Raw genomic sequence first — 54,598 nt, forward strand, 5'->3', positions numbered from 1 at the left:
GAGCTCCTTGGCCGCCACGTACAGCTCGTCGTCGTGCAGCGCACCCAGCCGGCGGATCTCGCCGCGGATCGTGCGCATGTGCGTCACCGCGTTCGACACATCCCCGGTCCCGGCCTCGCCCTTGGAACGGATCATCGCCGCACCCTCGGTGATCCGCCGCAACGCCTCACCCAGATTCGTCGCCCCGCACACGAACGGGACCGTGAAGGCCCACTTGTCGATGTGATTCGCATAATCAGCCGGGGTCAACACCTCGGACTCATCGATGTAGTCCACACCGAGGGACTGCAGGATCTGGGCCTCGGCGAAGTGCCCGATCCGGGCCTTGGCCATCACCGGGATCGAGACCGCCTCCACGATGCCGTCGATCATGTCCGGATCACTCATCCGCGAGACCCCGCCCTGGGCACGGATATCAGCAGGAACGCGCTCGAGCGCCATCACTGCGACCGCACCGGCGTCCTCGGCGATCTTCGCCTGCTCGGCGTTGACGACATCCATGATCACCCCGCCCTTCAACATCTCCGCCATCCCACGCTTCACGCGCGAGGTACCGGTGCTGCTGGGAGTGCTGTCAGGGGTGAAGGAAGTGTCCGAAGCCATGTTCCGAGTTTACGTCCGCGCGCGGCCGGCTCACACCGAGGGTCAGAGCCTGGAACACCAGGGCACCCCGGCATCGTGCTTGTCGGTGCCGCAGGTAATGCTGGTCCGATGGCGGATCGCAAGCACGGCATCCAGGCTCCGCCCACGGACTCGGAGATCACTCACGAGGTGTGGGATCGCGAGGACCTCTCCGGCCGCGCCTTCACCAGGGTCGCGTTCCGGGACGTCGACCTCACCGAGGTGACCGCGACCGGCGCGACGTTCGACGAGTGCACCTTCCGGGACGTCGACTTCAACGCGGCATCGTTCACCGACACGGCGTTCCTGAACTGCACCTTCACCCGCTCGTCGTTCTTCGGCGCCCGGTTCACCGGGTGCAAGCTGACCGGCAGCATGTTCGACCGCTGCCGCTTCGGGGCGCTCACCGTTCAGGGCGGGAACTGGGCGTTCGTAGGCCTCCCCGGAGCGGACCTGCGCAAGACGGTGTGGCGGGACGTCGGCCTGCGCGAGGCGGACCTCACCGGGGCCAGGCTCTCCGGAGCGCTGCTGAACCACGTCGATCTGGGCGGGGCGTGGCTGCAGAAGGCCGACCTCGCCGAAGCCGACCTGCGCGGCTCGGACCTCTCGACCCTGGACCCGCTCACCGTCTCGATGGGCAGGGCCGTGATCGACCTCGATCAGACGGTGGTCATCGCCGAGGCGCTCGGCCTGGTGGTGTCGCCGTACCCGGCGGTCCGGGACGCGTAGCGCTCAGGACTCGGCTTCGTCGCGCGCCGCGTCGATCGCGATCGCCTGCGCCCGGACGACGAGCACCCGCTGGATCACCGTCACGGTGTTCGCGACGGCGAGCAGGCCCAGGATGATCGGCACCGCGATCAGCCAGTCCTCACCGCCGCCGAGGATGTTGATCAGGTCGGCCACGCCGGTGGTCACGAGCACGAAGACCAGCCGGTCCGCCCGCTCGGCGATGCCGACCTTCGCCTGCATGTTGAGCGACTCGGCGCGCGCACGCGCGTACGACGTCACCGAGCCCATCGACAGGCAGTAGATCGCCAAAGCCGCGAGCCAGTCGTTGTCTCCCGGCCCGACGTAGTACATCGCCAGCCCGCCGAAGATCGCGGCGTCACCGATCCGGTCCAGGGTCGAGTCCCAGAACGCGCCGAACGTCGAGGACTTGCCGCTGGCGCGCGCCATGTAGCCGTCCATGATGTCGCTGAACACGAACGCGGTGATGAACAGGACGCCGGCGAGCAGCTTGCCCTGCGGGAAGAAGATCACCGCACCGGCGACGACGCCGACGGTGCCGACGAAGGTCACCGTGTTGGGGCTGATCCCCCAGCGGAGGAAAAGGTTGGCCAGCGGCGCCCAGACGTTGGTCCAGAACTGTCGGAATCTCTCAAGCATGGTGGCTGCAGGCTATCCAATCCGGCGCCGGGTGCCGGACACGGCCACGCGGAGCAGAATTCCGCCGCCGAAAACTGTTAGATCCCCGATCCCGCCGCCTCCTACCGGTACGACGACCGACCGGGAGGAGGAACCCGACATGCCACGACGACCGCGCACAGGCACCCCGTGCGCTCTAGGATCCGAGCGTGACCTCCTCGGAAGGGCAGACCGACGCCGAGCTCGTCGCCCGGGTGCTCCAGGCGGACCGGGAGGCGTTCGCGACCGTCTACGACCGCTACGGACCGCGGTTGTACGACTTCGCCTACTCGATGCTCCGGCACCGCGAGGATGCCGCGGACGCGGTGGCGGACTCGTTCGTGCTCTTCGCCGAGCGCCTGGTGCAGCTCCGCGAACCGGACCGGCTCCGGCCCTGGCTCTACGCGATCGTGCGCAGCGAGTGCCTGCGCCGGCTCAAGGCCCGGAAACGGGTCTCCTACGGCGACGACGAGCAGTTGGTCCAGATGCCTGACGCCGCCGCCACCCCCGAGCAGTCCGCCGAGACGGCCGCGCTCCAGAAGCTCGTCTGGGACGCCGCCGCCGGCCTCGCCGACCGCGACCGCGCGATCCTGGACCTGCACCTGCGCCAGGGGCTCGAGGGCGCCGAGCTCGGCGAGGCGATGGGCGTCAGCGCGGCGAACGCGTACGTGATGCTGAACCGCCTGCGCGCCCAGGTCGACAAGTCGCTGGGGGCGCTGCTGATCGCCCGCCTCGGTCGTGACGACTGCGCGGAGCTCGACACCCTGCTGACCGACTGGGACGGCTCCTACTCCCCGCTGATCCGCAAGCGGGTGGCCCGGCACGTCGAGGGTTGCGACATCTGCGGCGAGCGCCGCAAGAAGATGGTGAGCCCGTGGATGCTGCTCGCCGGCGTCCCGATCTTCGCCGCACCGGTCGCGCTCCGAGACCGGGTGCTCAACGACACCCAGCTGGTCGCGTATGCCGCACCGGGCGAGCAGGTCTCCGCCGGCGCGGCGCCGGGGCGGAGCATCAAGCCGCGGACCGCCGCGGTGGCCGCGACCGCCGCCGTGGTGCTGATCGGCGGGGGTGCGTTGCTGTGGCCGGACGGCGACCCGGCGTCACCGACGGCTGCCGACCCGACGCCGACGGCCACGACCAGCGCGCCGCCCACGTCGACCGACCCCACGCCGACCGAGACCCCGTCGAGCGCCTCCGCCTCCCCGTCGGCCGGCCCCACCGCGACCCAGGCGGCGGCCGCCCTGACCACCTCGACCAGGTCGATCAGCCTGGGGCGCACCGCCAGCCGCTCCACGCTCACCGTCGGCAACGACGGCGACCTGCCGCTCACCTTCACGGTCTCCGAGAACGCCCGCTGGCTGAGCGTCTCGCGGGACTCCGGCGCTCTCGACGGCGACGAGTCCACCGCGATCACCGTCCGGGCGAACCGCGACGGGCTCCCGGAGGGCACCACCTCCGGGACCGTTCGGATCACCTCGGACGCCGGTTCGGTCGCGGTGCGGGTCTCGCTGGTCGAGGAGCACGACCCGGTCGTCGGCGCGATCGGTACGCCGGCGAACCCGTCCTGCACCCTTCCGGTCAGCGTCACCGTCCGTGACGAGAGCCGGATCTCCAGCGTCCGGCTGACCTGGAGCGGTCCGCTCTCCGGCACCAGCGCGATGAGCCTTAGTGCCGGGCGCTACCGGGCCACGATCGACCCGATCAGCACCGGCGGGACCTACACCTTGAAGGTCGTCGCCAGGGACGCTCGCGGCAACACCACGACCGTGACGCGCAAGCTCGACGTGAATCCCTGCCCCGGCTGACCCGGAAGTTGTAAGAAACCGGCTCCTCGCGCCTCCTACCCGTGTCCCGCACCCGACACCGGAGGTCCGTCGTGAAGCACCTGCTCCGCACCATCGTCCTGGCCGCGGCCTGCGGCATCGCCCTGACCGGGTGCGGCAGCGAGACCCCGGCAGCGCCCGTTCCCGCCGCGGTCGCGTCCCCCGCTGCACCCGCTCCGGCAGTCGCCCCGAGCGCCCGGCCCGCCCCGCGCCAGGTCGGCCGGCCCACCCGGGTGCTGATCGGCAAGATCAAGGTCGACGAGGCCCTGCACGGCGTCGGCCTGAAGCAGGACGGCGCGATGCAGACCCCCGACTTCGGCGACGCCGGCTGGTACGACCTCGGGCCGCGTCCGGGAGCACGCGGGCCGGCGGTGATCGTCGCGCACGTCCACGGACCCGCCGGCGACGACGTCTTCGCCGACCTCCACCGGCTGGTCCCGGGCGACCGGGTGACGGTTCGTCGTACCGACGGTGCCTCGGTGTTCGTCGTCGACTCGGTCGAGCAGTCCAAGAAGGAAGCCCTGCCTGCCCAGCGGATCTGGAAGCGTTCCGACCAGGCCCTGCTCCGGCTGATCACCTGCGGCGGGAAGCCCGACCCGGTGACCCGGATGTACCCGGAGAACACCGTCGTCTACGCGCACCTGGCGAGTTAGCTCCAGGCGTCGGCGAGCAGCTGGCGGGTCTCGGTGAGCAGCTGCGGCAGCGGCTTGGTGCGCCCGATCACCGGCATGAAGTTCGCGTCGCCGGACCACCGCGGGACCACGTGCTGGTGCAGGTGCGCGGCGATCCCGGCTCCCGCGATCGGACCCTGGTTCATGCCGAGGTTGAAGCCCTGGGCACCGCTGACGGCGCGGATGGTCCGCATCGCGGTCTGGGTGAGCCCGGCCACCTCGACCGTCTCGGCCGCGGTCAGCTCGGTGTAGTCGGCGACGTGCCGGAACGGGCAGACCAGCAGGTGCCCGGAGTTGTACGGGTACAGGTTCAGGACGACGTACGCCGTCTCGCCGCGGTGCACGATCAGCCCGGCCTCGTCGTCGAGACCGGGGATCCGGCAGAACGGACACTCCCCCTCGGAGTCGTTCTCCGGCTTGTTCTCCCCGCGGATGTACGCCATCCGGTGCGGGGTCCAGAGCCGGTCGAGGTGGTCGTCCTCGCCGAGCCCGTCCTGGTGGAGGTGCTCCTCGGGTGCGGTCACACCTGCACCCGGTCCGCGACCGCCTGCGCCACCCGGGCGATCGCCTCGTCGATCGGGACGCCGTTGTCCTGGCGACCGTCGCGGTAGCGGAACGAGACCGCGCCCGCCTCGACGTCGTCCGCGCCGGCGATCAGCATGAACGGCACCTTCTGGAGCTGGGCGTTTCGGATCTTCTTCTGCATCCGGTCGTCCGAGTCGTCGACCTCGACGCGGAGGCCGAGCGCCTTCATCTTCTTGGCGACGTCGTACAGGTAGTCCGCGAAGGTGTCGGCGACCGGGATCGCCTGCACCTGCACCGGGGCGAGCCACGGAGGGAAGGCGCCGGCGTAGTGCTCGACGAGGACGCCCATGAACCGCTCGATGGAGCCGAACTTGGCGGAGTGGATCATCACCGGCTGCTGGCGGGTGCCGTCCGAGGCGACGTACTCGAGGTTGAAGCGCGGACCCGAGGGCATGTTGAAGTCGTACTGGATCGTCGACATCTGCCAGGTGCGGCCGATCGCGTCGCGCGCCTGCACCGAGACCTTCGGTCCGTAGTACGCCGCGCCGCCGGGGTCGGGGACCAGCTCGAGACCGGTCTCGACGCAGACGTCCTCGAGCACCTTGGTCGCGATCTCCCACTCCTCGTCGGAGCCGATGAACTTGTCGGGCTTGGAGTCGTCGCGCGTCGAGAGCTCCAGGTAGAAGTCGTCGAGCCCGAAGTCGCGCAGCAAGCTGAGCACGAAGTTCAGCAGGTGCCGGATCTCGTCGGGCGCCTGCTCCGGGGTGACGTAGGAGTGCGAGTCGTCCTGCGCGAAGCCGCGGACCCGGGTCAGGCCGTGGATGACGCCGGACTTCTCGTTGCGGTACACGTGCCCGAACTCGAAGAGCCGCAACGGCAGCTCACGGTAGGAGCGCTGCCGGGAGCGGAAGATCAGGTTGTGCATCGGGCAGTTCATCGCCTTGAGGCGGTAGTCCATGCCGTCGAGGTCGAGCGCCGGGAACATCCCCTCGCCGTAGTACGGCAGGTGCCCGGAGGTGTAGAACAGCCCCTCCTTGGCGATGTGCGGCGTACCGACGTACTCGAAGCCCTCCTCGATGTGACGGCGACGGACGTAGTCCTCCATCTCCCGCTTGATCACCCCGCCCTTGGGGTGGAAGACCGGGAGGCCGGAGCCGATCTCGTCGGGGAAGCTGTAGAGGTCCAGGTCGCGGCCGAGCTTGCGGTGGTCGCGGCGCTCGGCCTCCTCGATCCGGTGCAGGTGCTCGTCGAGGGCTTCCTTGGTCTCCCAGGCGGTGCCGTAGATGCGCTGGAGCTGCTTGTTCTTCTCGTCGCCGCGCCAGTACGCCGCCGCACTGCGCATCAGCTTGAACGCCGGGATCCGCTTCGTGGTGGGCAGGTGCGGCCCGCGGCAGAGGTCCTTCCAGGCGATCTCGCCGTTGCGGTCGAGGTTGTCGTAGATGGTGAGCTCGCCGGCCCCGACCTCGGCGCCGGCGCCCTCGGCGGCGTCCGCGGCCGACCCCTTCAAGCCGATCAGCTCGAGCTTGTACGGCTCGTCGGCCAGCTCGGCCCGGGCGTCGTCGTCGGTGGTGACCCGGCGGGAGAACTTCTGGTTCTCCTTGATGATCTTCCGCATCCGGGTCTCGATCTTGGCGAGGTCCTCGGGGACGAACGGGGTCTCGACGTCGAAGTCGTAGTAGAAGCCGTTCTCCACCGGCGGCCCGATCCCGAGCTTGGCGTCCGGGTACAGGTCCTGGACGGCCTGGGCCAGCACGTGCGCCGTGGAGTGCCGCAAGATGTCGCGTCCGTCGGCGCTGTCGATCAGCACGCCCTCGACCTCGTCGCCCGCGATCAGCTCGTAGGCGAGGTCCTTGAGCGCACCGCCGACCCGCGCGGCGATCACGTCCGGAACGTCCTTGAAGAGCTCCCAGGCACGGGTGCCGGCAGTCACCGTCTGCTCCGCCTGTCCGGCCGGGCTGACTACGGTGACGAGTACGTCGGACACAGGTGCTCCTCGAGGTGGTGGATGTACTCGCCGATGCTATCGGCGGACGCCCGCCCCGGTCGCACGGGTTACTGGTGAGAGGGCAGCACGCAGGCGGCGTCGAGCCCGTAGATCCGGTTGAGCCGGCCGAAGCCCATCCAGGACCCGATGCACATGCTCAGCTCGACGGTCTCGGTCTGGGTGTAGTGCTCGAACATCCGGTCCCAGAAGGCGTCGTCGATGGCGTGGTGGTCGGTCGCGTAGAGCAGCGCGAACTCCGCGGCCAGCCGGGTGCGCTCGTCGAAGCGGTCCGTGGTCCGCCAGTTCGTGACCGCCTCGGCGAACTCCTCCTCGACCTTCTCGCCGTCGCGCTCGGTGCGCCAGTCCAGGCAGAACAGGCAGCCGTTGACGTTCGCGATCGTCAGGCGTGCGGCTTCGAACTCGCGCAGGCCGAGCGTCGAGTGCTCGTAGACGGCCATCGCGAACATCGACGCCGCGATGCCGATGCCGGGGACCATCTCGCCCCAGACGTAGTTGATCGGGTCCTTGCCCTCGGGAATGTCGATCCTCATGCCCTGCTCCTTCGTCCGAGCTTGCCGACTGCGGGTCGCAGCGGGATGTCCAAGGCGTCGTACAGGCCGGGTTCGGCCGCGACGAGCCAGTCGATGGCGCCGACGAGGCGGCCGACCGCGGTCGCGTTGCCCCCTTCGGCGCGGTTGTCCTTCTCGTCGGTCGCCTCGACACTGACCTCGATCCGGGGGTTGCCCTCGATGATCACGCGGTGGGCTCCGTCGCCGGTCGGCGGCAGCGGCCAGTCGGGAGCGCAGGAGGCGTGGATCCGGGTGACGTGCTCGACGACGATCAGCGGCTCGCCGTCGACAATGCCCTGGACCTCGAACCGGATGGCGCCCTGGGTGCCGGCCTCGAAGTCGCCCATCGTCGCGGTGCTGACGGTCGTGTCCAGCGGCCGCCGCTCGACGACCTCGCGGATCTCGTCGAGCTCGACCTCCAGCGCACGCGCGATCATCCGGACCTGGCCGCCCCAGACCATCGTCGGGACCGTCGCCGCGATCATCGGGGCGTCGTACTCCATCGGCTGGCCCATGCCGACCAGGAACCGGACCGAGTCCTCCTGGTCGTACGTCGTGTAGTCGAAGATCTCCTGGCACCGGATCACGTCGACGTCGGTGCCGAGTCCGCTGATCAGCACCGGCAGGACGTCGTTGCCCCACCCCGGGTCCACCCCGGACGCGAACAGCGACCCGCCCCCGGCGGCCACGGCCGCGACGATCGGGTCGCGCACCTCGGCGGGGGCGTTGCGCTGGTCGTAGAGGGCGTAGAGCGCGGGGGTCACCACCACGGCGCCGGCCGCGATCGCACGGGCGACGTCGGCAAGGGCGTCGTCCGGACGGATGTCCCCGGACGCCGCGTACACGACGGCCTGCGGACCAGCGGCGAGCAGCGCCGCGACGTCATCGGTCGCGGCGACGCCGAGCTCGCGATCCATCCCGGCGAGAACGCCGGCGTCCCGGCCGACCTTCTCCGGGTTGTGCACGAGGACTCCGGTCAGCTCGAGCGCGGGGTGCGCCTCGACAGCCCGGATGGCGAGCCGTCCGACATTGCCGGTGCCCCAGACGACGGTGGAGATCATGAGGGGACTCTAGGCAGGTTTCGCCCAAAAGTGGAACACGTTCTAGCACATTGCCGACTATTTGAAGGCGCCTTCAGCTGGGCTCCGGGACAGCAAAAGGCCCGGTCAGCAGTGTGACCGGGCCTTCTCTACTGGTGGGCGATACTGGGTTCGAACCAGTGACCTCTTCGGTGTGAACGAAGCGCGCTACCACTGCGCCAATCGCCCGTGCAGTGCGCGGGAAACACTAGCCCATCGGAGTCCCGGGTTTCACATCGGGGACTCCGCCGGCTCACATCCCGGGCAGGTCGGGCAGGAAGCCGATCATCGACTGCGCCCGGTCCCAGACGTCGATCGACCAGCCGGGCCAGTCCTTGAGCGCGACGTACACGGAGATGATCAGCGCCGTCCCCACGGTGATCACGGTGGTGATCAACGCGCGCCGACGACGCTTGCGGGTGTCCTCCTCGGTCTCCCCCTCCAGCGCCTCGTCGAGCTTGCGCCGGGCGACCTGGAGCCAGCGGTCAGCCCAGTCCCACTCGGTGGCGAGGATGGCCAGACCGGCGGCGATCCCGACCAGGCCGGGCCCGGGAGTGACCATCATGATCAGGCCCGCGGTCAGCACCGCGACTCCCACCAGCGTCACGACCACCTTGGTGGTCGCCGACATCGCGCGGTTGCGGTGGAGGTGGCCGTGGAGGCGCATCCAGCGGGACTGTTCCTCGGGACTTTCGGGGGGTGGCGTGGTCACACGCCACAGCCTGCCAAAGCGCTGTTCATCTCGCACGATTCCCGGTCTAGACCGATCGACACCTGAACTAGACCACCAGCGTGATTTTCGTAGACCAGTTGACCGTAAAGCACCTATTTAAGCCTCTTCGCCTTGCCAACCGCGTGACCGGTGCCACACCCTCGGGTGGTCGCACTGGGAACTTGCGGGAGGGCTTGTTCCATCAGATGCGGCCACCTGAAAGAGGCAAGTCCGATGCACAAGGATCTCAAGCTGATCCTGGGGGCTCCCCAGGTCGTCACCGAAGCAATGCAGATGGCGTTCGTCGACACCGAGGGGACCTCGACGCCGCTGGAGGCGTCGTTCGAGTTCAATCCGACCGATCCGTACGCCGTGAGCATCCTGTTCCACGGTGAGCCGGTCCCGGTGCGGTGGACGTTCGCCCGCGATCTGCTGGTCGAGGGCTTCTACGAGCCCACCGGCGACGGCGACGTCCACGTCTGGCCCTGCCTCTCGTCCACCGGCAACGCGGTGGTGATCCTGGAGCTCAACTCCCCCAGCGGCGAGGTGCTGATCCAGGTCTCCTCGCGGCCGATCTCGGCCTTCATCCAGCGCATGCTCGCCTCGGTCCCCCAGGGCGCCGAGGCCGACCTGGTCGACTTCGACAGCGAGCTCGCCGAGCTGTTCCGCTCCTGAGCGCTCGTCCCTAGGGATCGATCCCCTGAGCTTCGCCGGCAGCCCACGCTGCCATCGCCGCTGCGGTCACCGGCCCCGGCGACGGCAGCTCGCGGTCGTCGAGGCGGCGGATCGCCTGCACGTCGCGGGTGGTCGAGACCAGGAACAACTCGTCGGCGTCGTCGAGCACCGACATCGGCTCGTCGACCTCGACGACACCGCACCACTGGAGCACGAGCGCGCGGGTGACGCCGGCCAGGCAGCCCGACGCCAGCGTCGGGGTCCGTGCCTCGCCGTCGATCACGTAGCAGAGGTTGGAACCGGTCCCCTCACAGACGTTGCCGAGGGTGTTGCCGAAGATCGCCTCGGTGGCGCCGCGCTCGCGGGCGTAGGCGAGCGCGACCACGTTCTCGGCGTACGACGTCGTCTTGAGTCCGGCGACCGGGCTGCGCTCGTTGCGCACCCACGGCACTCGTACGGCGACCGTGGAGGCCTCCGCGGGCACCATCGGCGCGGCGACCACCACGAGGGACGGCGGGCCGCCACCGCGCCCCGAGCCCATGGGAGCCGGTCCGGCGGTCCAGGTGACCCGGAGCCGCCCCAGCGCCAGGTCCTGGCCGGCGGTGACCGCCTTGATCGCCGTACGGATCTCGTCCAGGTCGGGTGCCGGCAGTCCGAGGCCCGCAGCCGAGCCGGTCAACCGGTCCAGGTGGCGGGTCAGCGCGAACGGCTGCCCGTTCACGATCTTCACCGCTTCGAAGACGCCGTCCCCGACTGTCAGCCCGTGGTCGTCGACCCGGATCGCAGCCTCGGCCGGGTCGTTCAGAACTGATCCGTTGAACCAGACGCGCATGCGCTCAGCCTAGGCGCTGCGCCTGGCGAACTCGCCGACGGAGGGGGTCGAATTGGACCCTGCGTTGGAGTCCGCTAATGTTCTCTTCGCACCTCCGGTCCGCCGGAAAGTGCAGGCGGACATAGCTCAGTTGGTAGAGCGCAACCTTGCCAAGGTTGAGGTCGCGAGTTCGAGTCTCGTTGTCCGCTCGGAGTAGTACAGCCGAACCTCCACGGTGGGTTGGCCGAGAGGCGAGGCAACGGACTGCAAATCCGTCTACACGGGTTCAAATCCCGTACCCACCTCGAACAGCAGCACAGTTTCACCTAGGGCGATTGGCGCAGCGGTAGCGCGCTTCCCTGACACGGAAGAGGTCACTGGTTCAAACCCAGTATCGCCCACCACCGAACGGCCCCTGATCTGCAGAGATGCGGAACGGGGGCCGTTTGTCGTTGCGTCGGGGCCAGCCGATAGGTTTCGCGCGTGAAGCGCACCCTGATCGTCACCGCCCTCGTCCTTGCCCTCCTGCCTCCGGTCGCCGTCGAGACGGCGACAGCCGCGCCTACGGCCACCCCCGGCGTCTCCATCGGCACGATCCCCACCCGTACTGCCCCGTACGGCAAGACGGCACGGGTCACCGTTCCCCGGGTGACGACGCGCGGCAAGGTGCTGGTCACGTCGAAGCGCTTCACCATCAAGAAGAACGGCAGGGTCGTCCGGCGCAACGCCACGTCGGCGGCCCTCCGGCCCGGCAAGTACTCGGTCACGACGACCGCGAAGTACCGCGCCTACCGCAACGTGGTCACCCGCGAGGTCCGCAACGGCGACGTACTGCGGGCCAAGGCCGGCACCAAGGTCAACGCGTCCTGCGTCATCGACGGCCTCAGCGACCCGTTCGACGAGAGCACGCCGTTCCTGGTCAACCTCGACTGCCAGTCGGCAGACCAGGTCACCGACCACTTCTACCTCCCGACGACGGTCACCGACCTGGGCGACCAGAACTACCAGGTCCACGACGCCTGGGACGGCAGCACCTACCAGACCGTCTTCGCGATGGACAGGAGCCAGCTCGTCGGCGAGCAGGTGTCCCTCCCCGCTGCGGTCCCCGACGACCTCTACGGGCCCGGTCAGATCGTCGTGAACACCACGCGCAAGGTCGCCTACGGCAAGACGCGGAGCGCGTCGCGCACGCAGAAGCTGCTCATCCGCCAGGGCGCCAAGCCGCGCACCTGCGCCACCCTCGCCGAGTTCCAGTCCGTCAGGTACGACTTCGACGAGCCGGAGGCGTACGGCGACTCGATGGCGACCGTCGCGAAGAAGCTGCACAACGCCGGCAAGCAGTCCAGCTACACCGTGTTCGACGACCAGGTGATCGAGTTCCGCGAGTACAAGGCGTGCTCCGCGGGGGCGTTCATGTCGGTCGGCTTCGTCAACGGCTACGCGTACGCGAAGAACTACTTCGGCTGAGAGGTCTCAGTCAGCCGCGCTGCTCGAGCGCGAGCTTGCGCAGGCCCTGCTTGAAGATGTCGACCAGCGGGATGTGGGTCGGGTGCGGTTCGCCGCGCCGCTGACCCGGGCAGTACGTCGGACCGTCGGAGCTGAGTGCCAGCCCGATGTTCGCGGCGCCGCAGCCGACGTCGAGCATCGCAGGGTCGATCCAGTGGAACTGGGTCCAGTGCTGCTCGCGGCACTTGCGCTCGTGCTTGTGCAGCCACCGCGAGGACTGGTCGCTCGAGCTCTCCCGGCCGTGCACCTGCCCGAACCAGCCGTCGTCGAGCAGGGCGAACGGGCCTAGCTCCCAGACCGAGTGCTGGTGCTTGGCGGTGCCCTTGCTCTGGACCACGAGGAAGCCGCTGGGGCCGAGCGAGTCGCGCCGGATGATCGTGATCGCGTTCTCGATGAGCTCGCCGAGCGTGGGCGCGCGGTGCCGCCGGTTCGCGCCGTTCTCCGGCGACGAACGCGGCGTCGGGACGGTCGAGGCCGCTGGAGTGCCGGTCAGCGGCCGGGACTCGGTATTCATCACCTCGGCCATGGCGCCACGCTAGCCACGGCTGCCGACATCCCGAAGCGAATTTCTGAACTGCCCGGATCCTGTTGAGATCGTGTGGCTCAGGGTGACTGATGTGACTGGTGGGACCAGGTGGTCCAGCCCACCTGGCTACTCCTGCTCGTCCGCCAGCGCCTCGCCGTGCGTGCCGGGCCGCGGGGCCCACGGCAGCTCCTTCGACGGCCGCACCACCACGAGCTTGTCGCCGCGTGCCAGCTGGGTGACCGTCGGGTCGTAGTACCGGTAGACCTTCTCGTCGCGCAGCACCGCGATCACCTGGTCGGGCAGCGACTGGGGGGCCTTGCCGACCTCGGTGACGAGCAGCTCCCGCTCCGCCACCTCCAGGCCCTCGCCGTAGGTCAGCAGATCCTCGAGGACCGACGCCAGCGGCGGCGAGATCGAGGAGAGGCCGACCAGCCGGCCGACCGCGTCCGAGGACGTGACCACGGCGTCGGCGCCACTCTGCCGGACCAGCGGCACGTTGTCCTGCTCCCGGACCGCGGCGACGATGTAAGCCTCCGGGTTGAGCTGACGGACCGTCAACGTCGCGAGCACGGTGGTGTCGTCGCGCGGCGTGGTGATGATGACCTGCTTCGCCTGCTCGACGCCGGCCCGGCGGAGCACCTCCCGACGGCTGGCGTCACCGGTCACCACCGCGAAGCCGTCCGCGTGCGCCTCGCCGAGCGCGACGCTGCTCGGGTCGACGATGACGACGCTCTCCTTGGCGACACCGTTCTTGGTCAGGGTGTCGACCGCGCTCCGGCCCTTGGTGCCGTAGCCGACCACGACGGTGTGCTGCTCCATGTTCTTCCTCCAACGGGCGTTGCGGAACATCTCTCGGCCCTGGTTGGCGAGGACCTCCAGGGTCGTGCCGATCAAGAGCACCAGGAACCCGATGCGTAGCGGCGTGATCACGAACGCGTTCACCAGCCGCGCTCCGGGCGAGACCGGCGCGATGTCGCCGTACCCGGTCGTGCTGAGGGTGACGGTCGTGTAGTAGATCGAGTCGGTCAGCGTGATGCCGTCCGCGTCCGGGTGCGCGCTGTCGCGGTAGTTGCCGCGGTCGAGGTAGACGATCAGGACCGTGAACGCCAGGATCCCGAACGCCAGGAGCACCCGGCGTCCGAGCTCCCACCACGGCGAGCGCGTGGAGACCGGGAGCTTGAGCACCCCCGGGACGACCTTCGACTCGATGTCAGGCACAGGGCGTCGCTACTCGACCACGGTGCCGTAGATGACCGTCTTGATGCTGGGGTCGGCGCCCTTCACACCGCTGGTGTCCATCGACACGAAGCGGAAGCGGTCCCCCTTGCGGGGCACGGTCGCACCGGCCGAGTGGCTCCAGGTGCCGCAGAGCAGGCCCTCGTCGTCGGTGCCCGGCTCGTCCTCGACCGATTCGCCGGAGAGGCACAGCATCGAGGACTTCGGCACAAAGCTCTCGACGGTGGCCGTGGTGCGCTGCGGCGTGTTCGGACCGGCGACGGCACCGACCAGATAGCCGGCCACCAGGCAGAGTGCACCGCCGGCCACGAAGACCGGGGTCGGAAGAGTCACGTTTCCCACGTGCAGAGCATGTCACGGGGGCGGTGGGATCTCCGGCAGCGGGGCCCGGGCGGCGTCAGGCGCGGCGCAGCGCGATCACCGGCGCCACCGGACGGTCGCGCTGCCAGACGTCCTCGATGGTGACCCGGTTGTCCGACCACCTCCGCAGCACGACCCAGTCGCCCGGTTCGGCGGCGCACTGGCGGTCCCGAGCGATCCGGCCGAGCATGCCTCCGCTGTAGCTGGCCCGGAGCTCTCCGGCGTCGGTCAGCACCCGCGCGATCCCGGTCTCGCAACCGAGCACGCAACCCACCCAGGGGTCGATTCGGGAAACGGACATCACAGCCCCAATCTACGGCGCTCGCGCAGCACCCGCACCGGATTAATCGGGTTCATCGTCGGTCTGGTTGCGCCACGGCAGCACCGCGTCCAGGCTCAGTCGCCGGCGCAGCTCCGAGCGGGCACGACTGGTCTCCTTCTGCGGCCAGATCTGGTCGAACGAGGCGTTCAGCGCGGCACCGATCAGGACCGCGATCGAGAGCACGTAGAGCCAGAGCAGCACCGCGATCGGCGCCGCCAGCGGACCGTAGATGGACGTCGAGCCCTGCGCCGTACCGACGAGCACCCAGCGCAGCAGCGCCGACCCGAAGATCCAGCAGAACATCGTGAACACGGCGCCCGGGAGGTTGTAGCGCCAGCTCGTCCGAACCGGCACCGACACGTGGTACAGCGTCGCCAGGAAGCAGACGCAGAGCAGGATCACCGTCGGCCAGTAGAGCTCGTTGAGGAAATCCATCCGCGCCGGCAGCGCCCGGTCGACGAGGTCGGGACCGGCGACTACCAGGGGGATGGTCAGGACGCCGGTCAACATCCCGAGGACGTAGAGCAGGAAGGAGAGCGCCCGGGTCCGCACGATCCCGCGGTGGCCGCCTAGCCCGTACATGATCGTGATCGTGTCGACGAAGACGTTGAGCGCGCGCGACCCGGACCACAGGGCCAGGACGAAGCCGATCGAGATCACGTCGTACCGGCCGCCGGCGAGGACGTCGTTGAGCGTCGGTTCGATGATCTTGTGGACCGTGTCCGGCGTCAGTGCCTGGGAGGCCAGGTCGAGCACGGTGCTGCGGACGTCGTCCACCTGGCTGCTGCTGAACTGCGTGAAGACGTAGCCGATCGTTCCCGCGAGCGCGAAGACCAGCGGCGGCAGGGACAAGATCGCGAAGAAGGCCGCCTCGGCCGCCAGCCCGGTCACCCGGTTGCGCATGCAGGTGGAGACCGTGGAGACGATCAGCCGCCAGAGGGCCCGCCGGACGTTGGTCAGGGTCCACCGGGACTTCCGCGAGCGCGCAGGGGTGGAGCTGCTCTGCGCGGTCATGGGGTCAACCGTAAGGCCCGCGCGGTCGAGAACCACGCAGCGCGGCGTCCCGTGGTCGGGACGCCGCGCTCGGTGGTCGGATCAGACCAGCACCGGCTCCGGTGCGGGTTCGTGGTCGTCGTCGAGCATCGTGGTCTCGTCGAACGGCTCCGCCCCGGCGAGCACGCTGTCCAGGCGACCCCGGTCGAGACCGCCGGTCCAGTGCCCGACCAGGACCGTGGCCACGGCGTTGCCGGCGAAGTTGGTGACCGCGCGCGCCTCCGACATGAACCGGTCGATACCGACGATCAGGCCGACGCCGTCGACCAGGTCCGGCCGGTGCGAGCTCAGGCCGCCGGCGAGCGTCGCCATCCCGGCGCCGGTCACCCCGGCAGCGCCCTTGGACGCGATCATCATGAAGACCAGCAACGAGAACTGCTCCCCCAGCGACAACGGGTTGCCCATCGCGGTAGCGATGAACAGCGATGCCATCGTCAGGTAGATCGCGGTGCCGTCGAGGTTGAACGAGTACCCGGTCGGTACGACGACGCCCACGGTCGCCTTGTCCACCCCGGCGTGCTCCATCTTCGCGATCAGCCGCGGCAGCGCCGACTCCGAGGAGGACGTCGACACGATCAGCAGGAACTCGCGGCCCAGGTAGCGCAGCAGCGCGAACAGGTTCACCCCGGTCGCCAGCTTCAGGATCGTGCCCAGTACCAGGAAGACGAAGAGCGCGCAGGTGACGTAGAAGCCGATCATCAGCACCGCGAGGCTCTTCAGCGCGTCGACGCCGGTCTCCCCCACCACGCCGGCCATCGCCCCGAAGGCGCCGACCGGAGCGGCCCACATGATCATCGAGAGCACCCGGAAGACCAGCCGCTGGGCATGTCCGACGGCGGTCAGCACGGGAGCGCCGGAACGTCCCATCGCCTGGACCGCGAACGCGACCAGCAGCGCGATCAGCAGCGTCTGGAGGACGTCACCGGACGTCAGCGCGGAGAGCATCGAGTCCGGGACGATCCCGAGCAGGAACTCGCTGGTCGAGCTGTGCGCGCCGGCCGCCTGTGCGGCACCGGCGCTGGCGACCTTCTCGGAGAGGTCCAGGCCCGACCCCGGGTGCAGCAGGTTGCCGACGACGAGCCCGATGCCGAGTGCCGCGGTCGACATCGTCAGGAAGTAGCCCAGGGCGAGGCCACCGACCTTCCCGACCCGGGCGGCGCTGCGCACCGACCCGACGCCGAGCACGATCGTGCAGAAGATCACCGGCTGGATCATCATCTTGATCAGGCCGACGAACGCCTGGCCGAGCGGCTTGAGCTCGACCGCGAAGGACGGGAAGACCAGCCCGGTCAGGATCCCCAGCCCGACGGCCGCGATCACGGCGACGTACAGGTAGCGGGTCCGGTCGGGCTTCGCGAGTGTTGCGGACATCGTTCCTCCAGGTGTGGTCGAGCAGTCCGACCACTCTCGGACGGCTTGTGACCTGGGTCACTGTTGTGTTCGTTGTGTTCACAACTCCGCGGCGCGGAGGCGGTGCGACAGAATGCCGAACATGCGGATCCGGAGGCGCGAGACCTCGGTGGCACGGCAGGTGCTCGTCCTGCAGCTGCTCGTGGTGCTGGTCCTGGTGGTGGCCGCCGGCGCCCTCGCGACGTACGACGCCCGTCAGGACGTCCGCGACCACGCCCGGGACCGGGCCGTCGCGGTGGCCACCTCGCTGGCCGACTCCCCCACCGTGCGCACCGGCGTCGGTACGGCGGACCCGACGGCCGTGCTGCAGCCCTACGCGACCCAGGTCGAGGTAGACACCGGAGTCGACTTCGTCGTGGTGATGGGCCCGGACCGGACCCGCTACACCCACCCTGATCCGGCCCAGATCGGGAAGGCCTTCATCGGCGACCTCGGCAGCGCTCCCCGCGGCAAGGTCTTCACCCAGGAGTACGCCGGCACCCTCGGTCCGTCGATGCGCGCGGTGGCACCGGTGCGATCCGGTGACCGGGTGATCGCCTTGGTCGCGGTCGGGATCACCCTGGACCGGATCGACGACCAGCTCCGGCGCAGCCTCGTCTCGGTCGGCCTGGCGGCGCTCGCCGTCCTGCTCGTCGGGATCGGCGGCGCCTGGCTGATCAACCGCCGGCTCCAGCGCCAGACGCACGGGATGGGCGAGCAGGAGATCACCCGGATGTACGAGTACTACCGGGCAGTGCTGCACGCCGTCCGCGAGGGCCTGCTGCTGGTAGACGCCGGCGGCCGGGTCCAGCTCGTCAACGACGAGGCGATCCGGCTGCTGAACCTGCCGGCGGACGTCGCGGGTCGCCCGGTCTCCGAGCTCGGTCTGCCGCCCGCCCTGGTGGAGGCGATCAGCGGCAGCACCCCGGAGGACGACGACATCTACGTGACCGGCGACCACGTCCTGGTGGTCAGCTCGTCGCCCGCGCTCTGGAACGGCGACGAGGTCGGCGCCGTGGTCACCCTGCGCGACCGCACCGAGCTGGTCGACGTCACCGGGGAGCTGGACGTCGCCCGCGGCCTCAGCGAGTCGTTGCGCTCCCAGAACCACGAGGCGGCGAACCGGCTGCACACCGTGGTGTCGCTGATCGAGCTCGGCCGCCCCGAGGAGGCGGTGGCGTTCGCGACCGCCGAGCTCCAGATCGCCCAGCGGCTCACCGACCAGGTCGTCGGCGCCGTCGACGAACCGGTCCTGGCGGCACTGCTGCTCGGCAAGACCGCTCAGGCCGCCGAGCGCGGCATCGAACTCACCATCAGCGGCGACCTGCGCGCGGGCGTTGGTCCGGTCGAGCCACGCGACCTCGTCACCGTCGTCGGCAACCTGCTGGACAACGCCATGGACGCGGTGTCGAGCTCCGTAGACCGCCGGGTCGCCGTCCAGGTCCGCGGCGGTCCCGACCAGGTGCGGATCGTCGTCGGCGACAGCGGGCCCGGGATCCCGTCGGCGGACTCCGCGCACGTCCTCGAGCGCGGCTGGTCCACCAAGACCACCGGGTCCGGGATCGGGCTGGCGCTGGTCGGCCAGGTCGCCCGCCGCCACGGCGGCTCCGTGACCGTCGGCACGTCCGCCCTCGGCGGCGCCGAGTTCGTCGTCGAGCTGGGGCGCCGGTCGTGACCGTCCGGGTCCTGGTGGTCGAGGACGAGGCGCTCGCCGCCGAGGCGCACGCGGAGTACACCCGGCGAGTTCCCGGCTTCGAGGTCGCCGGAGTGGCTCGCTCGGCCGGCGAGGCGGTGCGCCAGCTCAACGGCGACCCCGGCATCGACCTGATCCTGCTCGACCTGCACCTGCCCGACGGCCACGGCCTCGGGCTGCTGCAACGGCTGCGCGCGGCCGGGCACCTCTGCGACGTGATCGCGGTGACCTCGGCGCGCGACTCCGAGGTGGTCCGGCGCGCAGTCGCCCAGGGCGTGGTTCTCTACCTGCTCAAGCCGTTCTCGTTCGCGACCTTCCGCACCAAGCTGGAGCAGTACGCCGCCTACCGCGCCCGGCTCGGCGAGGGGTCCACCGAGGTCGTCCAGGACGACGTCGACCAGCTGATGGGCACCCTTCGGTCGCGCGGGTCCTCGGCGGACCTGCCCAAGGGCATGAGCGCCGAGTCGCTGCGCCAGGTGACCGAGGCACTGCGCACCGCCTCCGGATCGCTGTCGGCAACCCAGGTCGCCGAGACGATCGGCGCGTCCCGGGTGACCGCACGGCGCTACCTGGAGCACCTCGCCCGGGACGGTCTCGTCGACCGCGCCCAGCGGTACGGCGGAACCGGACGTCCCGAGGTCGAGTACACCTGGCGGCGGTGACCGCCGGGGTTCAGCTCAGCTCGAGGCCCGGGTACAGCGGGTGCTTGTCCAGCATCTCAGCGGACTGCGCACGCACCCGGTCGGCCACCCCGTCCGCCATCCGGTACGTCGCCTTCGACGGCGCACCCGCCTTGTTGACGCCGGCCTCGGTGTTGGTGAGCACGTCGACGATCATCTCGGCGACCTTGTCGAACTCGTCGTGACCGAAGCCGCGAGTGGTCAGCGCCGGCGTACCGAGGCGGACGCCGGTGGTGTACCAGGCGCCGTTCGGGTCGTTGGGCACCGAGTTGCGGTTGGTGACCACGCCGGCGTCGAGCAGCGCCGACTCCGCCTGGCGGCCGGTCAGGCCGAACGAGGCGACGTCGAGCAGCACGATGTGGTTGTCGGTGCCGCCGGTGACGAGCTTGGCGCCCCGGGTCAGGAACCCGTCGGCCAGCGACTTGGCGTTGTCGGCGATGTTCTGGGCGTAGGTCTGGAACGCCGGCTGGCGGGCCTCGGCCAGGGCGACGGCCTTGGCGGCCATCACGTGCGAGAGCGGGCCGCCGAGGACCATCGGGCAGCCGCGGTCGACGTCGGCCGCAAACTCCTCCTGCGCCAGCACCAGGCCACCGCGCGGGCCGCGCAGCGACTTGTGGGTGGTCGTGGTGGTGATGTGGGCGAACGGCACCGGGTTCTCGTCGCCGGTGAACACCTTGCCCGCGACCAGGCCGGCGAAGTGCGCCATGTCGACCATCAGGGTGGCGCCGACCTCGTCGGCGATCTCGCGCATCTTGGCGAAGTTCACCCGGCGCGGGTACGCCGAGTAGCCGGCGACCAGGACGGCCGGCTTGAACTCACGGGCCTTGGCCGCGACGACGTCGTAGTCGAGCAGGCCGGTCTCCGGGTCGGTGCCGTACTGCTGCTGGTGGAACATCTTGCCGCTGATGTTCGGGCGGAAGCCGTGGGTCAGGTGGCCGCCGGCGTCCAGGGCCATGCCGAGCAGGCGCTGGTTGCCGAACTCGTGGCGCAGCGTCTCCCAGTCAGTCTCGGAGAGCTCGTTGACGTTCTTGACGTTGTACTTCGCCAGCGCCGGGGTCTCGACCCGGTGGGCGAGGATCGACCAGAAGGCGACCAGGTTGGCGTCGATGCCCGAGTGCGGCTGCGCATAGGCGTACGGCGCTCCGAAGAGCTCGCGGGCGTGCTCGGCGGCGAGCGCCTCGACCGTGTCGACGTTCTGGCAGGCCGCGTAGAAGCGGTGGCCGACGGTGCCCTCGGCGTACTTGTCGGAGAACCAGGTGCCCATCGTCATCAGCGTGGCCGGCGAGGCGTAGTTCTCGGAGGCGATCAGCTTGAGCGACGAGCGCTGGTCGGCCAGCTCCTTGCGTGTGGCCTCGGCCACACGGGGCTCCACCGACGCGATCACCTCGAGCATGGCGTCGTACGCCGTGGAGGTGGTCTTGGCGAGGGTTTCAGGGGTGGCATCGCTCATGGGCACAGCCTAGAGCCGCGTCCCGGGCGTGTCCCGAGCACCCAGACGTGTACCAAATGATGGACAGCCGTCTCATGACATGAGATTCGAGTTTGTGAAACAGGTGTCCGGAACCTGAGACTTGACCCCATGATCAGCGCCGCCACCTCGACCTGGCTCGTGACACGTCGTCACGTGGACCTGGGTCGTACCGGCAGCATGATGTGTCTGAACCGCTGAACGCCCGCCCACCGTTCCCGCCTCCCGCGCGCAACGAAGCACGCGATTCCTTTCAGCGAAGGACCTCTCCCCACCATGCCTGACCTGCGTTTCGACTCCCAGCCGCCTCGCGCGACCGAGATCCCCCGCCCCAAGAGGGCCGAGGGGCAGTGGTCGCTGGGCCAGCGCGAGCCGCTGAACAAGAACGAGCAGTCCAAGAAGGACGACGATCCGCTGAACGTGCGGGACCGGATCCTCTACACGTACTCCAAGAAGGGGTTCGACTCGATCGACCCCGCCGACCTCCGCGGACGCTTCCGCTGGATGGGGCTGTACACCCAGCGCAAGCCGGGCATCGACGGCGGCCGGACCGGCTCGATGGAGGAGGAGGAGCTGGACGACCGCTTCTTCATGATGCGGGTCCGCTCCGACGGCGCGCTCCTGAACGCCAAGGCGCTCCGGGCGCTGGGCAGCATCGGCACCGACTTCGCCCGGAACAGCGCTGACATCAGCGACCGGCAGAACATCCAGTTCCACTGGATCCAGATCGAGGACGTCCCCGCGATCTGGGAGCGCCTCGACGAGGCCGGCCTGAGCAGCCTGGAGGCCTGCGGCGACGGACCGCGGCCCTTCCTGGGCTCCCCCGTCGCCGGTGTCGCGGCCGACGAGATCATCGACGGCACCCCGGCGCTGGAGGAGATCAAGCGCCGCTACCTGAACAACAAGGACTTCTCGAACCTCCCCCGCAAGTTCAAGACCTCGGTCACCGGGCACCCGAGTCTGGACACCGTCCCGGCGATCAACGACGTCTCGTTCGTCGGCGTGGTCCACCCCGAGCACGGTCCCGGCTTCGACCTCTGGGTCGGCGGCGGTCTCTCCACCAACCCGATGTTCGCGCAGAAGCTCGGCGTCTGGATCCCGCTGGACGAGGTTCCCGACGCCTGGGCCGGGGTCACCGGCATCTTCCGCGACTACGGCTACCGCCGGCTCCGCTCGAAGGCGCGGCTGAAGTTCCTGGTCGCCGACTGGGGCGTCGAGAAGTTCCGCGAGGTCCTCGAGAACGAGTACCTCGAGAAGAAGCTGGTCTCGATGGACTCGCCGCCGGTCTCGACCGAGAGCGGCGACCACGTCGGCGTGCACGCCCAGAAGGACGGCAACTTCTACATCGGTGCCGCTCCGGTGGTCGGCCGGATCAACGGCGAGACCCTGACCGGGCTCGGGGACCTGGTCGAGAAGTTCGCCCTCGCCGGTGCCCGCCTGACCGCCCAGCAGAAGCTGGTCGTGCTCGGCGTCGCGCCGGCCGACGTGGACGCGGTCGTCGCCGGCCTGCTGGAGCTCGGCCTGGACGCGAAGCCGTCGAACTGGCGTCGCAACACGATGGCCTGCACCGGCATCGAGTACTGCAAGCTCGCGATCGTCGACACCAAGGAGCGGTCCCGCGCGCTGATCGCCGAGCTGGAGAAGCGGTTCCCCGAGCTCGACACCCCGATCACGGTCAACGTCAACGGGTGCCCGAACGCCTGCGCCCGTACCCAGACCGCGGACATCGGCCTCAAGGGCATGATCGCGCTGGACGAGGACGGCAACCAGGTCGAGGGCTTCCAGGTGCACCTCGGTGGCGGCATCGGCATGCACGACACCTTCGGCAAGAAGCTGCGCGCCCACAAGGTGACCAGCGCCGGCCTCGACGACTACATCACCAACGTCGTGACGGCGTACCTGGCCGACCGTACCGACGGCGAGAGCTTCGCCGCCTGGGTCGTCCGCGCCGACGAGGTCCTGCTCCGCGGCGAGAAGGCCCTGGAACCGGAGCCGGTCGCATGACCGCGCGCGCAGTGCCGTACCACTGCCCCTTCTGCGGTGACGAGAACCTCTGGCCCCACGCGGCCGCCGAGGGTGCTGGTCACGGCGAGTGGGAATGCCGGTCCTGCCTGCGCGCGTTCAAGGTCTCGATGATCAAGCAGCTCCCGCGGCCCGCGCTGGGACAGCCTGCCGGATCGGGAGGCACACCATGACCGCACCCACCACCCTGGCCGCTCGGGCCGCGCGCGGCACCCTGACCGAGGGTCGTAGCACGGCCGAGCTCAAGGATCTCGTCTTCCAGGTCGGGGCCGAGCTCGAGCTCGCGCCGGCCGAGGACATCATCGAGTGGGCGGTGGCCACCTTCGGGTCACGGTTCTGCGTGACGTCCTCGATGGGCGACGCGGTGCTGGCGCACGTCGCCTCGAAGGTCGCACCCGGCGTCGACGTCGTCTTCCTGGACACCGGCTACCACTTCGTCGAGACCATCGGCACCCGGGACGCCGTGGCGGCGACGATGCCGGTGAACCTGCTGACGATCACCCCGGTGCAGTCGGTGGCCGAGCAGGACGCCCAGTACGGCAAGGATCTCTACAAGACCGACCCCGACCTGTGCTGCAAGCTGCGCAAGGTCGAGCCGCTGGCCACCTCGCTCGCCGGGTACGACGCCTGGGCGACCGGTCTGCGCCGCGCAGAGACCCACAACCGGGTGATCGCGCCGGTCGTCGGCTGGGACGAGAAGAAGCAGAAGGTCAAGGTCTCGCCGCTGGCGCGGTGGACCGACGAGGAGATCGAGCAGTACATCCTCGAGAACGGCGTCCTGGTCAACCCGCTCCAGTACGACGGCTACCCGTCGATCGGCTGCTGGCCGTGCACCTCCCGGGTCGCCCCCGGCGAGGACTCGCGCAGCGGTCGCTGGGCGGGCCAGAACAAGACCGAGTGCGGGATCCACCAGTAACCACCACGCAGCACCCAACCCATCGCACAGACAGCGTTGTCACCGCGAGATCGAAGAGAAGGGAGGCCGGTCCATGACCGCCCCAGCCCTCATCGCCCTTGCCCACGGCAGCCGGGACCCGCGTTCCAAGGCAACCATCGAGGCGCTCGTCGCCGAGACCCGGAAGATGCGTCCGGACCTGCGGATCGAGGTGGCGTTCCTCGACCACGTCCGGCCGTCCTTCGAGACCGCCGTCAACAAGCTGGTGCGGGCGCGCTTCGAGGAGATCGTGGTGGTGCCGCTGCTGCTCAGCGAGGCCTTCCACGCGAAGGTGGACGTGCCCGAGGTGATCGCCGCCGCGGTCGCCCAGCACCCCGGCCTGCAGATCCGGCCCACCAAGGTCCTCGGCCTGGAGCACGCGTTCCTCGAGGTGCTCGACAAGCGCCTGCGGGAGGCCCTGAGCGCAGCCCGGGTCCGTGAGCTCGACGCCCTGGTGCTGGCCGCCGCCGGTTCCTCCGACCCGATCGCGAACCAGGCCGTGGCCCGGCTCGCCCGGGTCTGGGGAGCCCACCACAAGCTGCCCGTGACGGCGGCGTTCGCGTCCACGACTCCCCCGGCCACCGGCGAGGCCGTTCGCGCCTTCCGCGCCGAGGGCCGTCGCCACGTCGCGGTGGCATCGCTCTTCCTGGCCCCCGGCTTCCTGCCGGACCGGGCCAACGAGCTGGCCGTCGAGGCCGGTGCCGTCGCGGTCTCCGAGCCGCTGGGCGCCGACCCGGAGGTCGCCCGGACCATCCTGGCCCGGTACGCCGTGGGTGCGGTCGAGCTCGTTCCCGTCTAGCGGGATAAGGGATTAGATGCAGTCATCGTGATGTGGACGTAGCGCTGCGCGCGAGCGGACGAACCGATTGTGGACTAGCGCCATGTCGCACTTGAAGAGAGGGCCTGAAGCAACTCTCTAGGAGACAACGGACGCCGACAGTGCGGGCATTCCGCGATCCCTCGCGCCGAGTTATGGCTACGGTCTCTCGGGGGACTCGATCACCATGCCGTCAACATCTGAGCAAGCTGAGGGTAGGTCAAGTTCTGACACGTCACGGGTCGCCACAGCACCGAACGTCATGCGGTCTCCCAGCATGAAGGTGCCTGCATCCGGCACACGGATCCCTACTGTTTCGCCGACCTTCACGAGCTTGGATCCGTGAGGCCAGACTACGAGTCTCCGCTTGTCACCTCTGCTGAGGACTACGCCCAGACACTTGCCGTCGATGAGAGTGAGCTCAGCGAAAGCACCGATTCCCCCTTCAAGATCACGGTCGAGCATGTGGCGACCGTCAACCACTGCCACGACACCGCCAGCACGAACGACGTCACTCTTCGACGCAAGATATGCCCAGAGGCCAGCGCCGCCCAGCAGTATCGCTACGACGACGATTACGCGCATACCGCGTGCGACCCAACTCGCCCTGCGAGCTGATTCAGTACCTGACATGGACATCAAAGGACCCTCTTCCTTCGTTCCCCCAGATCGGCGTGAAGGTGTCGCATCTGCTTTGCCAAGCGAAACCGCACGCCATGTTGCCAGTTACGATCCCGACCGCGTTTCCACCAGAGAACCACGGCCCGCCTGAGTCTCCTGGTGACGACCACTGCCCGTGTGTTTCGACAAGGCGCTTGAAATCCCAACCTGGCCCTCCGGCATCGTCATCTATGTGGCCGCCCTGGTTCAGGTTCTTGATCGTCGTACAGGTCCGCTTTCCGTCCTTCTTTCGATATCCGTTGGTCTTGCGACCGAACATGCAGACCTTCTTGTTGATGTAGGGCTTCTGGACCCCCTCGATCCGACGAGGATGCCCGACTCGATCGTAAAAAGCCTTTCCGACTGCCTCCCCGTTGGTTCGGCTGTATTGGATATCACCGTAGTTCTCGCTCAGAAACCGGCTCGCGTCGCTCAGCGCGGGACGCCCTCCCCGATTGCTAGGTGTGACGCCGTACCAGTACATGTCGTTTGGGCAGTGGCGAGCCGTAAGAAGGCCCGAATTGGAACCCACATCCTCATTCGCGGGAAACCCGGTTGTGCAGACGCCGTCGTCGTTCCCGATACGAACCCCGCCGCGCAAGATATTCAACTCCATGACCGGTTCGTCAAACATCGAGATCGATACGTCCGGCACAGACACCGATGGGACCTGCTGTGCGACTGCTGCTCTGGCCGTCGTCCTCATTGTGCTCGGTGACCTACTGCCTACATTGCCTACTTCGACGGCGGCCGAAACCACCCCTGTTGCAGGGTCCATGTGGACAACGAAGGAATCGGCGTCCGGCAGCTGCGCATTGAGCGAATCGACGACCGTGGAGACAACGTCCGCCTGCTCCACGTCGCTGTACGGTGCGTCAGCTACCAATGCCACCGGAACCGGAAGGTTGGCGACAGCAGACGCGGCCGAGGACGGTACCGAGCCCTTGAAATGCACGGTTGCGCTCGGCGCTCCAACGTCGGCGATCTCTGCGTAAGCGAAGGTACCGGGTTCTGCGGCCGAGATGACTCCGACCGCCTCACCGAACTCCTCGCCCCACCCGTACCGGTCGACAGCTTGTTGGAGCGTGGTGCCATCATTTGCAGCGATCGCCTCAAGGTCATTGAGTTGGTACTCGTCGACACCGTATGTCGTCATCATGGGAGGTGCGGGATCAGTCGCGTCGAGGTCAATTTCGGGTACCGAAGCGGACGTATCGATGTCAATCGGGATCGGGACGTTGGTACCGCTGAGTAGAGCCCCGTCGAACCCATACACCTTCACCGTGTAGTGCGAGCCGTCTACGAGGACGTCAGACGGAACGATGATCTGGGACCTTCCACCGCTCGCTACAACTGTCCCATCGCCCGACCAGACCAGGTCCGTGCCGGAGTCCCCGTTGTAGATATTGAACCTGGCCCTGACGCTGCCCAAGTCTCTGTCGGACACTGTTGCTGACAGCGTGGGAGTTGTCGAACCAACGACACCGTCTAACCCTGGCGATATTGCCACATTCGTTGGCGTGTAGGGATAGCTGTTGTACGTCACCGAAAGCCGCGGGATTAGGGATGTGTAGGTGTAGCCAGCCGAGCGGTACTTTCGGAATGAGCCGGTGCCGGTCTCTGACGCTGCGGCGATCTGGAACCCGTAGTTGATCGACGGGTTGGCCGCCCATATCCCGACGATGTCTTTCACGTTCCACGACACATCTGCCGCAGGACAAGATGTCGAAAATCCCCTCGCGGCCGAACTTGCGGCCTCGTTGGCTCCGGTCACGGCCGGTTGGTTGTTCCACGTTGTGGTGCCTGGCGTCCAGGCGCTGGTGACACGGCGCGCCCGTACCGCAGTCCCCGAGCACGTCGCGGAATCGAAGTTGCGCATCGTCAGCGTGGCCGCCGAGACGACCTGGTTCTGCCACAGGCCATTCTCAAACTCCAAATAGGTCCGGTACCTGGTCACGCCGCCGTCAGGCGTCCCCGCGTAGAGAGTCTCGTCGTAAGGGTGGATTGCTGTGGGGTTGGTGTCCCAGACCCAGGTGTCGTTGGGGTTTACCGCACTCCAGGTTGGGTCGATCGTGACCGGGTAGGTTGTGCCCGGATCGTTCAAGAACGACTCTGCCGGGTCGAGGGTGATCACGCTCCCGGTCGATGTCTTGGTCACCGTTGTGTTGACCGCTGCCTGGTTCTCGGGGTGACCAGTCGTCTGGTCGACCGCGTCGTACATGATCGGCTGCGGAGCCGTGACAAGTTCGTCTCCGGTACCGGTAGCGACGACCAATGCGTTGTCGGCTTCCTCGCGGACCGTCGGCCCTCCAGTGACGACCGGGATCTGGAACGAAACAGGATCAACTGGTGCCTCACGCAGGACAATGTCGTGACGGAAGCCTGTTCGTGTCGCGGTGACGACGAGATCGCCGCCGTCAATCACGTTGGCATAGGTGGCGATGTTTCCGTCGATAGTGGGAACAGGGAGCGATTCGGGCCAGCGCCAACCCAGGTCCCGACCATCGATGCTCATCTCCGCGAAAGTACGATCCCCACCATCGGAGATGGTCAGGCCCCCAATCGCGCTCACAGGCGCGAACCCGCCCGGGACTGCCTCCAGGGTCAGGTCGATGTCAGTCCACTCACCCTCGTCGTCGCGGGTTCGCACAGGCTCAGTTGCCGTCTCCGATGTCCAAGAGCCATCCGGGTTCGCAAACACCTGCTCGACTTCGGAGCGCTGATCTAGATCCTCGACCCGTTGGCCGGACGCAACCGCCTCCTCAGCGGCAGCGGCCGCCGATTCCGCGGATCCGTCACTGGCCACCGGCGTCGCCTGGGCGGGGTCCGCAGAGGCTGACATAGTGACCGGCACTGCGATACCAGTCAGGCCCAGAGCGAGCGAGAGTGAAATCTTCGCTGCGAACCTTGGAATCCTGCGCTCTGCTCGACCCATGGGTCTCTCCGATCTAGATCACCGGCCGTTGCCGCGTGTTGCGACGCATCCTGATAAACCGTCACTCTTCGTGCTCGATAGTCACATAGTGAACGATTCAGACATATGACCGATCCGGACGAGTTTGACGCGGCCATCGGCTCAGGAAGCCCGAGCATCAACCGTGGCGGAACAGAGATCTACGGCGGAGCCTGGCGGTGAAGGCGACGCCGCACGGACCGGACTAACTCAAGGGGTCGGGCATTCCAAACGCCCTATCCCTTATCCCGTCCCGGTCTAGCGGACCAGCAGGTCCAGCAGCCTGTTCAGCTCGGCAACCGGGTCGGCCGTCGTACCGCCGTGGACGGGTCCGGGCTGGATCATCGTCGAGCGCGGCGCTTTCACGAATCCGAACCGGGTGCCCAGGTTCTGCGCCGAGACCGACCCCAGGCCCTCGTCCCCGCGGCAGACCGCGTCGATGTAGTGCAACCGGTCGCACAGGTCGTCGATGTCGACCCCCGGAGCCAGTGCGTGAATCCTCGACGCCTCGACGTGCCAGACGACCTCGAGGAACTCGGCCTCCTGGCAGTAGACGACCACCCCGACGTTCACGAACTCCTCGCGATCCACCCGAGGCACGCAGCGCAGGATCACGTACTGGTAGGGCAGCCTCATGCCGCACCGCGCTTGGGGAGCCAGCCGCGGGAGCCGTCCAGGCGGGCTCGCAGGAAGGTGCCGTACGCGGCACGCAGCTCCTCGGGCGGGACCGGTCCGACCAGCCACTCGTCGGGAACCCGTGCAGTGATCTCGGCCAGCGCGTCGTCGGTGACCAGCTCGGCCAGTCCGTCCGCAACACCGGCCAGCCGGTCGACGTACCCGGCCATCACGTGGTCGTCGATCGACCAGGCCTGGTCGGCGAAACGCTGCGGATCGGTGATCCCGCCGGCCCACGCGTGGTGGAAGTAGAGCGCGGCGCCGTGGTCGATCACCCAGACGTCGCCGTGCCAGACCAGCAGGTTGGGGTTGCGCCAGCTCCGGTCGACGTTCGCCGTGAACGCGTCCAGCCAGAGCACCCGGACGGCCACGTCCTCGGGGAAGGCGACCGAGGAGTCGAAGCCGAAGGAGCCCGGCAGAAAGTCCACGCCAAGGTTCCGCCCGAGGCTGGCGTTGAGCAGGTCCTGGACCTCCTCGTCGGCTTCGTAGCGGGCGATCGGCTCGGTCAGGTCCACCTCGACCAGGCGCGGCGTCCGGAGCCCGATCAGCTCCGCGAGGCCGCTGACGATCACCTCCGCGACCAGGACGCCCAGGCCCTGGCCGGCGCCGCGGAACTTGCAGACGTAGGTGCCCAGGTCGTCGGCCTCGACAATGCCGGGGAGCGAACCGCCTTCACGCAGCGGTGCGATGAACCGGGTCGCGGTGACCAGCGGCAGGCTCACGGCGTGCCCTCGTTCACGAGGCGCGCCCGCTGCTCAGCGACGTCGTAGTCCGGCGCCGGCCAGTCGAGGTCGAGTCCGCGGAGGGCTTCGAGGAGCAGGTTGCCGATCGCGAGATTCCGGTACCACTTGCGGTCGCTCGGGATCACGTGCCACGGCGCGACCTCGGTGTTGCAGCGCGACAGCGCGATCTCGTACGCCTCCTGGTAGGCGTCCCAGTAGCCGCGCTCGTCGATGTCGCCGGGCTTGAACTTCCACTGCTTGGTGGGGTCGTCCAGGCGAGCGAGCAACCGCTGCTTCTGCTCCTCGCGGGAGACGTGCAGCATGCACTTGATGATCGTGGTGCCCTCAGCGGCCAGCTTGGCCTCGAAGTCGTTGATGGCGTCGTACCGGCGCTCGACCTCGGCGGCATCGGCCAGCTCATGCACCTTCACAACCAGCACGTCCTCGTAGTGCGAACGGTCGAAGATCCCGATCTCGCCGGTCGCGGGCAGCTCGCGCTCGATCCGCCAGAGGAAGTCGTGGGAAAGCTCTTCCTTCGTCGGCTTCTTGAACGACTTCAGGCGCAGGCCGGACGGGTTGAGGAGGCCGACGGTGTGGCTGAGCACTCCCCCCTTGCCGGAGGTGTCCATTCCCTGCAAGACCAGCAGCACCCGCCCGGAGCCGCCGGTGTAGCCGCGGGCGAACAGCTTCTCCTGGAGGTCGGCGAGCTCGGCGCCGAGCGCCGGCAGTGCCTCCTCCCCCGCGGCCTTGTCGCCGTCGAAGCCGGGCTTGCCGCCGGTGTCGAAGGCGGCCAGGTCGACGGGTCCGGCCGGAACGCGCAGCAGTTCGGAGATCATGCGCTGACTCTACTGAGGCCTCTAGGCTCGTCCCATGGACCTTCCGGTGATGCCGCCAGTGAGACCCATGCTCGCCAAGTCGGTCAAGGGGATCCCGGACCCGGCGAAGTTCGAGGGTGGACTGCTCTTCGAGCCCAAGTGGGACGGGTTCCGCGGGATCCTCTTCAAGGACGGCGACGAGGTCGAGATCACCTCGCGCAACACCAAGCCGCTGACCCGCTACTTCCCCGAGCTCGTCGAGGCGGCCCGGGAGGCGCTGCCGGCTCGCTGCGTGCTGGACGGGGAGATCTTCGTGGCGGTCGGACCGAGGCTCGAGTTCGAGGTACTCCAGGAGCGCATCCACCCGGCCGCCTCGCGGATCACCAAGCTCTCCGAGGAGACCCCGGCCGGGTTCGTGGCGTTCGACGCCCTCGCCCTGGGTGACGACGACCTCACCGAGCTGCCGCTGTCCGAGCGCCGGGCCCGGCTGGAGGACGCTCTCAGACACCTGACCGGGCCGATCCACCTGACCCGCACCACCAACGACCCTGCCGAGGCCGAGGGTTGGTTCGAGCAGTTCGAGGGCGCCGGCCTGGACGGGGTGATGGCGAAGCCGCTGGCGGCGCCGTACCAGCAGAACGGCCGGACCATGCTCAAGATCAAGCACGCCCGGACCGCGGACGTCGTCGTCGCCGGCTACCGCGAGCACAAGAACTCCACCCCCGAGCGCCCGCTGCTCGGCTCCCTCCTGCTCGGCCTGTACGCCGACGGCGAGCTGCAGCACGTCGGCGTCGCGGCGTCGTTCACCGAAGCCCGGCGCGCGGAGCTGATCGAGGAGCTCCAGCCCCTCGTGGTCCCGATCGAGGACCACCCCTGGGGTCGCTGGCAGGAGTTCCTGACCGCGAATCCGGACCGTGTCCCCGGTACCCAGAGTCGCTGGAGCACCGGCAAGGACCTCTCGTTCACCCCGTTGCGGCCCGAGCGGGTCCTGGAGGTCGGCTACGAGCACATGGAGGGCCGCCGCTTCCGGCACACCGCGCAGTTCAAGCACTGGCGGCCGGATCGCGACCCGGAGTCGTGCGGGTACGAGCAGTTGGAGGAGCCCGTCAACTACGACTTGCGTAAGGTGTTGTCATGAGCGACTACGACGTGGTGCTGCTGGTCGAGCAGGCCCTGACCGCCCAGGACGCCGTCCAGGTCCGCAGCCTGCACGAGGGCGTCGAGGACCCGGTTCGCTACCACCTGCTGCTGCCGGTGGAGGACAGCGCGACCCGGATCGAGGCCGGGATGGGCTCGCTCGCCACCGGCGACGCGATGGGCGTGCCGGCGCTGCTCAGCGACCCCGAGGCGCTGGCCGAGATGCAGCACGACCTGCTCGAGTCCGCCCGGGAGGCGCTGCGGACCTCGCTCGCCGCGATCGAAGCGGCCGGCGGTACGGCGGTCGGCGAGATCGTCTCCGTCGACCCGATCGAGGGGCTGGCCAAGAAGGTCACCGAGGTCGACGCCCGCGAAGCGATCATCCTGACCCGCCCGCACGTGGTCAGCGAGTTCTTCCACCTCGACTGGACCTCGCGCGCCCGCCGCAAGCTCGGCGTCCCGGTGCTGCACCTGCTGGAGCACGAGACCTTCGACGAGCAGGCCGGAGAGGGCGAAGGCATCACCGGACTGTGATCGTCCAGGCACTCGACGGGCGCTATGTCACCGTCCGTCGCCGTTGGGTGCCGTGGCGCCCCCGCAAGCGCGGTATCGGCAGTCCGTTCGGGCCGTTCAGCTTCGTCAAGGATGCTGACGACCCGGTCTCGTTCGTCGTCCTGCTCGCCGCGGGGATCGCCGCGTTCCTCTTCGGCGGCATCGTTCTCACCGCGCTCTTCCTGGCCGGCGAGGTAGTTCTGCTCCTTCTCCTCCTGGTCCCGCTGCTGATCGCGGCGCGGGTGCTCTACGTGCTTCCCTGGACCATCGAGGCTACGTACGGCGACGAGGTGCTCGGGACAGTCGGCGTCCGCGGCTGGCGGGCGTCCTCGGAGAAGATCCGCGAGATCGCCGCGGCGTACCAGCAGGGTGTGGATCCGTTCACGACCGTCGGCTAGGCCAGCTCTCGGCCCGCCCTGGCCAGCAGCGTCAAGGCACGGACGCTGCTCCAGTCCCCAGACTTGAGCTTGGCCGCCTTCGTGCGAGCGAGCTCGTACAGGCGAGCGCCTTCCGGGCCCTGGACCTCGATGGCGAGCAGGGCCAGCGCCTCCACGCTCTCCCAAGTACCGGCGGTCAGCCCGGAGGCCGCTTCCTGCGCGCGCTCCAACGGTGGGCGCTCGTCCGACGATGACCCGAACATCGCTCAGCCCAGCACGCGGAGCTGGTAGTCGCCGCGGGTCCGGGCGACGACGGTGCCGGCCTCGTCGATCACTTCGGTGACCAGCTCGAAGTTCGACTTGCCGTTGGCCGCTGCTTCCTCCTGCACCCGCGCGATCTCCGCGTCGGACAGCGTGGTTCGCGCGGTGACGGCCGTGGTCGCCGGTCGGGTGAAGTCGATCTCGACCCGCTTCACCAGCGGGACCGCTCCGGGCACCGTGAAGAACCCGCCGATGATCCCGCCGAGCATCTCGGCGACCGAGAACAGCGAGCCGGCGTACGCGACGCCGAAGTGGTTCACGTTCGGGCCGCTCGGGAGACGCGCAGCCGCGCTGCCCGGGGTGGCCTCGAGCACCTCGATCCCCATCGCGCCCAGGATCGGGATGACGGTGTGCACGTTCGCGGTGGCAGCTGCCAGGTCGATCTCATCGGTCATGCCAGGAAACCTAGCGGGTCGTGGTCGCTGTCAGTCCTCGATTCGGTTCCCGTCCGCGTCCCAGTGCTCGGCGACCTTCTTGCTCGGCTGCACCCGTGGCGGCTCACCGGGCATCTTCGGGTAGTCCGGCGGGTAGTTCAGTTCGACCGCGCCCTGCTCCTCGAAGGCATCGAGTAGCGGCTGCAACGAGCAGGCGACATCGTCGATTCCCGCCCACGGGTCGCCGTCGGCGAGGCGCTCCGGCACCGTGAACAGGTTGTAGACCTTCGGGTCGGTGACGCCGGCGATCTCCTCCCAAGTCATCGGCGTCGACACCGGGGCGCCGGCGATCGGACGCAGCGAGTACGCCGAGGCGATGGTGCGGTCGCGGGAGTTCTGGTTGAAATCCACGAAGATCCGCTCCCCGCGCTCCTCCTTCCACCACGCCGTCGTGACCCCGTCGTCGCGCTTCTCCAGCTCGCGGCCGAACGCGATCGCCGCGTGCCGGACGTCGGTGAAGTCCCAGCGCGGTTCGATCCGCACGTAGATGTGGATGCCGCGGTTGCCCGACGTCTTCGGGAAGCCGACCATGCCCAGGTCGTCGAGCAGCTCCTTGGCCACCCCGGCCACCCGGACGGCGTCGGCGAAGGTGGTCCCGGGCTGCGGGTCGAGGTCGATCCGGAGCTCGTCGGGCAGGTCGACGGCGTCGCGACGTACCGGCCACGGGTGGAAGGTCAGGGTGCCCATCTGCGCGCACCACACCGGCACCGCGATCTCGGTCGGGCAGACCTCCTTCGCCGTACGACCGGACGGGAAGGTCACCTCGCAGGACTCCAGGTAGTCGGGCGCGCCCATCGGCACCCGCTTCTGGTAGAACGCGTCGGCCTTCTCCCCCGGTCGCCCGGTGCCGAGCTTGATCCCCGGCTGCACCCCCTTGGGCCACCGCTCCAGCGCGGTCGGCCGGTGCCGCAGCGCGCGCATCAGCCCGTCGCCCACATCGGCGAAGTACTGGGCGACCATGCCCTTGGTCACCTCGGGAGTGGTGTCGGTCGCCGGGTAGATCACCCGATCCGGGCTGCTGACCCGGACCGCGCGTCCGCCTGCGTCGACCTCGATCGCGGGAGTCGCCTTCGCCATGCAGCGACCCTACGGGTTCTGGTGGGGACTCAGTACGCTGGAGCCATGGGTTACCAGGTCGAGAAGTCCGACGCCGAGTGGCGCGAGCAGCTGTCCCCCGCCGAGTACGACGTGCTCCGCAACGCGGGCACCGAACGCCCGTTCGTCGGCGAGTACACCGACACCAAGACCACCGGCGTCTACAAGTGCCGTGCCTGCCAGGCCGAGCTCTTCCGCAGCGACACCAAGTTCGACTCGCACTGCGGCTGGCCGTCGTTCTTCGCGCCGCTCGCCGAGGACCGGGTCGAGTACCTCGTGGACAAGTCGATGGGCACCGTCCGCACCGAGGTCCGCTGCGGCAACTGCGGCTCCCACCTGGGCCACGTCTTCGAGGGCGAGGGCTACGGGACCCCGACCGACCAGCGCTACTGCATCAACTCGATCAGCCTGACGCTGGAGCCCGACGCGAGCTGAAACGTTCAATGGCGCCAGCATGAGTACCTGGGCTCACGCGCTGGAGTTCGATCGCCGGCACGCTGGGGCCATGACCCCTCCACTCGTGCTGCCTAGGGCTACCGCCGGCGGGTCGCGCCACCCCGGTTGTTCCTACCTTCCGGTGCTCGGCCTGAACGCGATCCTGGGCATCCCCGCCTACTTGTTCTCGTTCCTCTTCGCCTACGCGTTCGTCGACGTGATCGGCTGGACCCAGCACCTCACCTTCCTCGGGCTGATCGCCGTGTACGCCTTCGTCGTCGGCTCTCTGGCAACCTCGGTGCCCGCTTGGAGGTACCCCGAATCCTCGTTTCGCATCCTGAACTTCGGCGTCGTGGCCTCGTTGGCGCTGAATACGGCCGCCGTGGGGATCGGCAGCATCGCGAGCGCCGCGAACAAGGATCAGCAATCAGTCTCTGCTGCCTTCTCCACCACCACAGACGTCCTCGTGGCGATGTCTCTCTTCGGCGTCGCGGCAATCTGTGCGTTCGCGGCGTCCAGGATCGGGAGCATCGCCTGAACGTCGACCGTGCAGCTGAGAGCGCGAAGCGCTCACTGCCTACGGCAGCCCGTTGATCAGCACGCCTGGCGCCAGCAGGCGCCCGGTGTAGAACGGGACCTCTTCGCGGACGTGGCGGCGGGTCTCGGACCCGCGCAGGTGCCGCATCAGGTCGACGATCCGGTAGAGCTCCGCCGCCTCGAAGGCCAGCATCCACTCGTAGTCGCCGAGGGCGAACGACGACACCGTATTGGCGCGCACGTCCGGGTAGTCGCGGGCCATCTTGCCGTGCTCGGCGAGCAGCCGGCGGCGCTCGGCGTCCTCGAGCAGGTACCACTCGTAGGACCGCACGAACGGGTAGACACAGACGTACGGCTGCACTTCCTCGTCAGCCAGGAACGCCGGCACGTGGCTCTTGTTGAACTCGGCCGGGCGGTGCAGCGCCAGCTGCGACCAGACCCCGTCCAGCCGGCGACCGAAGGCCGTCGAGCGGAACCGCTGGTAGGCGTCCTGGAGCTCGTCCGCGGTCTCGGCGTGCCACCAGATCATCAGGTCGGCGTCCGCACGGAGACCGGCGACGTCGTAGGTGCCGCGGATGATCACGTCGGCGGCCGTCAGCTCGGCGAAGAGCGCCTCGACCTCGGCGACGTCCGCCGTCCGGTCCGCGCCGGCGTACAGGTCGCGGAGCTTGAACACCGACCACATGGTGTAGCGCACCATGTCGTTGATCTCGCGGGCCTTCTTCACGTTGGTCACCATGGGGACATCCTCCCAAGGGTCACCTAACCTGCGGTCGGCAGGTCCCCCAACAGCGACATCACCGCAGCGTGCGCCGAGGCGATGCACGCCGGGATCCCCAGTCCGTCGTACGCCGCCCCGCAGACCGCGAGGCCCGGGACCCGGGCGACCTCCGCCCGGATCGTCGCGACCCGGTCCAGGTGCCCGACGGCGTACTGCGGCAGCCCGCCGCCCCAGCGCTGGACGTGGGTGTCGATCGGCCTGACCGACAGACCGACCGCGTCGGTGAGGTCCGTCAGCGCCAGCTCGACCAGCTCCTCGTCCGAGGCCTGGAGCTGGTGCTCCTCGCGGTGCCGGCCCAGCGAGCACCGCATCACCAGGGTCTTCTCGCGGCCGTCGCCGGCCTCACGGACCCAGTCCCACTTCGCGAACGAGAACGTCGCTGCCTTGATCGCGCGCTTCTCCACCGGTGGCACCAGGAATCCCGACCCGGTCACCGCCGGGAAGTCGCGGGCCTGGAACGCCATCGTCACCAGCGCGACCGAGGCGTACTCGATCCGGGCCAGCTCCAGCGCCGCCCCCGGTACGACGTCGCTGAGCAGTCTCGCCGTCGCCCGGGCCGGGGTCGCCACGATCACCGCATCGGCCTGAACCACCCGGGCGTCCCGGGTGGAGCCGACCACCACGTTCCACCCGCCCCCGGACCGCCGCGCCAGGTCCCGTACGACGGCGCCCGTCTCGATCCGAGCACCGCTGCGTGCGGCGACCGCGGCCGGCAGCCGGCCGATCCCACCGGCGATCCCCGCGAAGACCGGTACCTCGCTGGCCGGACCGGAGGTAGCCCGAGCGGCCGCCTTGCCCAGCGAACGGTCGCGGTCCAGCAGCGCCACCACCTGCGGCACCGCCGCCCGCGCCGAGATCTCCCGGGCGTGGCCGGCGTACACGCCGCCGAGCAGCGGCTCGACCAGCCGGTCGACGACCTCCTTGCCGAAGCGTTCTTCGACCAGCCCGCCGATGCTGGTGTCGCGGCCCTCCATCGAGGTCGCCGGCAGGACCGCGTCCATCGCCGCGCGCGCCATCCCCGGTTTGGAGATCACCCCGCTCTCGGCGAGCAGCCGCAGGTCCGTGGGGATCCCCATCATCGTCCTGGGCATCACCACCAGCTCGTCGCGGTTCCAGAGATGCGCGCTGGTGGTGGCGGGGTGCACGATCGAGTCCGCCAGGCCGGAGGTCCGGGCCAGGGCTACCGCCTCGGGGCGCCGGTTCAGCATCGCCTCGGCACCGACGTCCACGGTCACGCCGCCGACCTCGGCGAGCCGGAGCTTGCCGCCGATCTCAGGCGAACCCTCCAGCACCACGATCTCCGCGTCCGGCCGTTCCTCGTGCAGCCGGGCCGCGGCCGCCAGGCCGGCGATGCCCGCGCCGACGATCACGACGGTGGGTCGATCCGAGCGGGGCGCGGCGGGCGTGGGCACGGTCCCAGCCTACGTATCCGACACCGGACGGATCCGAACAGGGCCGCCCTGCGTCCCACTGCCATGAAGATCTCCCGCGTCGCCCTCGCCGTCCCCGCCGTCCTGCTGGTCGCCGCCTGCGGGGCCAGCGGTTCCGACACCATGACGCCGGCTTCCGCGCCCGACGCCGCCCCCGCCGACACCCAGCGAGGATCCGGGGCTGCCGACGCCCCGGAGACGGCCAACCTGTTCGACACGGCGGGGGCCAAGGACGCCGACGCGATCGTCGCGCAGACCAAGGCGATCATCTCCAAGGGCCAGATCTCGTTGCACGCCAAGGATGTCGACAAGGCCCGCTTCGACCTCCGCAAGCTGCTGGACGGCCTTGACGGGACCATCGCGAACGAGGAGTCCACGGCGGACGACGACGGCGACACCGAGCGGATCCGGCTGGAGCTGCGGGTCCCGAGCGCGCGATTCGACGAGGCGATGGACTCGTTGACCGAGCTCGGCACCCTGGTGGACCGCAAGCGGACCTCGGAGGACGTCACCACCCAGGTGATCGACAACAACGCCCGGGTGCGCAGCCAGAAGCTCAGCCTGGAGCGGATCCGGGCGCTGCTGGCCCAGGCCAAGACGCTGAACCAGGTGATCAGCATCGAGGAGCAGCTCAGCCAGCGTCAAGCCGAGCTGGACAGCCTGGAGCAGCAGCAGAAGTACCTCGCCGACCAGACGTCGCTCGCCACGATCGGCCTGTACCTGTCCCGCCCCGACGACGAGGCCGCCGGGGACGACGAGGACGACACGTTCCTGAGCGGGCTGAAGAACGGCTGGGAGCACCTCGGATCGGCCACCAGCGCGGTGCTCACCGGCCTCGGCACGGTCCTCCCGTTCGCGGCCGTTCTCGCCCTGGTCGTCCTGGTGGGACGGGCTCTCAGCGGGCGCTGGACTCGTGCACGTGGTCGGTCAGCCGCTTGAGCTGATCGGGGTCGGTCGACGGGATCACGCCGTGACCGAGGTTGAAGATGTGCCCTGGCGCCGCCCGGCCGGCGGCGAGCACCTGGTCGGCGCGGTCCAGCATCACCTCGGTCGGCGCGAAGACCAGGGTCGGGTCCAGGTTGCCCTGCACCGACCGGCCCGCGACGCGCTTGATGCCTTCGGCGAGCGGCACCCGCCAGTCGACGCCGACGACCTCGGCACCGGCCGCCCCCATCAGGTCGAGGATCTCGCCGGTGCCGACCCCGAAGTGGATCCGCGGGACACTGGTCGTGCCGATCGAGGTCAGGACGTCGGTCGAGTACGGCAGCACGTGCGTCTCGTAGTCGGCGCGGGTGACCGCACCCGCCCAGGAGTCGAAGAGCTGGACCGCGCTGGCACCGGCGGCCACCTGGACGTGCAGGTACGCCGCGGAGATCCCGGCGATCTTCCGCATCAGCGCCTCCCAGACCTCCGGAGCGCCGAACATCAGCGCCTTGGTCTTGGCGTGCTCCTTCGACGGCCCGCCCTCGACCAGGTACGACGCCACCGTGAACGGCGCGCCGGCGAAGCCGATCAGCGGGGTCGCCCCGAGCTCGCCGACCAGTTGGCCGACCGCCTCGGTGATGAACGGGACGTGCTCGGGAGTCAGGTCCGGGATCGCCGCGACGTCGGCGAGGGTGCGCACCGGGTTCGCGACGACCGGGCCGACGCCTGCGACGATGTCCAGGTCGACCCCGATCGCCTTGAGCGGGAGCACGATGTCGGAGAAGAAGATCGCCGCGTCCACGCCGTACCGGCGCACCGGCTGCAGGGTGATCTCGGTGACCAGGTCCGGCTGCATGCAGGACTCGAGCATGGTGACGCCCTCCCGCACCTTCAGGTACTCCGGCAGCGACCGGCCCGCCTGGCGCATGAACCAGACCGGGGTGTGCGAGACCGGTTCACCACGGGCGGCCCGAAGGAAATTGGAGTCACGAAGCTCAGCCATGGGTCGATCTTCGCAGGTCAGGCGGCGAGTCGAGGACGCGGGATCGGAAGATCCGATCTAGCCTGAGCCCATGTCCGCACCGCGCGAACGGCATATCGAGCCGCCGCAGATCCCGGCCGAGTTCGAGCGTGCCGTGCAGCAGTTGCGCGCCGCGAAGTTCCGGCCCGAGGTCTACACCGAGGAGATGCCGGCGCCGCAGCGGATCGCGCCGTACGCCTCCGCGATCTCCGCGGACGTCACCGTCGACGGCGAGGACGTCGGGACCGGCCGGATCGTGATCCTGCACGACCCCGCCGGCAACGACACCTGGGACGGCACCTTCCGTTGCGTGGCCTACGCCCGCGCCGACATCGACCCCGAGCTCGTTACCGACCCGCTCCTCGCCGAGGTCGGCTGGACCTGGCTGACCGAGGCCCTCGAAGCGCACGGCGCGGCGTACGGCGCCCCGTCCGGCACGGTGACCAGCGTCGCCTCGGAGAGCTTCGGCGGGATGGCCGCCGAGCCCGGCACCGCCCAGATCGAGATCCGGGCCTCCTGGACGCCGGTCGGCGACCTGACCGCGCACGTCGAAGCCTGGGGAGAGCTGCTCTGCACGGCAGCCGGCCTCGCACCTGTTCCGGAAGGCGTCGCGACGATGCCGAGCCGTCGCGGTCAGCGCGGCCCGGAATAATGGAACCGGACGACACCACCGAGGTCGAGGCACCCCCGGCTCCCCTGCTCGGACTCCGTGACGGGCTGCCGCCGATCGTCGAGACCCGCGCCGCGCTCGACGAGGTCGTCGCCGCGGTCGCGGCCGGCAGCGGCCCGATCGGCCTGGACGCCGAGCGGGCGTCCGGGTACCGCTACTCGGCGCGCGCCTACCTGATCCAGCTCCGTCGCGAGGGCGCCGGCACCGCGCTGATCGACCCGATCGCCTTCGACGACCTCACCGACCTGAACGCCGCCTTCGGCGACGCCGAGTGGATCCTGCACGCCGCCAGCCAGGACATCCCGTGCCTGCGCGAGGTCGGCCTGGTCCCGAAGGCGCTCTTCGACACCGAGCTGGCGGCCCGGCTCCTCGGCTACCCGCGGGTCGGCCTGGCCACTCTGGTCGAGGTGATCGTCGGCAAGTCGATGCGCAAGGAGCACTCCGCGGCCGACTGGTCGAAGCGACCGCTGCCCGAGCCGTGGCTGGAGTACGCCGCCCTCGACGTCGAGGTCCTGGTCGAGCTCCGCGACGTGCTCAGCGCCGAGCTGGAGGCCGCCGGCAAGTCCGAGTGGGCCCGCCAGGAGTTCGAGCACCTGATCACCTTCGAGCCGCCCCCGCGCCTGGACCCGTGGCGTCGTACGTCCGGGATCCACAAGGCCAAGGGACGGCGCGCGCTGGCCGCCGTACGGGAGCTCTGGACCGTCCGCGACGCGCTCGCCGAGTCGCTGGACACCACCGCGGGTCGGCTGATCCCGGACTCCGCGGTGATCGCCGCGGCGAACGCGCTGCCCACCAGCGGCAAGCTGCTGATGGACACCAGCGGCTTCCACGGTCGTGGCGCCCGGCGCTACCTGGACACCTGGGTGGAGGCGCTCAAGCGTGCCCGGGCGCTCCCCGACAACGAGCTCCCGCCGGTCGCGAACCGGTCCGACGGCCCGCCGCAGGTCCGTTCCTGGGCCGACCGGGACCCGGTCGCCGCGGCCCGGCTCAACACCGCGCGGGCGGCCGTCACGGAGCTGTCCGAGGACCGCAACGTCCCCGTCGAGAACCTGCTCACCCCGGACTACATGCGGCGGGTGCTCTGGACGCCGCCGAAGGTCGCGGACGACGAGCTCGACGCGGCCGTCTCCCAGGAGCTGGACGCTCTCGGCGCCCGCCGCTGGCAGATCGACCTGATGGCGCCGATCATCGCCGAGGCGATCCGGAACCCGGCCCCGGAGCCCGCAGCCGAGCCCGCTCCCGAGACCGACCCGGCGGACTGATCAGTTCGAGGACGGCGTCGCGGTCGGCGTCGCCGTGGGACTGGGCGTGGGACTGGGCGTGGGACTGGGCGTCGGGATGGGCGTGAACAACGGCACCGAGGCAGCGTCGATCGCCTTGAGGCGCTCGTCGAGCGGGTCGATCACCGGGTCGTTGAACAGCCCGGTCAGCAGGGTCGCCATCTTGGCCTCGACCGACGGCCAGGTCGGCACGGTCGGGAAGTTCTTGATGTAGCGGACGTTCGCGGCGAAGACCTCGGCACTGGCCGGCTGCTCCCCCGGCTGGGTGAACGCGTCCGAGTTCACCACGTCCAGGTTCGTCGGCACGGTGTACCCGGTCGCGGCCAGCAGCTTGCTCGCCTCGTCGGAGACCGCGTACGCGATGAAGTCGGCCACCTTGCCGGTGTGCTCGGTCTTCGAGCTCAGGCAGACGCCGGTGCTCTCGCCGACGGTCACCTTGCCGCCGACGCGGGGCAGCGGCATCACGTCGAAGTTCAGGTTCTGCTGGGCGCGCAGCTGCGGGGTCAGGCTGCGGAAGCCGAGCATCATCGCCAGCGAGCCGCCCTTGAAGCGAGCCAGCGCCGACTTGCGGGCCAGCTGCTTGTCGTTGAACGTGACCTGCGGGTTGCGGACGATCTCGAGCAGCTTCTCCAGCGCGGACTTGCTGGATCCGTCCGAGAGCCGCAGCGTGGTCGGGGCGCTGTCGTCGTCGGTGAGGTCACCGCCTCCGGACCAGACGAAGGGAGCCACCTGCTGCAGGGTCGGCGCGACCGCCACCCCGCGGACTCCGCGTCCGGACGCGGCTGCTGCGGCCTCGCCGAACTGGGACAGACCCCAGCCGTCGGTCGGGTTCACCTGCGAGTCGGACGGCATGATCGGCTGGGAGAGGTCGATCAGGTCGGTGTTGTAGTAGACGACCAGGGGCGAGACGTCGACCGGCATGCACTGCAGCCGGTTGTCGGCGGAGAACGCCTCCAGCGAGTAGCGCTGGTAGCCGTCCCCGAAGTCGACCTCGCGCTCACCGAGCAGGTCGTCGACCGGCTGGATCGCCTTCAGCTCCTCCAACGAGGGCAGCGCCTCCAGCGGGGTCAGGAAGGCGTCGGGTGCCTTGCCGGCGGCGATCTGCTGCTTCAGCGCCGCGGTGGCCTCGGTCGCGTTGTCGTAGGGCCGCACGTTGACGACGGTGCCCGGGTGCTCGGCCGAGTACATCGCGGCGACCTTCGCGTAGGCGGTGACGACCTGCGGCGGGCCGTAGACCTCGAAGGTGAGCAGGGTCGGCCCGGCCGGCGGCGCAGTGGTGGGCGTCGCCTTCGGTTCGCCCCCGGAGCAACCGGCGACGAGCACCGCTCCCCCCGCGATCAGAGCGATCAAGGCCTGACGGCTGCCCAGCACAGCGGACTCCCTCCTGCACGAGGGGCGATCCCACGAGCACGCTCACGATAGCCGGACACGCCGCACGGGCCAGGAGGACCCAGCCGCGATGAGAACGCCCCTAGGCTCAGGGCATGCTTTCGCTCTCTCGTGTCGCGCCCGCCTTGCTCATCACGCTCGCTCTCGGACTCGGCGGCTGCGCGTCCGAGGACGACTCGCCGGCCAAGTCCCCCGCGGGCGAGTCCCCGGAGACCAGCGCTCCCCCGGTGACCACGCCCGATCCGACCCCGACACCGACGGAGACGCCGACCACCACGCCGGCGACGCTGACCGACCGGCTGCTCCCCACGGACGCCGTACCGGGGTTGAACGCGTCGTGGCGCTGGCAGGACGGCGAGACCGGTCCGGCCGACTCGGAGCCGTTCGGCCGCTGCGCGAAGGTCGACCTGGTCAGCATCGGCGCGACCGAGGTCGTCGAACGCACCTACTTCCCGCCGGTGGACACCGACGACAACGCCGCCGAGCAGATCGCGGAGTTCCCGGACGCCACCACCACGGCGACCGCGCTCAAGGTCCTCAAGAGCTGGCACAAGCGCTGCGGCACCAAGACCGTGAAGGCCGGCACGCTGACCACCGTGGACGGCGGCTCCTGGTACCTGCTCACCGTCAGTGCCGCCCACGCCGACGAGGGCCTCTTCCAGGCCGTCGGACTGGTCACCTCCGGCACCCGGATCGCGGTGCTGACGATGGACAGCATCGGCCAGGACTACAACTACCCCGCCGGCAAGGAGCCGATGGTGGCGATGGTCAAGGCCGCGGCGGTCAGGCTCGGCTGAGTACGTTGGGGTCATGAGCGAGCGCGCGCACCACCGGCCCCAGCTGCCCGGGGCCGGGCACTTCGAGGCGATCGAGACCACCGCGCACGGGGTGGACCCGGCGGTGCTCGCCGAGGCGGCCGAGCGCGCCGCCACCGCGCTGGTCCGCGGCGCTCGCGACCAGGCCGACAGCGACCTGGTCTCCCGGGTGGTGCACCTCGCCGACACCGAAGGCCTGGAGACCCTGGCGGACCTCTGGGCGGGTGCGCCCTCGGACTCGCTCGCCGGCGCGCTCTGGCGGCTCTACCTGCTGCGCACCTGGGTGCACGCCGACCCGCGGACGGCGGCTCAAGAGTTCGACCGCGGACGCGCACTCGCTCCGGTGGCCGAGGCGATCTCCGGCGTCGAGGAACCCCCGGGCGCCGACGAGGTCCGCTCGCTGGTCGACGCGGTCCTCTCCGGGGTGGTCGTCGGCGAGTTCGCGGACACCCTGTTCCGGGCGGCGGCGTTCGCGCGGGTCACCGCCGCCGGCCGGGCCCGGACCGAGAGCGACCACGGGTCGTCGTACCAGGTCGACCTGTCGGCCTCGCGGCTGCTCACCCTCGCCGACCAGCTGCACCACGCGGCCCGCCTCGAGCTCGAAGGACGACTCACGTAGACCTGCGCTGGGTTAGAATTCAGGGGCGCCGGGCCGTGGCAGCCCCGGGACCTAAATAAAGCCGCTACGAGCGGCCACGCGCCGTGAGGCGCTCCCGGCCCGGCGCACCCATCTGCAACCGCCCTCGACTAGCGTTCGGGTCATGGCGTTCCGACTTCCGCAGCTCTTCCGCCGGGGCGCTGGTGCCCGCCGACCGGCGCTGCGCGCCGACTACGCGCCGGCGAGCAACGGGCAACCGGATCCCGGTGAGGTCTGCTGGGCGTGGGTGCCGTACGAGGAGGACCCGAGCCAGGGGAAGGACCGCCCGATCCTGGTGATCGCGGTCTCCGGGGGCCAGGTGATCGCACTGCCGCTGACCAGCAAGGACCACGACCGCGACGCCGCCCAGGAGGCCCGGGCCGGCCGGTTCTGGATGGATGTCGGCAGCGGCGACTGGGACCGGCAGCGCCGGCCCAGCGAGGTCCGGCTGAACCGGGTGCTGGTCCTCGACGTCCAGTCCGTACGGCGTGAGGGCGGCGCCCTGCCCCGCGCGACCTTCGACGCGGTGATCGCCGCCGCGACGCCGTACCTGCCCCAGGGGCCGTCCTGACCAGGCCGCCGTACTCGCCCGCCGTCGACGGCCGCCCGTTCCCCGGCGAGATCGTCTGGACCTGGGTCGCCTTCGAGGAGGGTTCCCGCGCGGGCAAGGACCGCCCGGTGCTGGTGCTCGCGGTCGACGGCGCCCGGATCACCGCGCTGCCGCTGCGCACCCGGACCGACCAGCAGCGCCGCAAGCAGGTCTGGATGGACCTCGGCAGCGGCGACTGGGACCGGAGCGGGCGCAGCAGCGAGGTGCAGCTGAACCGGGTCCTCACCGTCAGCGTGTACGACGTCCGTCGCCAAGGCGCCGAGCTGGACGAGGACTTGTTCGCGGAGGTCGTTCGCGCGTCGCGGCGGTACCGCTAGCTAGGCCTGCCCCAGGGCGTCGCGGAGGCGCTTGTCGGAAACCGGCTCGCGGGTGCCCAGGTGCTGCGCCCAGAGCGAGACGCGATACTCCTCGACCAGCCACCGCAACCGCTCCAGAGCAGCGTCCGGGGGGCGCCCGGGTGCCAGCGCGGCCATCCGCTGCTCCCACCCGTTCTGGAACTCCGCGACCCTGGACATCAGCTCCAGGTCCTTCCCGGGCGATTCCGGGAGCTTGCGGTGCCGCTCGGCCAGCGCGGCCAGGTAGCGCGGGAACTCGCGCAGCTGCGTACCGCCGGCCTCGACCACGAACCCGGGCGCAACCAGGCGGCCGAGCTGCTGGCGCATGTCGTTCATCGACGGCAGCACCGCCAGGTCGACGCGGCCGTGCAGCAGCCGGTCCACCTCGCGCTCCGCCGCGAGCACGCGCAGGACGTCGGCCCGGATCTCGGCGGCCCGCTCGGGCAGCGCGCGGGTGACCTCGGCCAGCAGCGCCTCGAACGAGGCCGCGTCCCAGACCTCGACGGTGAGGTCGCCGATCGCGGCGAGCACGCAGTCGGCGAGCAGCGCCTTCACGGCCGGGTACGGCGACGCCGCCAGCGCCAGCTTCGTGGCGTTGTCCAGCCCGATGGTGAGATCGGGGGCCGGGACGTTCAGGTTCAGCAGCCGGCGGATGCCGCGACGGTGCTGCGCCGCCTGCTCGGCCTCCGACGCGAAGACCTTCAGCCCCACGGTGTCGCCCTCGTCGACCAGCCCCGGGTAGCCGCGGACCTCGTGGCCGGCCCGGACCTGCACGAAGTACTGCTCGAGGGTCCCGAAGGTCCAGATGGTCTGCCCGGTGGTGGCCAGGCCCGACTCCGCGGCCGCACCGGCCATCGCGGCCTCGAAGGAGGGGCGCAACGGTCGCTTGAGGGCTTCGAGGTCCTTGCCCTCGCCCAGCACCGCGCCGTCCTCGTCGACGATCCGGAACGTGGGCCGGAGGTGGCCGGGCACCTTCGCCCAGTCCCACGCCTCGGGCGGCACCGCCACCCCGGTGACCGCGCGCAGGTGCCGGGCGAGCGCGTCGGTCAGCGATTCCTCCCCCGGCGGCACCGCGGCGAGGAAGCCCTTGGCGACGTTCGGCGCCGGCACGAAGTTGACCCGCAGCTGCTTCGGCAACGACCGGAGCAACGCGATCACCAGCTCCTCGCGCAGGCCCGGGACGTGCCAGCTGAAGGCCTGGCCGCCCAGGTGGTTCAGCGTCGCCAGCGGTACGTCGACCCGGACCCCGTCCTGCTCCGCCCCCGGTTCGAAGTGGTAGCTCAGCGGCAGCGCCAGCGAGCCTTCGCGCCACTCGTCGGGATAGTCGCCGGGGGCGACCTCCTCGGCGGTGGCGTGCACCAGCATCGCGGGGTCGAACGTCAGCAGGTCCGGGCGCTCCCGGCGCTCCACCTTCCACCACCCGTCGAAGTGGCCCCCGGAGACCACGTCGGGCGGGATCACCGCGTCGTAGAAGTCGAAGAGGGTGTGCTCGTCGACGACCAGGTCGCGGCGGCGGGCTCGGTGCTCGAGCTCCTCGGCCTCCTCGAGCAGCGCCCGGTTGGTCTCCAGGAACCGGTGCCGGGTGTTCCACTCGCCGTAGACCAGCGCGTGCCGGATGAAGAGCTCTCGCGCCAGGGCGGGCTCCAGCTTGCCGTAGTCCGCCAGCCGGTCGGCGACCAGCGGGACGCCGTACAGGGTGACCCGCTCGTGGGCCAGCGTCGCGGCGCGCTTCTTGGACCAGTGCGGTTCGGAGAACGAGCGGCTGACCAGGTGGGCGCCGATCCGCTCGACCCAGAGCGGATCGACGACGGCGCACTGCCGTCCCCAGAGCCGGGAGGTCTCGACCAGCTCGGCGGCGACGACGAAGTCGGGCTGCCTCTTGAAGAGCCCCGAGCCCGGGAAGATCGAGAACCGGGCGCCGCGAGCGCCGAGGTAGTCGCGGCGGTCGGGGTCGCGCAGCCCGATGTGCGAGAGCAGACCGGCGATCAGGGCCTGGTGGATCAGGTCCTCGCCGGCCCGGCCGTCACCGGACCGCGCGGGCTTCAGGCCGACCTGCTTGGCGACCTGGCGGAGCTGGCTCTCGAACTCCTGCCACTCCCGCACCCGCAGGTAGTTCAGGTGCTCAGCCCGGCACATCCGGCGGAAGGCGCTCGACCCGAGCTCCTTCTGCTGCTTGCGGACGTGGTCCCAGAGATTGAGCCAGGCCATGAAGTCCGAGCGCCGGTCGGCGAACCGCGCGTGCATCTCGTCGGCCCGGGCCTGGTGCTCGACCGGTCGCTCGCGCGGGTCCTGGAGCGAGAGGGCGGAGGCGATCACCAGCACCTCGCGCAGGCAGCCGAGGCGGTCGGCCTCGAGCAGCATCCGGCCCAGCTGCGGGTCGATCGGCAGACGTGCCAGGGAGCGGCCGACCCCGGTCAGCCGCGGCGTGGACCGGCCACCGGTGTGCTCCTTGATCGCCCCGAGCTCGGTCAGCAGCAGCATCCCGGCCCGGATGTTGCGGGCATCGGGTGCCTCGACGAACCCGAACCGGGCCACGTCACCGAGACCGAGCGAGGTCATCTGCAGGATCACGCTGGCCAGCGTCGTCCGCAGGATCTCCGGCTCGGTGAACTCGGGCCGGGCCTCGAAGTCCTCCTCGGAGTACAGCCGGATCGCGATCCCGGCCTCGATCCGGCCGCAGCGGCCCGAGCGCTGGTTGGCGGACGCCTGGCTGATCGGCTCGATCGGCAGCCGCTGCACCTTGGTCCGCACCGAGTAGCGGCTGATCCGGGCCACGCCGGTGTCGATCACCGCGGTGATCCCCGGGACGGTCAGCGAGGTCTCGGCGACGTTCGTGGCCAGGACCACCCGGCGCCGGGAGTGCTGCTCGAAGACCCGGTGCTGCTCGGCCTCGGAGAGGCGGGAGTAGAGCGGGACGATGTCGAAGCCCCGCGGTCCCTCCGAACGCTTCTTCAGCACGTCCGCGGTGTCCCGGATCTCGCGCTCTCCGGGCAGGAAGACCAGGATGTCGCCGTCGGTGGCGGTGCGCAGCTCGTCGACCGCGGCCACGATCGCCTCGGTCTGGTCGCGGACCAGCGGCTCGCCGTCCTCGTCATCCTCCGGGAGCGCGACCAGCGGCCGGTAGCGGATCTCGACGGGATAGGTCCGGCCGGAGACCTCGACGATCGGAGCCGGTACGCCGTCCCGGGCGAAGTGCTCCGCGAACCGCTGCACGTCGATCGTCGCCGAGGTGATGACCACCTTGAGGTCCGGTCGTCTCGGCAGCAGCTGCTTGAGGTAGCCGAGCAGGAAGTCGATGTTCAGGCTGCGCTCGTGGGCCTCGTCGATGATCAGGGTGTCGTAGCGGCGCAGCAGCTTGTCGCGCTGGAGCTCGGCGAGCAGGATGCCGTCGGTCATCACCTTGACCCGGCCGGCCGCGGACGTCCGGTCGGTGAACCGGACCTGGTAGCCGACCACGTCGCCGAGCTCGGTGCCCAGCTCGGCGGCGATCCGTTCCGCGACGCTCCGCGCGGCGATCCGGCGCGGCTGGGTGTGGCCGATCAGTCCTCCGCCGGGACCGCCTTCGCCGCGGCCCAGCGCCAGGCAGATCTTGGGCAGCTGGGTGGTCTTCCCGGAGCCCGTCTCCCCCGCGACGATGACCACCTGGTGATCGCGGATCGCCTCGGCGATGTCCTCACGGCGGGCCGAGACCGGCAGCTCGGCGGGAAACTTGATATCCACAACCCGCACAGTCTGACGGGTGGCGTCCGGGGCACGCCAATCAGTTGATCGTCAGGAGGCGCTGCCGGGAGCAGCCGGGGGTTGCTGGGGACCCTGTTGCTGGTAGTCCTGCTGCCCGTTCTGCTGCCCGCTTTGGGGCCCGTCCTGGCGGAACTGCGGGCCGCCGTACCCGCCGGGGCCCCGGTGCTGGCCGTCCATGCCGCCGCCGGGACCGGCGAAGCGACCGACCCGGTCCGGGCCGTCGTTCCCGCCGTTGGTCGCGGCGACCAGGCTCGCGCCGCCGGCACCGCCGAGGAGCAGGGTGGCAGCGGCTACCGCGATCATCGCGCGGAAGGACCACATCCGGTCCCGGAGCCGCGGTGCCGCTGCTACCGCGGAGGCGTCCGGCGCCGCGGGGACCTCGGGGGTCGTGGGCTGCACGGCCGTCTCGTCGACGGCGTCAGCTTCGTTCGTCAGGTTCTCGTCCGTGTTCTCTGCCATGAGCACACCGTGGACGGCGAACCTGTGCCCGACCTGTGCACGAGCCAGCAACCCGATGCGACTTCACCGGCACGGGTTCACAGGATTCTCACAGCCCAGTCATGGAGAACCGGGCGGGAGATGGGCCAGGCTGTGACCATGAGGTTTGGATCATGACCACGTCCCGCGGCCCCGAGCTGACCCGGATCGACGGCAGCCCGCTCCGCGTCCTGGTCGTCGACGACGAGGCGAACATCGCGGAGCTGCTGAGGATGGCGCTGCGCTACGAGGGCTGGGACGTCGAGGTCGCGCACACCGGCGCCAAGGCGGTCTCGGCGGCGCGGAAGTTCGCTCCCGACGCGATCGTGCTGGACATGATGCTCCCCGACTTCGACGGTATGGAGGTGCTGCGCCGGCTCCGCGCCGACGCGGACGACGTACCGGTGCTGTTCCTGACCGCCAAGGACGCGATCGAGGACCGGGTCGCCGGGCTGACCGCGGGTGGGGACGACTACGTCACCAAGCCGTTCTCGCTCGAGGAGGTGGTCGCCCGGCTGCGCGCGTTGATGCGGCGGGCCGGAGCCCAGGCCACCGCCGACCACTCGGTGCTCTCGGTCGGCGACCTGGTGCTGGACGAGGACTCCCACGACGTCAGCCGCGACGGCGAGCAGATCCAGCTCACCGCCACCGAGTTCGAGCTGCTCCGCTACCTGATGCGGAACCCGAAGCGGGTGCTGTCCAAGGCCCAGATCCTCGACCGAGTCTGGAACTACGACTTCGGCGGGCAGGCCAACGTGGTCGAGCTGTACATCTCCTACCTGCGGAAGAAGATCGACGCCGGGAGGGAACCGATGATCCACACCATGCGGGGTGCGGGGTACGTGCTGAAGCCGGTGGAGGCGTGAACCTGCTGCCCAGAAGCCTGACCAGTCGCCTGGTGGTCACGGCGGTGGCGCTGGTGGCGGTGGTCGGGATCCTGGTCGCGTTCAGCGCAACCCTGGTGATGCGCGGGATCCTGAGCGACAGGTTGGACGGCCAGGTCAGTGACGCGCTCCGTCGAGCGACAGGACCGAGCATGGCCGTCAGGAGCCCGGACGTCCCCACCCCCGAAGAGACGAACAGACTGCTGCCGGGCAGCCTCGTCGTGATCATGCCGACGACGCAACCGAGCTCTGCTGTCGGCGGCATCGTGCAGGAGGACACCGACTCGTTGACCGACCTGTCGACGTCGAGCACCCAGCGCGTCGTCGCGGTGGCCGACCGCCGTACCCCCCACTCGATCAAGGTGAACGGAACCACCTACCGGGTGCTGCAGGACGACGATCCCCGTGGCTACACCTTCATCGTCGGCCTGCCCACCGACGACAACGACAACACCCTGGCCAGCCTGATCAGCACCTTCGCCCTCCTCACCCTCCTCGGCGTCGGCATCGCCGGGGTCGCCGGGACCTGGCTGGTCAGGCGCCAGCTCCAACCGTTGCACGCCGTCGCCGAGGCCGCCCGCGAAGTCGCCACCCAGGACCTCTCCACCGGCGAGACCACGATCAGCACCCGGGTCCCCGACGAGCTCACCGACGACGAGACGGAGGTCGGACAGGTCGGCGCAGCCCTGAACACCCTGCTCGACCACGTGGACGGGGCGCTCGCGGCCCGGCACCGCAGCGAGCAGCAGGTCCGGCAGTTCGTCGCGGACGCCTCCCACGAGCTGCGGACCCCGCTCTCCACGATCCACGGGTACGCCGAGCTCTCCCGCCGTACGCCGGAGGACCCCGAGGTGCTCGGCACCGCACTGAACAAGGTCGAGACCGAGGCGGGCCGGATGTCGGCGCTGGTCGAGGACCTGCTGCTGCTGGCCCGGCTCGACTCGGGGCGGCCGCTGGTGCGCGAGGAGGTCGACCTGACCCGGCTGCTGCTGGAGGCGGTCGCCGACGCCCGGGTGCTCGCGCCCGACCACCACTGGCGCTTCGGACTGCCCGACGAGCCGGTCACCGTCACCGGCGACGCCGCCCGGCTGCACCAGGTGGTCACGAACCTGCTCAACAACGCCCGCAACCACACCCCCGCCGGGACCACCGTCACCGTGCGGGTCAGCACCGGGGACGACGAGGTCCGGATCGAGGTGCACGACGACGGCCCGGGGCTGCCCGAGGACATCGCCTACGCCGCGTTCGAGCGCTTCACCCGCGGCGACTCCAGCCGCACCCGCGCCTCCGGAGGGGCCGGACTGGGTCTCTCCCTGGTCAGCGCGATCGCCACCGCGCACGGCGGCACCGCCGAGGTCGTCTCCCAGCCGGGCGACACGACCTTCGTCGTCCGACTCCCGCGCTAGCGCGTGGCTTCGACGATCAGCTGGGCGCCTTCCTGGTCGAGGCGGAAGTCGATGCCGTGGAGCGCCTCGTGCTCGGACTCGCCCATCTCGCAGCGGATCACCGAGTGGAACCCGGCCCGCTTGAGCTCGGCCTCGAGGATCTCGAAGTCGTAGACGTACCCCTCGTGGTGGCCGAAGCTGCCGATCGGGATCCGGATCAGGTCGATCGGGTGCTCCACGGTCATGCCGAGTGCCTTGTAGGCCTGGGCGACGTCGCTGTCCACCGCGGTGGCACCGCTGAGGTAGAGCTCGACGTGCTTCTTGATGTCCGGGGTGAGCAAGCGGATCACGCCGCCCGGCTGCATCGCCCGGTACGCCTGCGCGAGCATCGCCCGGCCGGCCTCGAGCGGGATGTGCTCGATCACGTTGTCGGTGAAGACGTACGAGACCGAGCCGTCCTCGACCGGCCACGGCGAGGTGGCGTCGAGGTAGTTGCGGGTGGTCGCGTTGACGTTGGTGATGATCCAGCCGTCGCGCGGCACCAGGCCGCCGATCTCGAGCTTGATCGGGCGGTCGGACTTCGCGACGGCCCGTCGCATCCGGACCTTCGCGACCGGCGTGTTGAGCGCGCGGACGGTCTCCCGGATGGCGACCCGCAACCGCGGGGTCTTGAGGAGGAAGGCTGCCGGGACCTGGGTATCGGTCTCGTGCTTGTCGGCTGACTCGCGCTCTGGATTCACGCCGGGAAGGCTACCGGACCCGGCCCGTCCCGAAGGCCGGAATCGCCCTATCGGCGGGGGCTCCGGCCGAGCACCTTCCCGTGCGCGTCGACGCCGAGCAGGCTCCGGGAGAACTCGTCCGCCGTGGCCGGCGGGACGGTGTTGCGCCGCGGCGCGTCCGGGTCCTTCGCGAACTGCCGCTTGATCGCGGCCCCGATGCTCTCCGGGGTCAGCTCGGCCACCTCACCGCCGTCGGTCGCGACCAGCTCACGGGCCCGGACCTCGGACCCCGCGGTGATCACCGGTACGCCGGCCGCGCTGGCCTTGCCCATGATCCCGCTCGGCCCGTTGTTGGTCAGCGCGATCGGGCACGCGTCGACCGCCGCGACGAGCTTGTCCATCAGCTCGTTGGTCAGGAAGCCGTCGTGGACGATCACCCGGGCCCGGTCGGCCTCGGGCAGCTGGTTGATCCACTCCCAGACCTCCGGGAGGACGCTGCCCGCGAGCAGCAGGTCGACGTCGTCGAGCCCGGCCGCCTTGAGCGAGTCCAGTACCAGCGGAGCGTTCTTGCGCTCGGTGAGCTGGCCGAAGATACCGACGATCTTGCGGTCCTGGGGCAGGTCCAGCTCGGCGCGGATGGCCGCCCGGTCCCGGGAGTGCGCGGAGCAGATCTCCGGGTCCCGGGCGCGCTTGACGATCCAGCCCTTGGTCATGTCGTCACGCCCGGAGAAGCCGGCGACGTGGTGCAGCGTCCCGGTCGCCATCGCGACCACGGCCAGCGCCGACTTCGAGATCCGGAACTTCCAGCCGAACGAGTCGGTCAGCTTCAGCTTCGCCGGGTAGCGGGTGAGCATGAAGACCACCCGCGGCTTGCGCGGCAGGCCCTTGAACTCGCTGCGGGCGACGTAGAACCACTTCTTCAGGGACTGGTCGGCATCCATCACGACGGCGGTGCTGACGTCGAGCTCACGGGCCTTCGCGGCCACTGCGGCGGCCATCTCCCGGGTGGGCGGGTAGACCTCGGTGAACACCTCCTCCACCCGCAGGAACGTCGTCTCGGCGAGGTAGACGTCGAAGGCCTCGCTCGTCGACGCCCCGGTGGAGGTCAGCAGCACGACGTCGTCGTACTCGTTGGCGACCGCGGCGACGTTCGCCACCGCCTGGTAGCGGTGCCCGCTCGGGTCGGGTTCGACGATGACGGTGACGGACCGGCTCACCGCGGACCACGCGCCTCGGGCAGCAGCTGGATCGACTTGTTGACCAGCTGCTCGACCCACCGCTCCGGGGTGTACTGCTTGGCCAGCTCGACGCTGCGCTCGCTGATCAGGGCGCGCTTGGCAGGATCGGCGTTCGCGATCCAGTGCATCGCCTCGGTCAGCTCCTCCACCCGGTCCGGTGCGACCACCCGGCCGTTGTACCCGTCGTTGACCAGGCGCGAGGCGGCACCGCAGGCGCTGGTGCAGATGACGGCCTGACCCGAGGCTGCCGCCTCCTGGATGACCACGCCCCAGGGCTCGAACCGGCTCGGCAGCACCAGGCAGCCGGTGTCGGCCATCACCCCGGGCAGGTCCCGCGGCGCCACGAAGCCGAGCAGCTCGACGCCGTCGATCGCCTTCAGCTCCTCCTCCATCTGCCCCATCCCCGCGACGGTGAGCGGCCACGGATCCTCGGACTCGCTGCGGTACTTCTTGTACGCCGCCGCCAGCACGTCGAGGCCCTTGGTGTCGACCAGCCGGCCGACGAAGAGGAAGGCGTTCTTGGGCGGCACCTGCGGCCCGGTGAAGAACGAGGTCTCGCAGGTGTAGAGCCCGGTGATGATCTCGTGCTGCTTGAAGCCGAGGTGCCGGGCGAACTCCGCCTGCTCGTCACCGGGCATGAAGGCGGCGTCGAACGCGCGCTGGATGTAG

Annotated in this window: 57 protein-coding genes and 4 tRNA genes (1 of these 61 running past the window's edge); 28 read left to right on the forward strand and 33 right to left on the reverse strand. The window is 69.7% G+C overall.

The features are described 5' to 3' along the window. Nucleotides 1–603: beta/alpha barrel domain-containing protein (locus EFK50_RS06325; RefSeq protein ID WP_484213812.1), on the reverse strand; the 603-nt coding region annotated here is incomplete at its 3' end. A gap of 108 nt (nt 604–711) precedes the next feature. Here EFK50_RS06325 and EFK50_RS06330 point away from each other — a divergent pair. Continuing rightward, nucleotides 712–1,350 carry a pentapeptide repeat-containing protein gene (locus EFK50_RS06330; protein WP_123226728.1) on the forward strand — a complete coding sequence of 213 codons (639 nt, stop codon included), beginning with the start codon at nt 712–714 and terminating at the stop codon, nt 1,348–1,350. A gap of 3 nt (nt 1,351–1,353) precedes the next feature. On the opposite strand, the gene pgsA is transcribed toward EFK50_RS06330, so the two are convergent. Further along, the gene (gene pgsA, locus EFK50_RS06335; RefSeq protein ID WP_123226729.1) at nt 1,354–2,007 is read right to left on the reverse strand and encodes a phosphatidylinositol phosphate synthase; all 654 of its coding nucleotides are present in this window, start codon (nt 2,005–2,007) and stop codon (nt 1,354–1,356) included. 188 nt (nt 2,008–2,195) lie between these two features. On the opposite strand from pgsA, the gene EFK50_RS06340 reads away from it, so the two are divergent. Both EFK50_RS06340 and EFK50_RS06345 read left to right on the forward strand, forming a co-directional pair. Continuing rightward, nucleotides 2,196–3,830, forward strand: coding sequence for a sigma-70 family RNA polymerase sigma factor (locus tag EFK50_RS06340; protein ID WP_123226730.1), 1,635 nt, complete (start codon nt 2,196–2,198; stop codon nt 3,828–3,830). Nucleotides 3,831–3,901: 71 nt separating this feature from the next. Next, the gene (locus tag EFK50_RS06345; RefSeq protein ID WP_123226731.1) at nt 3,902–4,501 is read left to right on the forward strand and encodes a sortase domain-containing protein; all 600 of its coding nucleotides are present in this window, start codon (nt 3,902–3,904) and stop codon (nt 4,499–4,501) included. Here the strand turns inward: EFK50_RS06345 and EFK50_RS06350 are convergent. From EFK50_RS06350 to EFK50_RS06375, 6 genes are all read right to left on the reverse strand, one after another. Next, complete coding sequence (locus EFK50_RS06350; protein ID WP_246004064.1) at nt 4,498–5,043, reverse strand: HIT family protein; 546 nt, start codon at nt 5,041–5,043, stop codon at nt 4,498–4,500. The genes EFK50_RS06345 and EFK50_RS06350 overlap by 4 nt on opposite strands. Continuing rightward, on the reverse strand, nt 5,040–7,028 hold the full coding sequence (gene thrS, locus EFK50_RS06355; RefSeq protein WP_123226732.1) for a threonine--tRNA ligase: 1,989 nt from the start codon (nt 7,026–7,028) through the stop codon (nt 5,040–5,042). Before thrS ends, EFK50_RS06350 begins: the two co-directional genes overlap by 4 nt. A 68-nt stretch (nt 7,029–7,096) precedes the next feature. Further along, entirely contained in the window at nt 7,097–7,579 is a 483-nt protein-coding gene (locus EFK50_RS06360; protein ID WP_123226733.1) for a carboxymuconolactone decarboxylase family protein, read from the reverse strand. Beyond that, nucleotides 7,576–8,658: an NAD(P)H-dependent amine dehydrogenase family protein gene (locus EFK50_RS06365; protein ID WP_123226734.1), complete on the reverse strand. Its 1,083-nt coding sequence runs from the start codon at nt 8,656–8,658 to the stop codon at nt 7,576–7,578. Before EFK50_RS06365 ends, EFK50_RS06360 begins: the two co-directional genes overlap by 4 nt. Nucleotides 8,659–8,790: 132 nt before the next feature. Then, a tRNA-Val gene (locus tag EFK50_RS06370) sits at nt 8,791–8,865 on the reverse strand. A gap of 64 nt (nt 8,866–8,929) precedes the next feature. Beyond that, the gene (locus tag EFK50_RS06375; RefSeq protein ID WP_221177303.1) at nt 8,930–9,343 is read right to left on the reverse strand and encodes a PGPGW domain-containing protein; all 414 of its coding nucleotides are present in this window, start codon (nt 9,341–9,343) and stop codon (nt 8,930–8,932) included. A gap of 279 nt (nt 9,344–9,622) precedes the next feature. Here EFK50_RS06375 and EFK50_RS06380 point away from each other — a divergent pair, with 279 nt between their 5' ends. Next, nucleotides 9,623–10,063 carry an SsgA family sporulation/cell division regulator gene (locus tag EFK50_RS06380; protein ID WP_123226735.1) on the forward strand — a complete coding sequence of 147 codons (441 nt, stop codon included), beginning with the start codon at nt 9,623–9,625 and terminating at the stop codon, nt 10,061–10,063. A gap of 10 nt (nt 10,064–10,073) precedes the next feature. Here EFK50_RS06380 and EFK50_RS06385 read toward each other — a convergent pair whose 3' ends face one another. Then, complete coding sequence (locus EFK50_RS06385; protein WP_123226736.1) at nt 10,074–10,895, reverse strand: aminotransferase class IV; 822 nt, start codon at nt 10,893–10,895, stop codon at nt 10,074–10,076. 115 nt (nt 10,896–11,010) lie between these two features. Between EFK50_RS06385 and EFK50_RS06390 the strand changes: the two genes are divergently transcribed. From EFK50_RS06390 to EFK50_RS06405, 4 genes are all read left to right on the forward strand, one after another. Beyond that, nucleotides 11,011–11,083, forward strand: a tRNA-Gly gene (locus EFK50_RS06390). Nucleotides 11,084–11,108: 25 nt separating this feature from the next. Then, nucleotides 11,109–11,179: transfer RNA gene (locus tag EFK50_RS06395), tRNA-Cys, on the forward strand. A gap of 24 nt (nt 11,180–11,203) precedes the next feature. After that, a tRNA-Val gene (locus EFK50_RS06400) sits at nt 11,204–11,278 on the forward strand. A 79-nt stretch (nt 11,279–11,357) separates the two neighbouring features. Continuing rightward, a complete protein-coding gene (locus EFK50_RS06405; RefSeq protein ID WP_123226737.1) occupies nt 11,358–12,341 on the forward strand; it encodes a hypothetical protein in 984 nt (327 codons plus the stop codon). A 10-nt stretch (nt 12,342–12,351) separates the two neighbouring features. Here EFK50_RS06405 and EFK50_RS06410 read toward each other — a convergent pair whose 3' ends face one another. From EFK50_RS06410 to EFK50_RS06435, 6 genes are all read right to left on the reverse strand, one after another. Beyond that, nucleotides 12,352–12,906 carry a hypothetical protein gene (locus tag EFK50_RS06410; protein ID WP_123226738.1) on the reverse strand — a complete coding sequence of 185 codons (555 nt, stop codon included), beginning with the start codon at nt 12,904–12,906 and terminating at the stop codon, nt 12,352–12,354. Between the two features lie 126 nt (nt 12,907–13,032). Beyond that, on the reverse strand, nt 13,033–14,124 hold the full coding sequence (locus EFK50_RS06415; protein ID WP_123226739.1) for a potassium channel family protein: 1,092 nt from the start codon (nt 14,122–14,124) through the stop codon (nt 13,033–13,035). Nucleotides 14,125–14,133: 9 nt separating this feature from the next. Beyond that, a complete protein-coding gene (locus EFK50_RS06420; RefSeq protein WP_148046071.1) occupies nt 14,134–14,484 on the reverse strand; it encodes a hypothetical protein in 351 nt (116 codons plus the stop codon). 55 nt (nt 14,485–14,539) lie between these two features. Next, the gene (locus EFK50_RS06425) at nt 14,540–14,803 is read right to left on the reverse strand and encodes a hypothetical protein (RefSeq protein ID WP_148046072.1); all 264 of its coding nucleotides are present in this window, start codon (nt 14,801–14,803) and stop codon (nt 14,540–14,542) included. A 42-nt stretch (nt 14,804–14,845) separates the two neighbouring features. Continuing rightward, a complete protein-coding gene (locus EFK50_RS06430) occupies nt 14,846–15,838 on the reverse strand; it encodes a YihY/virulence factor BrkB family protein (RefSeq protein WP_246004065.1) in 993 nt (330 codons plus the stop codon). An 81-nt stretch (nt 15,839–15,919) separates the two neighbouring features. Further along, complete coding sequence (locus EFK50_RS06435; protein WP_123226742.1) at nt 15,920–17,248, reverse strand: cation:dicarboxylate symporter family transporter; 1,329 nt, start codon at nt 17,246–17,248, stop codon at nt 15,920–15,922. Nucleotides 17,249–17,369: 121 nt separating this feature from the next. On the opposite strand from EFK50_RS06435, the gene EFK50_RS06440 reads away from it, so the two are divergent. Next, nucleotides 17,370–18,941 carry an ATP-binding protein gene (locus EFK50_RS06440; protein ID WP_123226996.1) on the forward strand — a complete coding sequence of 524 codons (1,572 nt, stop codon included), beginning with the start codon at nt 17,370–17,372 and terminating at the stop codon, nt 18,939–18,941. Further along, nucleotides 18,938–19,621 (forward strand): response regulator, encoded by a 684-nt coding sequence (locus tag EFK50_RS06445; RefSeq protein ID WP_123226743.1) that lies wholly within the window; start codon nt 18,938–18,940, stop codon nt 19,619–19,621. Before EFK50_RS06440 ends, EFK50_RS06445 begins: the two co-directional genes overlap by 4 nt. A gap of 10 nt (nt 19,622–19,631) precedes the next feature. Here EFK50_RS06445 and EFK50_RS06450 read toward each other — a convergent pair whose 3' ends face one another. Beyond that, on the reverse strand, nt 19,632–21,089 hold the full coding sequence (locus tag EFK50_RS06450; protein ID WP_123226744.1) for a glycine hydroxymethyltransferase: 1,458 nt from the start codon (nt 21,087–21,089) through the stop codon (nt 19,632–19,634). 294 nt (nt 21,090–21,383) lie between these two features. Here EFK50_RS06450 and EFK50_RS06455 point away from each other — a divergent pair, with 294 nt between their 5' ends. The 4 genes from EFK50_RS06455 to EFK50_RS06470 all read left to right on the forward strand — a co-directional run bounded on the left by EFK50_RS06455 (nt 21,384) and on the right by EFK50_RS06470 (nt 24,862). After that, entirely contained in the window at nt 21,384–23,111 is a 1,728-nt protein-coding gene (locus EFK50_RS06455; RefSeq protein ID WP_123226745.1) for a nitrite/sulfite reductase, read from the forward strand. Further along, complete coding sequence (locus EFK50_RS06460; RefSeq protein WP_123226746.1) at nt 23,108–23,302, forward strand: hypothetical protein; 195 nt, start codon at nt 23,108–23,110, stop codon at nt 23,300–23,302. The genes EFK50_RS06455 and EFK50_RS06460 overlap by 4 nt, the downstream gene beginning before the upstream one ends. Next, nucleotides 23,299–24,045: a phosphoadenylyl-sulfate reductase gene (locus EFK50_RS06465; RefSeq protein ID WP_123226747.1), complete on the forward strand. Its 747-nt coding sequence runs from the start codon at nt 23,299–23,301 to the stop codon at nt 24,043–24,045. Before EFK50_RS06460 ends, EFK50_RS06465 begins: the two co-directional genes overlap by 4 nt. Nucleotides 24,046–24,118: 73 nt before the next feature. Beyond that, complete coding sequence (locus EFK50_RS06470) at nt 24,119–24,862, forward strand: sirohydrochlorin chelatase (protein ID WP_123226748.1); 744 nt, start codon at nt 24,119–24,121, stop codon at nt 24,860–24,862. A 177-nt stretch (nt 24,863–25,039) separates the two neighbouring features. Here the strand turns inward: EFK50_RS06470 and EFK50_RS21805 are convergent, their stop codons facing one another. The 5 genes from EFK50_RS21805 to EFK50_RS06495 form a co-directional block, all read right to left on the reverse strand. Next, nucleotides 25,040–25,465, reverse strand: a complete 426-nt coding sequence (locus EFK50_RS21805; protein WP_148046073.1) for a hypothetical protein — start codon at nt 25,463–25,465, stop codon at nt 25,040–25,042. Nucleotides 25,466–25,499: 34 nt separating this feature from the next. Further along, entirely contained in the window at nt 25,500–28,475 is a 2,976-nt protein-coding gene (locus tag EFK50_RS06480) for a DNRLRE domain-containing protein (RefSeq protein ID WP_123226750.1), read from the reverse strand. 276 nt (nt 28,476–28,751) lie between these two features. Continuing rightward, nucleotides 28,752–29,129, reverse strand: coding sequence for a DUF3037 domain-containing protein (locus tag EFK50_RS06485; protein WP_123226751.1), 378 nt, complete (start codon nt 29,127–29,129; stop codon nt 28,752–28,754). Next, nucleotides 29,126–29,890, reverse strand: a complete 765-nt coding sequence (locus EFK50_RS06490) for a HipA family kinase (protein WP_123226752.1) — start codon at nt 29,888–29,890, stop codon at nt 29,126–29,128. The genes EFK50_RS06485 and EFK50_RS06490 overlap by 4 nt, the downstream gene beginning before the upstream one ends. Continuing rightward, complete coding sequence (locus EFK50_RS06495) at nt 29,887–30,726, reverse strand: polyphosphate kinase 2 family protein (protein ID WP_123226753.1); 840 nt, start codon at nt 30,724–30,726, stop codon at nt 29,887–29,889. Before EFK50_RS06495 ends, EFK50_RS06490 begins: the two co-directional genes overlap by 4 nt. A 34-nt stretch (nt 30,727–30,760) precedes the next feature. Between EFK50_RS06495 and EFK50_RS06500 the strand changes: the two genes are divergently transcribed. The 3 genes from EFK50_RS06500 to EFK50_RS06510 are packed head-to-tail and all read left to right on the forward strand — an operon-like array spanning nt 30,761 to nt 32,792. Further along, complete coding sequence (locus EFK50_RS06500) at nt 30,761–31,843, forward strand: ATP-dependent DNA ligase (RefSeq protein WP_123226754.1); 1,083 nt, start codon at nt 30,761–30,763, stop codon at nt 31,841–31,843. After that, nucleotides 31,840–32,376, forward strand: coding sequence for a hypothetical protein (locus EFK50_RS06505; RefSeq protein WP_123226755.1), 537 nt, complete (start codon nt 31,840–31,842; stop codon nt 32,374–32,376). The genes EFK50_RS06500 and EFK50_RS06505 overlap by 4 nt, the downstream gene beginning before the upstream one ends. Next, a complete protein-coding gene (locus EFK50_RS06510) occupies nt 32,373–32,792 on the forward strand; it encodes a hypothetical protein (RefSeq protein ID WP_123226756.1) in 420 nt (139 codons plus the stop codon). Before EFK50_RS06505 ends, EFK50_RS06510 begins: the two co-directional genes overlap by 4 nt. Here the strand turns inward: EFK50_RS06510 and EFK50_RS06515 are convergent. The 3 genes from EFK50_RS06515 to EFK50_RS06525 are packed head-to-tail and all read right to left on the reverse strand — an operon-like array spanning nt 32,789 to nt 34,603. Next, nucleotides 32,789–33,034, reverse strand: a complete 246-nt coding sequence (locus EFK50_RS06515; RefSeq protein WP_123226757.1) for a hypothetical protein — start codon at nt 33,032–33,034, stop codon at nt 32,789–32,791. The two genes, EFK50_RS06510 and EFK50_RS06515, sit on opposite strands and share 4 nt — an antisense overlap. 3 nt (nt 33,035–33,037) lie before the next feature. After that, nucleotides 33,038–33,487, reverse strand: coding sequence for a PaaI family thioesterase (locus EFK50_RS06520; protein WP_123226758.1), 450 nt, complete (start codon nt 33,485–33,487; stop codon nt 33,038–33,040). A gap of 30 nt (nt 33,488–33,517) precedes the next feature. Continuing rightward, nucleotides 33,518–34,603 (reverse strand): DNA polymerase domain-containing protein, encoded by a 1,086-nt coding sequence (locus EFK50_RS06525; protein ID WP_123226759.1) that lies wholly within the window; start codon nt 34,601–34,603, stop codon nt 33,518–33,520. A gap of 45 nt (nt 34,604–34,648) precedes the next feature. Here EFK50_RS06525 and msrB point away from each other — a divergent pair, with 45 nt between their 5' ends. Next, complete coding sequence (msrB, locus tag EFK50_RS06530) at nt 34,649–35,056, forward strand: peptide-methionine (R)-S-oxide reductase MsrB (RefSeq protein WP_123226760.1); 408 nt, start codon at nt 34,649–34,651, stop codon at nt 35,054–35,056. A 70-nt stretch (nt 35,057–35,126) separates the two neighbouring features. Further along, on the forward strand, nt 35,127–35,594 hold the full coding sequence (locus EFK50_RS06535) for a hypothetical protein (RefSeq protein WP_148046074.1): 468 nt from the start codon (nt 35,127–35,129) through the stop codon (nt 35,592–35,594). A 39-nt stretch (nt 35,595–35,633) separates the two neighbouring features. Here the strand turns inward: EFK50_RS06535 and hemQ are convergent, their stop codons facing one another. Both hemQ and hemG read right to left on the reverse strand, forming a co-directional pair. Further along, entirely contained in the window at nt 35,634–36,332 is a 699-nt protein-coding gene (hemQ, locus tag EFK50_RS06540) for a hydrogen peroxide-dependent heme synthase (protein WP_123226762.1), read from the reverse strand. Nucleotides 36,333–36,355: 23 nt separating this feature from the next. After that, nucleotides 36,356–37,786, reverse strand: coding sequence for a protoporphyrinogen oxidase (hemG, locus tag EFK50_RS06545; protein ID WP_221177305.1), 1,431 nt, complete (start codon nt 37,784–37,786; stop codon nt 36,356–36,358). A 63-nt stretch (nt 37,787–37,849) separates the two neighbouring features. On the opposite strand from hemG, the gene EFK50_RS06550 reads away from it, so the two are divergent. Continuing rightward, nucleotides 37,850–38,743, forward strand: a complete 894-nt coding sequence (locus EFK50_RS06550; RefSeq protein ID WP_123226764.1) for a DUF4349 domain-containing protein — start codon at nt 37,850–37,852, stop codon at nt 38,741–38,743. Here the strand turns inward: EFK50_RS06550 and hemE are convergent. Then, the gene (gene hemE / locus EFK50_RS06555; protein ID WP_123226765.1) at nt 38,700–39,731 is read right to left on the reverse strand and encodes a uroporphyrinogen decarboxylase; all 1,032 of its coding nucleotides are present in this window, start codon (nt 39,729–39,731) and stop codon (nt 38,700–38,702) included. The genes EFK50_RS06550 and hemE overlap by 44 nt on opposite strands. A 70-nt stretch (nt 39,732–39,801) precedes the next feature. Between hemE and EFK50_RS06560 the strand changes: the two genes are divergently transcribed. Both EFK50_RS06560 and EFK50_RS06565 read left to right on the forward strand, forming a co-directional pair. After that, a complete protein-coding gene (locus EFK50_RS06560) occupies nt 39,802–40,401 on the forward strand; it encodes a DUF3000 domain-containing protein (protein WP_123226766.1) in 600 nt (199 codons plus the stop codon). Next, nucleotides 40,401–41,681, forward strand: coding sequence for a ribonuclease D (locus EFK50_RS06565; protein ID WP_123226767.1), 1,281 nt, complete (start codon nt 40,401–40,403; stop codon nt 41,679–41,681). Before EFK50_RS06560 ends, EFK50_RS06565 begins: the two co-directional genes overlap by 1 nt. Here the strand turns inward: EFK50_RS06565 and EFK50_RS06570 are convergent, their stop codons facing one another. Beyond that, nucleotides 41,682–43,070 carry a sugar ABC transporter substrate-binding protein gene (locus tag EFK50_RS06570; RefSeq protein ID WP_123226768.1) on the reverse strand — a complete coding sequence of 463 codons (1,389 nt, stop codon included), beginning with the start codon at nt 43,068–43,070 and terminating at the stop codon, nt 41,682–41,684. It lies immediately after the preceding gene. Between the two features lie 113 nt (nt 43,071–43,183). Here EFK50_RS06570 and EFK50_RS06575 point away from each other — a divergent pair, with 113 nt between their 5' ends. The 4 genes from EFK50_RS06575 to EFK50_RS06590 all read left to right on the forward strand — a co-directional run bounded on the left by EFK50_RS06575 (nt 43,184) and on the right by EFK50_RS06590 (nt 45,467). Then, nucleotides 43,184–43,885: a hypothetical protein gene (locus EFK50_RS06575; protein WP_123226769.1), complete on the forward strand. Its 702-nt coding sequence runs from the start codon at nt 43,184–43,186 to the stop codon at nt 43,883–43,885. Nucleotides 43,886–43,898: 13 nt separating this feature from the next. Next, nucleotides 43,899–44,522 carry a hypothetical protein gene (locus EFK50_RS06580; protein WP_123226770.1) on the forward strand — a complete coding sequence of 208 codons (624 nt, stop codon included), beginning with the start codon at nt 43,899–43,901 and terminating at the stop codon, nt 44,520–44,522. Between the two features lie 142 nt (nt 44,523–44,664). After that, nucleotides 44,665–45,111, forward strand: coding sequence for a type II toxin-antitoxin system PemK/MazF family toxin (locus EFK50_RS06585; protein WP_123226771.1), 447 nt, complete (start codon nt 44,665–44,667; stop codon nt 45,109–45,111). A 50-nt stretch (nt 45,112–45,161) separates the two neighbouring features. Continuing rightward, nucleotides 45,162–45,467 (forward strand): type II toxin-antitoxin system PemK/MazF family toxin, encoded by a 306-nt coding sequence (locus EFK50_RS06590; protein ID WP_246004086.1) that lies wholly within the window; start codon nt 45,162–45,164, stop codon nt 45,465–45,467. On the opposite strand, the gene hrpA is transcribed toward EFK50_RS06590, so the two are convergent. Continuing rightward, nucleotides 45,468–49,214: an ATP-dependent RNA helicase HrpA gene (gene hrpA / locus EFK50_RS06595; RefSeq protein ID WP_281273996.1), complete on the reverse strand. Its 3,747-nt coding sequence runs from the start codon at nt 49,212–49,214 to the stop codon at nt 45,468–45,470. 42 nt (nt 49,215–49,256) lie between these two features. Further along, nucleotides 49,257–49,685, reverse strand: a complete 429-nt coding sequence (locus tag EFK50_RS06600; RefSeq protein WP_123226774.1) for a hypothetical protein — start codon at nt 49,683–49,685, stop codon at nt 49,257–49,259. A gap of 152 nt (nt 49,686–49,837) precedes the next feature. Between EFK50_RS06600 and EFK50_RS06605 the strand changes: the two genes are divergently transcribed. Next, the gene (locus EFK50_RS06605) at nt 49,838–50,569 is read left to right on the forward strand and encodes a response regulator transcription factor (protein ID WP_281273997.1); all 732 of its coding nucleotides are present in this window, start codon (nt 49,838–49,840) and stop codon (nt 50,567–50,569) included. After that, nucleotides 50,566–51,993 (forward strand): sensor histidine kinase, encoded by a 1,428-nt coding sequence (locus EFK50_RS06610; protein ID WP_246004066.1) that lies wholly within the window; start codon nt 50,566–50,568, stop codon nt 51,991–51,993. The genes EFK50_RS06605 and EFK50_RS06610 overlap by 4 nt, the downstream gene beginning before the upstream one ends. On the opposite strand, the gene EFK50_RS06615 is transcribed toward EFK50_RS06610, so the two are convergent. The 3 genes in view from EFK50_RS06615 to EFK50_RS06625 are tightly spaced (at most 47 nt apart) and all read right to left on the reverse strand, a layout consistent with a single transcriptional unit that may run on beyond the window. Further along, nucleotides 51,990–52,712, reverse strand: a complete 723-nt coding sequence (locus EFK50_RS06615) for a class I SAM-dependent methyltransferase (RefSeq protein WP_123226776.1) — start codon at nt 52,710–52,712, stop codon at nt 51,990–51,992. The two genes, EFK50_RS06610 and EFK50_RS06615, sit on opposite strands and share 4 nt — an antisense overlap. A gap of 47 nt (nt 52,713–52,759) precedes the next feature. Then, entirely contained in the window at nt 52,760–53,908 is a 1,149-nt protein-coding gene (locus tag EFK50_RS06620) for a glycosyltransferase family protein (protein WP_123226777.1), read from the reverse strand. Then, nucleotides 53,905–54,598: the 3' portion of a glycosyltransferase family 4 protein gene (locus tag EFK50_RS06625; protein WP_123226778.1), read on the reverse strand. The gene runs 395 nt beyond the window's last position; the window shows 694 of its 1,089 coding nt (coding positions 396–1,089); its start codon lies beyond the right edge, outside the window; its stop codon occupies nt 53,905–53,907. The genes EFK50_RS06620 and EFK50_RS06625 overlap by 4 nt, the downstream gene beginning before the upstream one ends.

Origin of the sequence: Nocardioides marmoriginsengisoli, from assembly GCF_003725695.1 — a bacterium.
Lineage (GTDB): Bacteria > Actinomycetota > Actinomycetes > Propionibacteriales > Nocardioidaceae > Marmoricola > Marmoricola marmoriginsengisoli.

Bases quoted from the DNA above. Each gene is read 5' to 3' on its own strand.
- EFK50_RS06330 (WP_123226728.1), top strand. From the start codon at position 712: ATGGCGGATCGCAAGCACGGCATCCAGGCTCCGCCCACGGACTCGGAG.
- pgsA (WP_123226729.1), bottom strand. From the start codon at position 2,007: ATGCTTGAGAGATTCCGACAGTTCTGGACCAACGTCTGGGCGCCGCTG.
- EFK50_RS06360 (WP_123226733.1), bottom strand. From the start codon at position 7,579: ATGAGGATCGACATTCCCGAGGGCAAGGACCCGATCAACTACGTCTGG.
- EFK50_RS06365 (WP_123226734.1), bottom strand. From the start codon at position 8,658: ATGATCTCCACCGTCGTCTGGGGCACCGGCAATGTCGGACGGCTCGCC.
- EFK50_RS06375 (WP_221177303.1), bottom strand. From the start codon at position 9,343: ATGCGCCTCCACGGCCACCTCCACCGCAACCGCGCGATGTCGGCGACC.
- EFK50_RS06380 (WP_123226735.1), top strand. From the start codon at position 9,623: ATGCACAAGGATCTCAAGCTGATCCTGGGGGCTCCCCAGGTCGTCACC.
- EFK50_RS06385 (WP_123226736.1), bottom strand. From the start codon at position 10,895: ATGCGCGTCTGGTTCAACGGATCAGTTCTGAACGACCCGGCCGAGGCT.
- EFK50_RS06410 (WP_123226738.1), bottom strand. From the start codon at position 12,906: ATGGCCGAGGTGATGAATACCGAGTCCCGGCCGCTGACCGGCACTCCA.
- EFK50_RS06425 (WP_148046072.1), bottom strand. From the start codon at position 14,803: ATGTCCGTTTCCCGAATCGACCCCTGGGTGGGTTGCGTGCTCGGTTGC.
- EFK50_RS06430 (WP_246004065.1), bottom strand. From the start codon at position 15,838: ATGACCGCGCAGAGCAGCTCCACCCCTGCGCGCTCGCGGAAGTCCCGG.
- EFK50_RS06435 (WP_123226742.1), bottom strand. From the start codon at position 17,248: ATGTCCGCAACACTCGCGAAGCCCGACCGGACCCGCTACCTGTACGTC.
- EFK50_RS06440 (WP_123226996.1), top strand. From the start codon at position 17,370: ATGCGGATCCGGAGGCGCGAGACCTCGGTGGCACGGCAGGTGCTCGTC.
- EFK50_RS06450 (WP_123226744.1), bottom strand. From the start codon at position 21,089: ATGAGCGATGCCACCCCTGAAACCCTCGCCAAGACCACCTCCACGGCG.
- EFK50_RS06455 (WP_123226745.1), top strand. From the start codon at position 21,384: ATGCCTGACCTGCGTTTCGACTCCCAGCCGCCTCGCGCGACCGAGATC.
- EFK50_RS06460 (WP_123226746.1), top strand. From the start codon at position 23,108: ATGACCGCGCGCGCAGTGCCGTACCACTGCCCCTTCTGCGGTGACGAG.
- EFK50_RS06465 (WP_123226747.1), top strand. From the start codon at position 23,299: ATGACCGCACCCACCACCCTGGCCGCTCGGGCCGCGCGCGGCACCCTG.
- EFK50_RS06470 (WP_123226748.1), top strand. From the start codon at position 24,119: ATGACCGCCCCAGCCCTCATCGCCCTTGCCCACGGCAGCCGGGACCCG.
- EFK50_RS21805 (WP_148046073.1), bottom strand. From the start codon at position 25,465: ATGCGCGTAATCGTCGTCGTAGCGATACTGCTGGGCGGCGCTGGCCTC.
- EFK50_RS06480 (WP_123226750.1), bottom strand. From the start codon at position 28,475: ATGGGTCGAGCAGAGCGCAGGATTCCAAGGTTCGCAGCGAAGATTTCA.
- EFK50_RS06485 (WP_123226751.1), bottom strand. From the start codon at position 29,129: ATGAGGCTGCCCTACCAGTACGTGATCCTGCGCTGCGTGCCTCGGGTG.
- EFK50_RS06495 (WP_123226753.1), bottom strand. From the start codon at position 30,726: ATGATCTCCGAACTGCTGCGCGTTCCGGCCGGACCCGTCGACCTGGCC.
- EFK50_RS06500 (WP_123226754.1), top strand. From the start codon at position 30,761: ATGGACCTTCCGGTGATGCCGCCAGTGAGACCCATGCTCGCCAAGTCG.
- EFK50_RS06505 (WP_123226755.1), top strand. From the start codon at position 31,840: ATGAGCGACTACGACGTGGTGCTGCTGGTCGAGCAGGCCCTGACCGCC.
- EFK50_RS06515 (WP_123226757.1), bottom strand. From the start codon at position 33,034: ATGTTCGGGTCATCGTCGGACGAGCGCCCACCGTTGGAGCGCGCGCAG.
- EFK50_RS06520 (WP_123226758.1), bottom strand. From the start codon at position 33,487: ATGACCGATGAGATCGACCTGGCAGCTGCCACCGCGAACGTGCACACC.
- EFK50_RS06525 (WP_123226759.1), bottom strand. From the start codon at position 34,603: ATGGCGAAGGCGACTCCCGCGATCGAGGTCGACGCAGGCGGACGCGCG.
- msrB (WP_123226760.1), top strand. From the start codon at position 34,649: ATGGGTTACCAGGTCGAGAAGTCCGACGCCGAGTGGCGCGAGCAGCTG.
- EFK50_RS06535 (WP_148046074.1), top strand. From the start codon at position 35,127: ATGACCCCTCCACTCGTGCTGCCTAGGGCTACCGCCGGCGGGTCGCGC.
- hemQ (WP_123226762.1), bottom strand. From the start codon at position 36,332: ATGGTGACCAACGTGAAGAAGGCCCGCGAGATCAACGACATGGTGCGC.
- EFK50_RS06550 (WP_123226764.1), top strand. From the start codon at position 37,850: ATGAAGATCTCCCGCGTCGCCCTCGCCGTCCCCGCCGTCCTGCTGGTC.
- hemE (WP_123226765.1), bottom strand. From the start codon at position 39,731: ATGGCTGAGCTTCGTGACTCCAATTTCCTTCGGGCCGCCCGTGGTGAA.
- EFK50_RS06560 (WP_123226766.1), top strand. From the start codon at position 39,802: ATGTCCGCACCGCGCGAACGGCATATCGAGCCGCCGCAGATCCCGGCC.
- EFK50_RS06565 (WP_123226767.1), top strand. From the start codon at position 40,401: ATGGAACCGGACGACACCACCGAGGTCGAGGCACCCCCGGCTCCCCTG.
- EFK50_RS06575 (WP_123226769.1), top strand. From the start codon at position 43,184: ATGCTTTCGCTCTCTCGTGTCGCGCCCGCCTTGCTCATCACGCTCGCT.
- EFK50_RS06580 (WP_123226770.1), top strand. From the start codon at position 43,899: ATGAGCGAGCGCGCGCACCACCGGCCCCAGCTGCCCGGGGCCGGGCAC.
- EFK50_RS06585 (WP_123226771.1), top strand. From the start codon at position 44,665: ATGGCGTTCCGACTTCCGCAGCTCTTCCGCCGGGGCGCTGGTGCCCGC.
- EFK50_RS06600 (WP_123226774.1), bottom strand. From the start codon at position 49,685: ATGGCAGAGAACACGGACGAGAACCTGACGAACGAAGCTGACGCCGTC.
- EFK50_RS06605 (WP_281273997.1), top strand. From the start codon at position 49,838: ATGACCACGTCCCGCGGCCCCGAGCTGACCCGGATCGACGGCAGCCCG.